This is a genomic window from Streptomyces sp. NPDC041784, assembly GCF_055591025.1.
In genome coordinates, this window is record NZ_JBVJAB010000005.1 from 1 (window position 1) to 56,791 (window position 56,791).

The window sequence follows — 56,791 nt, forward strand, 5'->3', positions numbered from 1 at the left end:
CAGCGTTCGTCCTGAGCCAGGATCAAACTCTCCGTGAATGTTTTCCCGTAATCGGGACGACACCACGAGAGCGGAACCAGGAGGAGGAATAGTCCTCCCGGTTCACAGCGTCCTCGCTGTGTTTTTTCAAAGGAACCTCATCCGCGGCTATCACTGCCGTGGACGGGGTATCAACATATCTGGCGTTGATTTTTGGCACGCTGTTGAGTTCTCAAGGAACGGACGCTTCCTTTGTACTCACCCGAGAGACTCTCTCAGGCTTTCCTCCGGGCGCTTCCCTTCGGTCTTGCGTTTCCGACTCTATCAGATCTTTTCTCGATCCGATTTCCTCGGTGCTTTCCAGGTTTCCGCTTTTGTTTCGCGGCTTCCTTTCCGGCGACTCCGACTTTATCAGAAGTTCCGAGCCGGTCTGACCGGCGTTTCGCTTTCCGATTCATCGGGGCTTCTGCGGAATCAATATTCCGAGATGCCGATAGTTTCTCACGGTTGCCGACCGGGTCAGGCCCAGTTCCAGGCAACTGTTCAAATCTACCTCCCCACGCGCTCCGTGTCAACGGCTCTTGTGGGGCGAAGAGGAGACTAGCAGTTCAACAGCAGGATCCGCACATCAGGCGGCTGTCGGCACCGTCGCGCTGCGCTCGGCAGCCTCGACGTCGCCCGTGTCACCGGCGCGGGCGGCTCTGCCGCCAAGGACGTAGACGTACGCCAGGAAGATCAGCTCGGCTGCGATGCCGATGGTGATGCGGGCCCAGGTGGGCAGGCCGGAGGGGGTGACGAAGCCTTCGATGGCGCCGGAGACGAAGAGGACCAGGGCCAGACCGATCGCCATGGCCACCGCCGCTCGGCCCTCTTCGGCGAGAGCGGTGCCTCGGGAGCGGGGACCGGGGTCGATGAGGGTCCAGCCGAGGCGGAGTCCGGTGCCGGCGGCGACGAACACCGCGGTGAGTTCGAGCAGGCCGTGCGGGAGGACCAGGCCGAGAAAGGTGTCGAGTCGGCCGGCCGAGGACATGAGGCCGAATCCGATGCCGAGGTTGAGCATGTTCTGGAAGAGGATCCAGAGGACCGGAAGGCCCAGGAAGACACCGAGGACCAGGCACATCGCTGCGGCCTGGGCGTTGTTCGTCCAGACCTGGGCGGCGAACGAGGCGGCCGGGTGGCTCGAGTAGTACGTCTCGTACTGGCCTCCGGGCCGGGTGAGCTCGCGGAGTTCGTCCGGGGCCGCTATGGACGCCTGTACTTCCGGGTGGGTGCCGATCCACCAGCCCAGGAGGGCGGCGACGGCGGTGGAGAGGAGTGCGGTGGGGACCCACCAGTGGCGCGACCGGTAGACCGCGGCCGGGAAGCCCTGGGTGAGGAATCGGGTCACGTCACGCCAGGAGGCGCGGCGGGTGCCTGTCACGGCACTACGCGCGCGTGCCACGAGCTGACTCAGTCGGCCGGTGAGTTGCGGGTCGGGGGCGCTGGACTGGATCAGGGACAGGTGGGTGGCCGTGCGCTGGTAGAGGGTGACGAGTTCGTCCGTCTCGGCGCCGGTGAGGCTGCGCTGGCGCCGCAGGAGGGCGTCGAGGCGGTCCCATTCGGCTCGGTGGGCGGAGACGAAGACGTCGAGGTCCATCGGTTTGCCTGCTCCTCGGCTGTTCGTCGGCGGCCGGTGCTGGTGTCAGCTTGTCCTACTGGGGCGCGAAGTGCCTTCAGCTTGGCAGACTGGCGGTTCTCGGGGCAGGAAAGGGAAAGGGCGACGGGCGTGAGTGAGCTGGTGACGGGTGAGGCGGTGGCGCTGGAGCTGCGGCCTGCCAGGCTGCCCAGCCGGGGGATGGCCACGTTGCTGGACCTGACGGTGGCCATGGTGGCCTACATCGTCGTGAGTCTCGCTCTGCTGGCGGCGACGGCGTCTTTGGACGAGGCGGCGCAGATGGCGGTGTCGATCGCCACGTTTCTGCTGGTGCTGGTGGGTGGGCCGATCGCGGTGGAGACGCTGAGCCATGGGCGGTCGCTCGGGAAGATGGCGTGCGGGCTGCGGGTGGTGCGGGACGACGGGGGGCCGATCCGGTTCCGGCACGCGTTGGTGCGGGGTGCTCTGGGTGTGGTCGAGATTCTGCTGACGCTCGGGGTGGTGGCATGCATCGCCTCGCTCGTGTCGGCGCGAGGGCGGCGGCTCGGTGACGTCTTCGCGGGGACGCTCGTGGTGCGTGAGCGGGTGCCGGCGGCGCAGTCGGGGTTCGTGCCGCCGCCTCCGCCCTGGCTGGCGGGGCGGTTCCAGGGGCTGGATCTGTCGGCGGTGCCGGACGGGCTGTGGTTGGCGATCCGGCAGTACCTGGGGCGCATGAACCAGTTGGATCCGCAGGTCGGCCAGGCGATGGCGGAGCGGTTGGCCGGCGATCTGGCGGAGCGTACGGGGGCTCCGGTGCCACCGGGCGTGCCGCCGGCCCCGTATCTGGCGGCGGTGGTGCAGGAGCGGCAGGTCCGGGAGGCGCGGCGGGCCTTCGCGGGCGGTCCGGTCGGGGGTGGTCCCGTCGGGGGTGGTGCCGTGGCCGGGGCCATTTCTGGTGTGCCGGGTGTGCCTGGTGTGCAGTACGGCCCGCCTGCCCCCTACGGTGCGCCGGCTTCGGCGCCGTACGGCCCGGCTTCGGCGGGGGACGTTCGGCCGGTGGGCGCCGGGGAGCGGGTGGAGGGCGGCAGGGCCGAAGGGACGGCCACGGGGTTCGTGCCGCCGGCGTAGGGCGCACGGCCCCTGGCCGGGGGTGTGGTCAGGCGAACGTCGACGGGGGTGTGTCGAGGTCGTCGAGTTCGATGCCGGGGGCCGCGAGGACGACGTCGCCGGCGATGTGGACGGTGTGCTGTTCGCCGGTGTCCAGGGCTGTGACCTGGTATTCGTCCACGGTCAGGGGGCCGTTGTCAGTGGCGTGTGCTTCGCTTTTCAGCAGGGCCCAGGACTGGTCCACGGTGCGGGGGGCGAGGACCGGGTCGGTGAAGGCGACGAGGCGTACTCGGGTGGCCGAGGAGGAGGGGGTGAGGCGTAGGAGACGGGTGGTGGCGATGAGGAAGGCGGGCGAGGTGCCGGTGAAGGCGTGGGCGCGGACGTTGCCTTCCGTGGCGTGGGTGCCGGTGGGGTCGGTGCGGACCCAGGTGACGCCGTCCAGGGCGGCGCCGCGGACCTGCCAGCTGCTCGCGTGGAGTTCGAGGCGGAGGGGGCGGCCGAGTTCGTCGAGGGTGAGGTCGACGGAGCCGGTGTGATCGCCGGTGGGGGTGGTCAGCTGGGAGACATAGCGCCAGCCGGAGGGGCCGGGGGCGCACTGGAAGTGTTCGTGGGCGAGAGGGGTGTGATCGTGCGGATCGTGGAGCGAATAGCGGCCGCGGGGCATGGGGGGTCCTGGGGTGTGACGGGCTGGTCGGGCGCCGCGGCGGCCGGCCGAGGGGCCGAAGGGGCAGGCCCCCGACACGGGGGTGCGGGGGCCTGTCTCTGAGGTACTACGCGGTACTGCTACCGGGGCTGTGGGCTCAGTAGCGGTAGTGGTCCGACTTGTAGGGGCCCTCGACCTCGACGCCGATGTAGGCGGCCTGCTCGGGGCGGAGGGTAGTCAGCTTGACGCCGAGGGCGTCCAGGTGGAGGCGGGCGACCTTCTCGTCCAGGTGCTTGGGCAGGGTGTAGACGCCGGTCGGGTACTCGTCGGGCTTGGTGAACAGCTCGATCTGGGCCAGGGTCTGGTCCGCGAAGGAGTTGGACATCACGAACGACGGGTGGCCGGTGGCGTTGCCCAGGTTCAGCAGGCGGCCCTCGGAGAGGACGATGATGACCTTGCCGTCGGGGAAGGTCCAGGTGTGGACCTGCGGCTTGACCTCGTCCTTGACGATGCCGGGGATCTTGGCGAGGCCGGCCATGTCGATCTCGTTGTCGAAGTGGCCGATGTTGCCGACGATGGCCTGGTGCTTCATCTTGGCCATGTCGGAGGCCATGATGATGTCCTTGTTGCCGGTCGTGGTGACGAAGATGTCGGCCTTGTCGATGACCTCGTCGAGGGTCGTGACCTGGTAGCCGTCCATCGCGGCCTGGAGGGCGCAGATGGGGTCGATCTCGGTGACGATGACGCGGGCGCCCTGGCCGCGCAGGGACTCGGCGCAGCCCTTGCCGACGTCGCCGTAGCCGAAGACGACGGCGGTCTTGCCGCCGATGAGGACGTCGGTGGCGCGGTTGATGCCGTCGATGAGGGAGTGGCGGCAGCCGTACTTGTTGTCGAACTTCGACTTGGTGACGGCGTCGTTGACGTTGATCGCCGGGAAGAGGAGTTCGCCGTCGCGCTGCATCTCGTACAGGCGGTGGACGCCCGTCGTGGTCTCCTCGGTGACGCCGCGGATCTCGGACGCCAGCTGGGTCCACTTCTGCGAGCCGTCGGTGATGGTGCGGTGGAGGAGCTCGAGGATCACCCGGTGCTCTTCGTTCTCGGCGGTGTCGACCGAGGGGACCTTGCCGTCCTTCTCGTACTGGACGCCCTTGTGGACCAGGAGGGTGGCGTCACCGCCGTCGTCCAGGATCATGTTCGGGCCGCCGGTGGGGCTGTTCGGCCAGGTCAGCGCCTGCTCCGTGCACCACCAGTACTCCTCCAGCGTCTCGCCCTTCCAGGCGAAGACCGGGACACCCTGCGGGTCCTCGGGCGTGCCGTTCGGGCCGACCGCGACGGCGGCGGCCGCGTGGTCCTGGGTGGAGAAGATGTTGCAGGACACCCAGCGGACCTCGGCGCCCAGGGCGACCAGGGTCTCGATCAGGACGGCGGTCTGCACGGTCATGTGCAGCGAGCCCATGATCCGGGCGCCGGCCAGCGGCTGGGTGGCGGCGAATTCCTTGCGGATCGACATCAGGCCGGGCATCTCGTGCTCGGCCAGGGTGATCTCCTTGCGGCCGAATGCGGCCAGGGAGAGGTCGGCGACCTTGAAGTCCTGTCGGTTGTCGACAGTCGTCATGGTGAGCTGCTCCTCGGAGGTTGGGGCGAGGTGTGGGTAGGGCTGGTCTGCGCGGCGGCGGACACAGGGGTGCCCTCAGGGGGACACAGGCATGCCCGCGTACGCGCAGCGCAGTCCGTCGGAGGCCCTCTCTCCCTCGGTCGGTCCGTGTGGGACCGCCCGACCGCCATCAGCAGCGACGTCTGGCTTCGCTCCAAGCTACACCGGAGGCGGCGGGCGGCCCCAGTCCGCGTGCGATCAGATCACGCCGATCACGGACGGTGAGGGGGGAACGGGCGACGGGGCCCGCCGGTGGTTCGGCGGGCCCCGTCGGGGAAGAGGTGCGGGTCAGTGGTCGGCCGCGGGGTGGGCCGGGCCGCCGGGGGTGGCGCCGGGGTCGGCGCCCTTGGCTGCCTCGGTCTCGCTGTAGACGTCGGGCTCGAGGTAAATGACGCGGGCGATGGGGACGGCCTGGCGGATGCGGTCCTCGGCGGCGTCGATGGCGCGGGCGACCTCGGTCGCGGTGTCGTCGTGCTGGACGGCGATCTTGGCGGCGACCAGGAGTTCCTCGGGGCCGAGGTGGAGGGTGCGCATGTGGATGATGCGGGTGACGGTGGCGCCGTCGACGATGGCGGCCTCGATCTTCTGGACGTCTTCCGTACCGGCGGCCTCGCCGAGGAGGAGGGACTTGGTCTCGGCGGCCAGGACGAGGGCGATGAGGACGAGGAGGACACCGATGCAGACGGTGCCGATGCCGTCCCAGATGCCGTCGCCGGTGAGGAGAGCGAGGCCGACGCCGCCGAGGGCGAGGATCAGGCCGACGAGGGCGCCGAGGTCCTCCAGGAGGACGACGGGCAGTTCGGGTGCCTTGGCGCGGCGGACGAACTGCGTCCAGGAGAGCTCGCCGCGCAGGGGGTTGGACTCCTTGATGGCCGTGCGGAAGGAGAAGCTCTCGGCGATGATCGCGAAGACGAGGACGCCGACCGGCCAGTACCAGTGCTCGATCTCGTGCGGGTGCTTGATCTTCTCGAAGCCCTCGTAGATGGCGAACATGCCGCCGACGGAGAAGAGGACGATGGAGACGAGGAAGGCGTAGATGTAGCGCTCGCGGCCGTAGCCGAAGGGGTGCTGGGGGGTGGCCTCGCGCTGGGCCTTCTTGCCGCCGACCAGGAGGAGTGCCTGGTTGCCGGAGTCGGCGAGCGAGTGCACGCCCTCGGCGAGCATCGACGACGAGCCGCTGAAGGCGAACGCCACGAACTTCGATGCCGCGATCGCGAGGTTGGCGGCAAGTGCCGCCACGATCGCCTTGGTGCCGCCTGACGCGCTCATGTGTCCGCGTTGTCCCTTCGCCTTCGAACCGCCGGTTCGCCGTGCGGGTCTTTGCCCGGCCTTTGCCGGTGGGTCATTCTTGCAGCCCGCCGCGGCGATGGTGTGTCAGGTGTCCACAGGCCCGGTCAGATGATCACAGTGGCCCGGAAGAACGTGCCGGCTCCGGACACCTGCGCGGACTCGCCGGCCGGGACGAAGACCGACTGGCCGGGCGCCAGTTCGTGTTCCCCGGCACGTACCGTGCCCGCCGTGCAGAGCAGGATCTGCGGGGTGGGGCGGGTCAGGTCGTGGGCGCCGCCGCCCTCGGGGAGGACGTACCGGGACAGGCGGAACTCGTCGATCGGGGTCTCGTAGACCTCTTCGCCGTCCGGGGAGGCTTCCGGGCGCAGGACGCCGGGGTCGCCCGGTTCGAAGCGGACGACGCGCAGGAGTTCGGGGACGTCGACGTGCTTGGGGGTGAGGCCGCAGCGCAGGACGTTGTCGGAGTTGGCCATGATCTCGACGCCGAGGCCGTCGAGGTAGGCGTGCGGGATGCCGGCGCCGAGGAAGAGGGCCTCGCCGGGCTGGAGCCGGACGTGGTTGAGGAGCATGGCGGCGATGACGCCGGGGTCGCCGGGGTAGTGGTGGGCGAGGCCGGCGTACGGGGCGTAGTCGCCGCCGAGGCGGTCGCAGGCGGCCGCGGTGGCCGTGACGGTGTGGGCCATCTCCTCGGGATCGGCGCTGAGGATCGCGGTGAGGACCTCGCGCAGGGCCGCCTCTTCGGGGTGGGCGTGCAGGAGGTCGACGTACGGCTTGAGGGAGTCGACGCCGAGGCCGTCGAGGAGGCCGGCGGCCTGGACGGGGTCGCGGAAGCCGCACAGGCCGTCGAACTCGGTGAGGGCGCAGATGAGTTCGGGCTTGTGGTTGGCGTCCTTGTAGTTGCGGTGCGGGGCGTCGACCGGGATGCCGCGGCGCTCCTCGTCCGCGTACCCCTCCTTGGCCTGGGCGAGGTCGGGGTGGACCTGGAGGGAGAGGGGGGCGCCGGCGGCGAGGATCTTGAGGAGGAACGGGAGGCGGGGGCCGAACTTGGTGACCGTCCGCGCGCCGAGTTCCTTCTGCGGGTCGGTCTCGATGACCTCGACGAGGGTGCCCCGGGCGGTGCGTGAGGGTGCGCCGGGGTGGGCGCCCATCCACATCTCCGCCTGCGGTTCGCCGGTCGGCTCGGTGCCGAGCAGGTGCGGGATCGCGGTGGGGGAGCCCCAGGCGTAGGGGCGGACGGTGTTGTCGAGGCGGTCCATCGGTTCTGTGCCTGCCTGTCTGTCTGTGATCCGGGTTCGGCGGCGTCCGGGCGGCGTCGCCGCTGGTGCGTCGTCTTGCGGTCCCCAGATCAGGCCTGCGAAGCGAGCGCCAGGTAAACGGCGGCGAAATCGGTGGTGGCGATCAGTTCGGCGAGGGTGACGAGTTCGTCGCCTTCCTCGGGTTCGAGTTCGCTGATCGCGGTGTCGTGGCTGAGGGCCAGGTCGCGGGCGGCCGGGGCGGCGGTGAGGCCGCCGATCGGGCGGTCGCGGAGCAGCACCACGCGCGCGTGCAGCGCGGGGGCCTCCTCGACGCGGTCCCGGAAGAAGTCGTCCGGGTCGGCGCTGGCGGCGAGAGGGCCTGCGAGGAGGGCGCTGTGCTCGGCGAGGGCCTCGGGGAGTTCGGCGACGACGGCGGGGCGGCCGGCGAGTTCGGCGAGGGCGGAGGCGAAGCGGCGGCCTGCCGGGCCGGCGGAGGTGCCCTCGGTCCAGATCACCGGGAGTGCGTCGGCGAGTTCGGCGGCGAGGGTCTTCGCCGGGTTGTTGTACGTCGCGATGGCGGGGCCGCAGCGTTCGGCGACCTGGTCGAGGCGGTCGGCGACCTTCTCCAGCGCCTCGGCCGGGGCGGAGAGGAGCGCGATGCGGTCCAGGATCGCGAGGAGGGGCGTGAGCAGGGCCCACAGCACGCCGGGGGCGGAGGCGGCGACGGGGGGCTGCTCGTCGTGTTCGTACGGGGCCGTCGCGAGCGGTACGAAGAGGCCGTGCGCGGCGCCGAGGGCCTCGGTGAGGGGGGTGCGGGCCGGGGCCACGGCGACGACGGTGCAGCCGCGGCGGTAGGCCTGCTCGGCGAGGAGGGAGAGGCCGGGTTCGGTGCCGTCCGGGGTGGCGATGAGGAGGAGGTCCACGGAGCCGGCCCAGCCGGGGAGTTCCCAGCGCAGGGCGCCTGCGGCGGGGGCCACGCCAGTGGGGGCGAGGCGGATGACCGGGCAGGCGGCGCCGGCGAGGGTGCCGAGGAGGTCGGCGACGCAGGTGGCGGCGGCGCCGGGGCCCGCGATGAGGATGGCGCGGGGGCGGCCGTCCGGCTTGAGGTCGTGGACACCGGCCTCGGCCGCGTGGCGGGCGGCGGTGCGGACGCGGGCGCCGGCTTCGGCCGCGCCGCGCAGGAGGGCTCGGCGGTCGGCCTCGGCGAGGGCTTCCGGCGTGTCGAGCAGCGAGTCGTCGAGCATGGCGGCAGTCTCCGATCGCCGGGGTGGTGTTCGGTTGGCGGGGCCGGGGTGGGGGGCCATGGCTGGGGCCGGCGGGGCCTGGTGGCTGGGCCGGGGGCTGGGCTTGGCGGGCGGTGCCCTGATGCCTCGCACCTCGCGCCTCGTGCCCGGCGCCTCGCGGCTGCTGCCGTGGGCGGCCGGTGGCTTCCCGTTTCTCGCGTCTGTGCGGCGTGGCCCTGGCCGTTGTGGCGGGTTCGGGCCTCGGTCGCGGGAATACGGCCTCGGTCGCGGGGTTACGCGGGGCGGCGGGCCTCGTCGACGAGGAGGACGGGGATGCCGTCGCGGACGGGGTACGCCAGACCGCAGTCCTGGCCCGTGCAGATCAGCTCGTCGCCCTGCTCCTTGAGAGGGGCGTGGCAGGCCGGGCAGGCGAGGATCTCCAGAAGGCCGGCTTCGAGCGGCATGGGGTGTCCCTTCGGAGTGGGTGGTTGCGTGGTGTGCGGTGGGGCGTGTTCGGCTGTGGGGGGTGTGCGGATGTGCCTGGTCAGCGTACCGCTGGTGGGGGTGGGGTGTGGGGGTTGGGCGCGGTGTGGGTGAAGGGGGCAGGGGGTTGGGTGCAGTGGGGTTTCGTCGCCGCCGCCCTTACCCGTTCCCCTCCCCAGGGGCTCCGCCCCTTCGCCCCCACCAGGGGCGCCGCCCCCGCACCCCTGGCTAGGGTCCTGCCGTCCGTCATGCCCTGATGATGGCCAGGGCCTCGTCCCTGATCTTGGTCATGGTGGGCTCGTCGCGGGCCTCCGCGTTCAGGCGGAGGAGGGGTTCCGTGTTGGAGGGGCGGACGTTGAACCACCAGTCGGTGGAGGTGACGGTGAGGCCGTCGAGTTCGTCGAGGGTGATGTCGGGGCGGTCGGCGTAGGCGGCCTTGATCGCGGCGATGCGGTCGGCCTGGTCGGCGACCGTGGAGTTGATCTCGCCGGAGCCGGTGTAGCGGTCGTACTCGGCGACGAGGGTGGACAGGGGGGCCTCCTGGCCGCCCAGTGCCGCGAGGACGTGGAGGGCGGCCAGCATCCCCGTGTCGGCGTTCCAGAAGTCCTTGAAGTAGTAGTGGGCGGAGTGCTCGCCGCCGAAGATCGCGCCGGCGCGGGCCATCTCGGCCTTGATGAAGGAGTGCCCGACGCGGGTGCGGACGGGCGTGCCGCCGTGCTCGCGTACGACCTCGGGGACGGTCCAGGAGGTGATCAGGTTGTGGATGACCGTGCCGGAACCGCCGTGGCGGGCCAGTTCGCGGGCGGCGACCAGCGCGGTGATCGCGGACGGGGAGACCGGGTCGCCGTGCTGGTCGACGACGAAGCAGCGGTCGGCGTCGCCGTCGAAGGCGAGGCCGAGGTCGGCGGACTCCTCGCGGACGCGCTTTTGGAGGTCCACGAGGTTCGCCGGGTCCAGCGGGTTGGCCTCGTGGTTGGGGAACGTGCCGTCGAGTTCGAAGTACATCGGGACGAGGGTCAGGGGGAGGCCCTCGAAGACCGTGGGGACCGTGTGGCCGCCCATGCCGTTGCCCGCGTCGACCACGACCTTCAGGGGGCGGATGGAGGCGAGGTCGACGAGTGAGCGCAGGTGCGCCGCGTAGTCCTTCAACGTGTCGGTGCGGGTGAGGGTTCCCGGCACGGCGGCGGCTTCGGGGGCGCCTGACTCCGTCCAGCGCTCCACCAGCTCGCGGATCTCGGTGAGGCCGGTGTCCTGGCCGACGGGGGCCGCGCCCGCGCGGCACAGCTTGATGCCGTTGTACTGGGCCGGGTTGTGCGAGGCCGTGAACATGGCGCCGGGCAGGTTCAGGGCGCCGGAGGCGTAGTAGAGCTGGTCCGTGGAGCACAGGCCGATCAGGGTCACGTCCACGCCCAGGGCGGCCGCCCCGCGCGCGAAGGCGCCGGACAGGCCGGGCGAGGAGGGGCGCATGTCGTGGCCGACGACGATCGCGTCGGCGCCGGTGACCTGGGCGAAGGCCGCGCCGAAGAGCTCGGCGAGCGACTCGTCCCACTGGTCCGGCACCACTCCGCGCACGTCGTACGCCTTCACGATCTGCGACAGATCTGCAGCCACGGGCCAACCTTCCTGAAAGTCCTGTTCAGTCGCCACAAACTACCCGGAACGGTTCACCGGCTGCGGTGAGTCCGCCGAGTGGACCCACAGAAGTAACCTGTGCGCAGTCAAGAGGCGGGCGCCGGGCCGCGGCAGGGTCCGGCCGGCTACGGCAGGGTCCAGTCCAGGAGCGGTGTGCTCTGGCCGACCACGATCAGGCACATGACCAGCAGCAGGCCCAGGCTCCAGGGCAGCACCTTGCGCAGCAGGTCGCCCTCGCGGCCGGCGAGGCCGACGGCGGCGCAGGCGATGGTGAGGTTCTGCGGGGAGATCATCTTGCCGACGACGCCGCCGGAGGTGTTGGCGGCGGCCAGCAGCTCCGGGGACAGGCCGGATTCGCGGGCGGCGGTGACCTGGAGGGCGCCGAAGAGCGCGTTGGCCGAGGTGTCCGAGCCGGTGACCGCGACGCCGAACCAGCCCAGGACGGGTGAGAGGAAGGCCAGTCCCGCGCCGGCCCCCGCCACGAAGTGGCCGATGGTGGCGGCCTGTCCGGAGAGGTTCATGACGTAGGCGAGGGCCAGGACGGAGGTCACGGTCAGGATCGCGAACCTCAGCTCGCGTACGGTCGCCACCCATTCGCGCAGCGCCACGCGCGCGTGGACGCCGAGCACGGCCGCGGTGGCGATGCCGGCCAGCAGCACGAGCGTGCCGCCGGTGGAGACGACCGGCCAGGTGAAGAGGTTTCCCCCGGCCGCCTCTCCGCCTGGGGTCACGACGTCCAGGAAGGGCCAGTCGTACGTCCGGGTCGCCCGGGCGAGCCGGTCCTTGACCGCGGGGATCTGGGCGGCGGAGAAGATCACGACGATCAGCGCGTAGGGGGCGTAGGCGCGGACGATCTCCGGGCGCGGGTCGCGCTCGTCCAGTTCCTCGCTGCGCGCGCCGGTCAGCACGTGCACGCGTACCGCTTCGGTGGCGGGCACGCGCGTGTGCGGTACGGCGGCCAGGGCGGCGGCGCCGGCCAGGGAGGCGCCGATGTCGGCGAGTTGGGCGGAGGCGTAGTTGGAGGCGGCGAACTGGACGGCGGCGAAGGCGGCTCCGCAGGCCAGGGCGGGCACCCAGGTCTCCCGCAGGCCGCGCGCGCCGTCGACCAGGCCGACCAAGACGAGGGGGACGACGAGGGCGAGCAGCGGGGTCTGACGGCCCACCACGGAGGCGACCGAGTCCAGGGGCAGGCCGGTGACCTGGGCGAGGGTGACGACCGGGGTGCCCATCGCGCCGAAGGCCACGGGGGCGGTGTTGGCGACGAGGGCGACGAAGGCCGCGCGGACGGGGTCGAAGCCGAGGGCGACGAGCATGACCGCGCAGATGGCGACGGGGGCGCCGAATCCGGCGAGCGCCTCGAGCAGCGCGCCGAAGCAGAAGGCGACCACGAGGGCCTGGATGCGCGGGTCGTCGGAGAGGCGTCCGAAGGAGCGGCGCAGGACGTCGAAGTGCCGGGTGTGGACGGTCATCCGGTACACCCAGAGGGCGTTGACGACGATCCACAGGATGGGGAAGAGGCCGAAGGCGGCTCCCTGGGCGGCGCTGGAGAGCGTCTGGCCCACCGGCATGCCGTAGGCGAGCCAGGCGACGAGAACGGCCGCCAGAAGGCCCGTCAGGCCCGCGAGGTGGGCTTTCACCCGGGCGACACCGAGAAGGACCAGGACGATCACGAGAGGCAGGGCCGCCACGAGGGCGGACAGGCCGAGCGAGCCGGCGACGGGTCGTAGCTCTTGGACGTACACGGGCGCCCCCGATTCCGTCGTCTGCCGTCAGGAGGGAAAGCGATTTCGACCGAAAAAGGTGGCCATGTCGGTCGTGTCCGCGACAATGTCGCGTCCAAGAAGGTGCGCCGGACCGGGTTCCGAAAGGGCGTCAGTTGTCCGGCGAGCGCAGGACCCGCAGGTGCCCGCGGCGGGCGACCTCCATCGGGTCCGCCCCGCGGCCGCCGCCGGCGGCTCCGGCCGCCCGCTGCTGGGGGCGGGCCGCCTCGCGGACGGCGTTGGCAAGCGCTTCCAGATCGTCACCGCTGGGCCGCGCCGGAGCCGAGCCGTCGAGGAGGCGGACGACCTCCCAGCCGCGCGGGGCGGTGAGGCGCTCGGAGTGCTCGGCGCACAGGTCGTAGCAGTGGGGTTCGGCGTAGGTGGCGAGCGGGCCGAGGACCGCGGTCGAGTCGGCGTAGACGTACGTCAGCGTCGCGACGGCGGGTCGGCCGCAGGCGGTTCGCGAACAGCGACGTACAGGGCTCACGACGTTGGACGGTACCGCACTCTTGAGCGGGCCGCGACGACTCTCCACCAGGTCACTCCACCGTGTCGTGTTGTGAAACGCCCCACGGGCCTGACCAGTCATACCCCGCTGACCTGCGCGAACACCAGTCATTAACGCGAGGAAGCTGTCGCCTCGTGGTCGCCGTCCGGTACAAACCTCATCAATTGCCATGAGTTCGCCGGTCTCGGAGGGATACGGAATCGAGCCCAACCTTGGCCGGAATGGTCATCCCGCGACATGCGGTGCGTGCCGGGGCGGGACGGCCGGGCGGGAGCGTGGGGCCGGGCACCGGGTCGTGGCGGGGTCTACGCTTCAGTAGTGATGGACAACCCCGTACCGCCCCGTGCCGCAGGTCCCGGGCCCCGCCGTCGTGATCGCCACGGCCGGGGCATGCGGGGGCCGATCGCACCGCCCCAGGTGCCGTTGGCCGCCAGCCGCGCCGAGGTGTTCGCCGATCTGGTGCAGGACTCCGTGGAGCGGCTGGAGCGGCGGTGGCCGCAGCTCGGCGAGATCGACTTCATGGTGCTGGAGGTGCCGCGCCCGGCCGCGGCCGGGGAGCCGTGGAACGACGAGGCGGTGCCGCTCGGCGGGACGGTCCCCGCGCGCGAGGGGCGGCAGGCGCGGGTCGTCGTCTACCGGCGGCCGGTCGAGATCCGCACCAAGGGGCGGGACGAACGGGCCGCGCTGGTCCACGAGGTCGTCGTGGAGCAGGTGGCGGAGCTGCTGGGGCTGACCCCGGAGACGGTGGATCCGCGCTACGGCGAGGACTGACCACCGCCCCCCTTACGAGTGACCCCGTGCCCCTATCGAGCTACTTCTGGAGCACCGCCACGTCCTCGTCGGCCTGCGGCACCGCCACCGTGCCCCGGTCGTCCGGCAGGGTCTGGATCGTGAAACCCGGGACGCCGTCCTCGGTGGCCGCCAGGGTGCGGGCGGCGTAGACCGGGGTGTCGGTGAGGGGTTCCACGGTGAGGGCGTAGGTGCCCTTCAGGCCGCTGGGGACGGGGAGTTCGACGTCCTGCGTGGTGCCCTTCTTGATCGTGTACGTCTTTGCGGCGGCCGTGCCGCCCCCGCTGCCCGCGGAGGCGGTGACCTTCACCTTGGCGGTCCCCTGAGGGGCGGTCAGGGAGAGGGTGGAGCCCTTGGCGGAGTTGTCGACGGCGGACGCGCGCGTGCCGACCGGCGCGGCGGCCGCGATGAACGCCGACTCCTGGTCGGTGCCCTTGCCGCGCAGCACGCGTACGGCCGCGACGACCGGCACCGACCGGTCCGTCGGCGTCAGGATCAGCGAGCCCGCCTCCCCGCGCGTGACGTCGCCGAGGTCGACCGCGGTCGTCATGCCGCCCTTGATGTGCAGCGTCTCGTGCCCGGCGGGAGTGATCAGGCCGGAGGGGGAGGCGAGTTGGACCTTCAGGTCGGCGTCGGCGTCGCCGGGCACGTAGGCGACCAGGCGGACGGCCGTGGCGTCCTTGGGGATGCCGGGGATCACCAGGCTGCCGGCCGGGTCGGTGGAGGCGGCCAGCCAGTCGCCGCCCAGCTTGTCGTCCAGGGCCTGGACGGCGGCGCCGACGCGGCCGCTGCGGATGTTGACGTGGACGGTGACGTCGTCCTGCTTCTCGTCGGTGAGCGTGGACAGCAGGACCGGCTCGCTGGAGTGCGGCGGGACGGTGATGCCCTCCCCCACCGTGGTCTGGAGGGCGCCGTCCTTGCCGTACAGCTCGATGTCGGCGACGGCGGCGGAGTCGTCCGGGTTGGTGAGGTGGACGTAGTCGGTGCGGTCGGCGGCCGTGCTGGCGCCCGGGAACCAGAACTCCGTGTCGGCCGCGGTGCAGGTGACGCCCTGGAGGCCGCGGCCGCTGCCGGCGGCGACCTCGGTGGTCGCCTGGACGGTCCACCCGGGGGCGAGCTTCCCCTCGGCGGTGCCCACCAGCGCGGGCGCCTCGCCACCGGAGGTCTCCCCGATGGCCGGGGTACCGGGCGCCTTGGGCGTCAGGACGGGCTTCTCGGCGGTCTTCTTCTTGTCGCTCTTGTCGGCGTCGTCACTCTTGTCGGCGTCGTCACTCTTGTCGGCTGCGTCGTCGCTCTTGTCGGCGGCCTCGTCGTTGTCGGCGCTCTCGTCGTCGCCCGTCGCGTCCGCCGACTCCTGGGTGGCGGCCGCGAGTTCGGCCGTGCCGTCGCCGCCGGTGCCCTTGGTGACGGGCGTGAACGACGTGTACGCCGTCTCCGCGAGGTCGGAGGAGCTGGGCGCCGGGCAGACCAGGCTCGTGCGCTCCACGGGCAGTTCGGCGGCCGCCTTGGCGGTGTCCGTGCCGGAGGCGGCGGGCTGGTTGAGCGTGGCGAACCCGGTGACGGCGGCGAGCGCGGCCGTGCCGGCGATCAGGGACAGGGTCGTGCGGTTCACTGCTGGCTCCCGTCGGGGCGCTCGCTGCCGGTGCCGTGGGGGTGCTGGGCCTGCTGGGCCGGGTCGTAGGCGGGGTCGTAGCCCTGGTTGCCGTAGCCCTGGTCGTAGCCGTACGTCTGTTCGTACGGCGCCTGCTGGGCCTGGCCTTCGTAGGCGTACGGGTCGTACTGACCGGCCTGGTAGGGGTCGTAGGACTGCTGGTCGTAGCCGCCCGCCGGGTATTGCTGCCGGCCGTCCTGGTACTGCTCGCCCGGGTAGCCGCCGCCGTACTCGGCGCTCGCGTGGTTCGACTGGTCCCACTCGGCGTAGGACTGCTGCCGCGGGACCGCGACCGGGGTCTCGCCCTCCTCCGGTGCAGGGGCGGGGGGTGGGAAGCCGTCGTCCTGGACGGGTTCCCCGGTCTCCTCGGCCTCCTCCTCGGCCTGGGCACGCAGGCGGCGGGCGCGGCGGCCCTCGCCCTCGCCGGCCCGGTCGGGGACCGTCTCCTCCTCGGGGAGGTCGTCGTCGACCTCGCGGCGGCGGCCGGGCAGCGCGAGGACGACGAGGACGAGGGCGAGGAAGCCCTGGGCCCACAGCCAGGCGGTGTGGGTGAACGGGTCGTCGTAGACGACGTCCAGCTTCCCGCCGGAGGCGGGGAGTTCGAAGCCCTGGGCCCAGCCGTCGACGGTGGTGCGGGTGAGCGCCTCGCCGTCCAGGGTGGCGGTCCAGCCGTCGGCGGCGGCGTCGGCCAGGCGCAGGATACGGCCGTCGGAGCCGTCCGGGATCGTGGTGTGGATCTCGACGGGGCCCGCGGCGACCGCGGTCGGGGTGCCCTTGCCGGAGGCGGCGACGATCGCCGCGCGGGAGACCTCCTGGTCGACCCGCCACAAGGCGCTGCCGTCCTGCTGGCTGAGCCGGCTCAGGCCGGGCGTGGCGTCCAGGACACGGGTGACCTCGCGGGGCGCGCCCTTGTGGACGAGGACGTAGCGCACGGCGAACTTGCCCAGTTCGTCGGTCTGGTCGGCGCCGGAGCCGGCGACCAGGTTGGCGACGACCTTGTCGAGGGTGGCGTTCTCCCCGTCGGCGGCGGCGAGTTCGGCGTCGCCGAGGCGGGCGCCGGAGCCGCGGACCAGCATGTAGCCGACGTGGGCGGCGGAGTCGCTGTCGAGGACGAGGGTGCGGGCCTGGTCGCGGGTGCCGGCCTCCTCGGCGACGAACGCGGGCACCTGGACGGGGTCGCGGCGCTCCAGGGGGCCGTCGGCACCACCGATCATCCAGCCGGCGGCCAGCAGCAGCGGGCCCGCGGCGGAGGCGAAGGCGATGAGGGCGGCGACCGGCTGGCGCCAGCCGAAGCTCTGCTCGGCGACACGCGCGCGTGCGCCGTCGGCGCCGATGACGGCGGCGGCCAGCAGCGCGATGCCGTACACGAGGGTGGCGGGACCGGCCCAGGTGGAGGCGTTGGACAGGACGGCGAAGACCAGGCCCACCAGGGCGACCGCCCAGGCCGTCCAGATTCCGGACTGACGCTGGCCGCGCAGCAGGGCGGCCAGTGCGGCGAGGACGATGCCGATGAGCATCAGGCCGTCGACCGTGCCGGGCCCGCCGGGGCTGGCGGCGAGCAGGTCGAGCGCGGTGGCGCTGGAGGCGCCGTGGTCCAGGCCGGCCTGGGTGAAGAAGCCGGTCGGCAGCAGGGTCAGCGACCAGGGCGCGAGGATCAGCAGGGGGGTGCCCAGCTGGGCCAGGAAGCGCGGGCCGTAGGCGGTGATCTCGGTGCGGCGCACGGCCAGGACGGCGAGGCCGAGGACGAGCGCGATGGGCCAGACGATCGGGGTGAACGCGGTGGTGATCGTCAGCAGCAGCGCGTACGCCCAGGTGGCGCGCCAGCTGCCGCGGGCACCGGAGGTGTTCGCCAGGCCGCTCGCGGCGATGCCCGCGCGCGCGATGAGCGGCAGCAGGACGGCGAGTACGGCGGTGCCGACGCGGCCGCCGGCGAGGGCGCCGGTGGCGGCGGGCAGGAAGGCGTAGGCGACGGCCGCCCACGCGCGCAGGAGGCGGGACTCCACGAGCGGGCGGGAGGCGAAGTAGGCGGTGAGGCCGGCCAGCGGTACCGAGCAGACCAGCAGCACGGTGAGGGCGAGACCGGTCGAGCCGAACAGCAGGGTGGCCAGGGTGGCGATGATCGCGAGGTAGGGCGGGGCGGACGGGGTGCCGCCCGCGCCGACCGGGTGCCAGGCGTCGATGTAGCGCGACCACAGGTCGGAGGCGTCGGCCGGGGCGGGCAGCAGGGCGCCGCCCGCGAGCGCGCCGCCGCCGAGCAGGTTGCGGCAGGCGACGAGGGAGACGAACAGCAGCACCAGGAAGAGCACCGGGCCGGGCTTGCGGGCGATGCGCTTGACGCGGGCGAACTGCTCGATCTCCAGGAAGTCGGCGTCGTCGCCGCCGGGCCCGGACTCGATGCCGCCGCCGTGCCGGCCCGCGCCGCCGGGGGTCTCGGCGTCGGAGGCGCCGAAGAAGTTGCCGGCGACTTGTTCGACGGTGGCCCGCACGGTCGCGCCGGGCGGCGGGAACAGGGGCCGCAGTTCGTCCTTCTCCACGGCCGGTCTGCCGCGGCTGCGGCGCCCGGCGACGATCCGCTCCGGCCGCAGCAGGGTGCCCAGCAGGCCGCGGATCTCGTCGAGCGCCTGACCGGGGACCTTGCCGACGAGGTAGGCGAGGGTGCGCAGGAGCGTGCCGAGGACCAGGCGCAGCAGGATCCAGGGCAGCAGGGCCGTACGGCTGTTGACGAGGAGGGTGTAGACGGCACCGGCCTTGTCGACCTTGTGCGGGGAGGCCGAGGTGCGGCCCGCGCAGTCGACGGCGCGGCGCTCGCGGGAGGCGGCCTCGGCGTGCCGTACGACAGCGTCGGGGGCGACGAGGACGCGGTGTCCCGCGGCCGTGGCGCGCCAGCACAGGTCGACGTCGTCGCGCATCAGGGGCAGCCGGCGGTCGAAGCCGCCGAGTTCCTCGAAGACGTCGCGGCGGATCAGCATGCCGGCGGTGGAGACGGACAGCACGGGGCGGACGTGGTCGTGCTGGCCCTGGTCCTGTTCGCGGCGGTCCAGGCCGGTCCAGCGGCGGCCGGAGTGGGCGATGGTGACGCCGACCTCGAGGAGCTGGCGGCGGTCGTACCAGCCGCGCAGCTTGGGGCCGACGACGGCCACGTCGTCACGGCCCAGTTCGAGTTCGTTGTCCACGACGCGCAGCAGTTCGGCCAGCGCGTCCGGTTCAGGGGCACAGTCGTCGTGCAGCAGCCACAGCCACTGGACCGGCTCTCCGTGCGGCAGCTCGGGCAGGTCGTAGGTGTCGTCGCGCCACGTACGCGTGACGGGGTCCCAGCCGCTGGGCCGCTTCAGGTAGGGCAGTTCCTCGGGGGTGAGGACCGGGGCCGTGCGGTTGGCCTCCTCGACGGCCTGGCCGAAGCCGGTGCGCCGGGCGAGGTGCAGTACGCGGTCGTCACCGAGGGCGTCGGTGACCAGCTGCGCGGAGTGGTCCGAGCTGCCGGTGTCGGCGGCCATCACGGACTGGACGGGGCGCTCCTGGCCGAGCAGCCCGGCGAGCGCGTCGGGCAGCCAGCGGGCACCGTCGTGGGAGACGAGGACCGCGGTCACGACATGACGCGGGAACTCAGGTGTGGCAGCGTCGCGGTGGGCTGCCGTGTGGCTGTGCACGGACATCGAGGTACGGGCCCCGGTTCGGTGGACTGTGGTGGACTCCTGCGCCGTCTGGGGGCGGCGGGGTGTCTCGGACGAGCGCCCACACTATCGGCTGGGCATGAGGACGGCCCGCCGCCTGTGGATAACCCACCTGCGACGGGCCGTTCACCGCGTCCCGTGTCCGTGCGGAGGAGGTCTCAGACGGCGGCCTTCTTCAGCCGGCGGCGCTCCCGCTCGGACAGGCCGCCCCAGATGCCGAAGCGCTCGTCGTTGGCGAGGGCGTACTCGAGGCATTCGGAGCGGACCTCGCAGGCGAGACAGACCTTCTTGGCCTCGCGGGTGGAGCCGCCCTTCTCGGGGAAGAAGGACTCGGGATCGGTCTGGGCGCACAGTGCGCGCTCCTGCCAGCCGAGTTCCTCGCCCGCGTCGTCGACCAGCAGTTGCTGCACCAGCTCGGTCATGTGCGCCCCTCGCTCTGTCTTTTTCGCGTCCCCGTGACGTTGCCGTTACCGATTTGCGGCTGAACGACACGAGTGAAATTACAAGTGTGCTGCTCCGGGCGAGTCAAGCCGGGATCTGCTATTGGGCCCCTTATTCACTCTGCGGAACCAAGGCCGTGCAGTAAGTGTTCAAATCGCCATAAACCTTGACACGCGGATGAGGCCCCGGCGGAACCGCCCCGCACAGCGCTGCTTGTACGGGGAAGGACGTCCAAAGAGTCGATCCCGTTGCGACACGCGCGCGGAAGCGAACCTGATCACAGTCGGATCACGGGATCACCACGAGGCTCGCGCGCCCGGCATGTGCGCCATGTGTCCCGGTCGGCACATGAACAAACCTTTCGCCTCCGAGATGAACCGGATGAGGTGAACCATGTCCCACATACCGGGCGTCGAGTTGACAGTGAAGGTGTGAACCGGTGTCCTTGTGGGCATGCTCGCGAACTCGGCACTCACCTCGACCCGCTCCGCCGGGTCCCACGGTGCTGCCCGCGCTCGCTGTAGCTGTTGTTGCTGTTCCAGCTGTTGAGCCCAACGCGCTCCGGCTGCCCCAGGGTCCACCGCGACCCGGCTGCTGTTTCCCTCCTGGCCCGCACCAGGGCGCCTCTGTTCCACCCGTGATCCGGGCGGACGGTCCGCGACACCCCAGCCCCCACTTCTTCCGCCGAGGAACCACGCACCCCATGAACAGCGACAGCGACCTCCAGATCGCCGGCGACATCCTCGAAGTCCCGCACCTCCTCCAGGCGCCGCGCGAGCACCCGGCCACCGTGGCCGAGTTCGTCGGTCTGGCCCGCTCCATCGCCGCCGACCGCGGCCAGTGGGAACACCTCGTCCGGTACGACGCCACCAGCCGCTGGTACCACCGGCTGCGCACCGGCCCGGGCTACGAGGTGTGGCTGCTGTCCTGGGTGCCCGGACAGGACAGCGGGCCGCACGACCACGGCCCCTCCTCCGGCGTGCTGACCGTCCTGGACGGCGAGCTGACCGAGCGCACCGAGCGGGGCACGCGCGTACTGGGGGCGGGCGCGCAGCGGGTGTTCGCGCCGGGGTACGTCCACGAGGTCGTCAACGACGCGCTGGAGCCGGCGGTGAGCCTGCACGTGTACTTCCCGGGGCTGACGGAGATGCCGATGCTCCCCCAGTCCCGGCTTCGCTCGACCGGGGGGACCCCCGTGGCCTGCGCGGCGCGTGAGGCGTACGACGGGGTGGACACCGTCAGCGCGTAGCGGCGGGCGCCGGTGTCCCCGACCGGTGTCCCCGAGCCGTGACTCGTACGGGTGTCCCCGACCCGTGACTCGTACGGGTGGCGGGGATGTCCACAGGCCACCGGTTCTCCACAACCGCCCGGTGCGATGTCGGAACCGCCTGCGAGACTGGCTCCCATGCGCATTGTGGTTCTTGCAGGCGGTATCGGCGGCGCCCGGTTCCTGCGCGGTCTGAAGCAGGCCGTGCCGGACGCGGACATCACGGTCATCGGCAACACCGGCGACGACATCCATCTCTTCGGGCTGAAGGTCTGCCCCGACCTCGACACCGTGATGTACACGCTCGGCGGCGGCATCAACGAGGAGCAGGGCTGGGGCCGGGCCGACGAGACCTTCCATCTGAAGGAGGAGCTCGCGGCGTACGGCGTCGGGCCCGAGTGGTTCGGGCTGGGCGACCGGGACTTCGCCACGCACATCGTGCGGACGCAGATGATCGGCGCCGGGTTCTCGCTGAGCGCGGTGACCGAGGCGCTGTGCGACCGGTGGAAGCCGGGGGTGCGGCTGATCCCGATGACCGACGACCGGGTCGAGACGCATGTCGCCGTCGTGCTGGACGGCGAGCGCAGGGCGGTTCACTTCCAGGAGTACTGGGTGCGGCTGCGGGCGTCGGTGCCGGCCGAGGCCGTCGTGCCGGTCGGCGCCGAACAGGCCAAGCCGGCGCCGGGGGTGCTGGAGGCGATCGCCGAGGCGGACGTCGTGCTGTTCCCGCCGTCGAACCCGGTCGTCTCCGTCGGCACGATCCTCGCGGTGCCCGGCATCCGTGAGGCGATCGCCGAGGCCGGGGTGCCGGTGGTGGGCCTCTCCCCCATCGTCGGGGACGCGCCGGTGCGCGGGATGGCCGACAAGGTGCTGGCGGCGGTCGGCGTGGAGTCGACGGCGGCGGCGGTGGCCGAGCACTACGGCTCGGGGCTGCTGGACGGCTGGCTCGTCGACACCGTGGACGCCGGTTCGGTGGAGCGGATCGAGGCGGCGGGGATCCGCTGCCGGGCCGTACCGCTGATGATGAGCGATCTGGACGCGACCGCGCGGATGGCCCGCGAGGCGCTGGCGCTGGCGGAGGAGGTGCGGGGGGCATGAGCACGGAGGCCGGTTACCGGGTCTGGGCCGTGGCCGGGCTGCCGGAGGTGCAGCACGGGGACGACCTGGCCAAGCTGATCGCCGCCGCCGAGCCGGGGCTCGCCGACGGGGACGTCCTGCTGGTCACGTCGAAGATCGTGTCCAAGGCGGAGGGCCGGCTCGTCGCGGCGGACGACCGGGAGGCGGCGATCGACGCCGAGACGGTACGGGTCGTGGCGCGGCGCGGGCCGCTGCGGATCGTCGAGAACCGGCAGGGGCTGGTGATGGCGGCGGCGGGCGTGGACGCCTCCAACACCCCCGCCGGGACGGTGCTGTTGCTGCCCGAGGACCCGGACGCGTCCGCGCGGGTGATCCGGGACGGGCTGCGGGACGCGCTCGGGGTCGAGGTCGGGGTCGTCGTCACCGACACCTTCGGGCGGCCCTGGCGCGCCGGGCTCACGGACGTGGCGATCGGCGCCGCGGGTGTGCGGGTGCTGGACGATCTGCGCGGGAGGACGGACGCGTACGGCAATCCGCTGAGCGCGACGGTCGTGGCGACGGCGGACGAGCTGGCGGCGGCCGGGGACCTGGTGAAGGGAAAGGCCGCCGGGCTGCCCGTGGCCGTGGTGCGCGGGCTGGCGCATGTGGTGGCGGACGGTGCCGGGGACGGGGCTCGGACCATGGTGCGCGGTGCGCGCGACGACATGTTCCGGCTCGGGACGTCGGAGGCGGTGCGGCTGGCGGTCACCCAGCGGCGGACCGTGCGGGCCTTCACCGACGAACCCGTGGATCCCGGTGCGGTACGCCGGGCGGTGGCCGCGGCCGTGACGGCACCGGCGCCGCACCACACGACGCCGTGGCGGTTCGTGCTGCTGGAGTCGGAGGAGTCGCGGGTCCGGCTGCTGGACGCGATGCGGGACGCGTGGATCGAGGATCTGCGGCGGGACGGAAAGTCCGAGGAGTCGATCGCCAAGCGGGTGCGTCGGGGAGACGTGCTGCGGAACGCGCCGTATCTGGTGGTGCCGTGTCTCGTCATGGACGGGTCGCACCAATACGGGGACGCGCGGCGGGACGGGGCCGAGCGGGAGATGTTCGTGGTCGCGGCCGGGGCGGGCGTGCAGAACTTCCTGGTCGCGCTGGCCGGGGAGCGGCTGGGGTCGGCGTGGGTGTCCTCGACGATGTTCTGCCGGGACGTGGTGCGGAAGGTGCTGGAGCTGCCGGAGGGGTGGGATCCGATGGGGGCGGTGGCCGTCGGGCACGCGGCGGCGGAGCCGAGGGCTCGGGCGGAGCGGGGAGTGGAGGGGTTTGTCGAGGTGCGGTGAGGTTGCCGAAGTGCGGTGAGGTGGGGTGTGAGCTGAGCCGCGTGTGGTGGGCCGGGGGGCGTGGTGACGCGTGTCTCGGCCTACCCTCGTAGGGCCCCTCCTGGAGGAGAGGGACATCCCGATCTTCTGGAACCTCACCCTTCTAGATCCTTTAGAACCTCACCCTTCTAGAACCTCGTCCTTCTAGAACCTCGTCCTTCTAGGACGTCACCCCGTCTTAAGACCTCACCTCCTTGAGGACCTCGCCCATGGCAGGACGTTTCGCTCCCCGGCCCACGCGTACGACCGTGCGCGGGGGGCATGTCGCCTTGCCCGCGGGGGTGCCGCGGCCCGCTCGCGCGGCGGCCGGGCGGGTGCGGGAATGGGTGCCCGCGGGGCCGGTCGATCTGGGGCTGGTGCTGGGGCCCTTGCGGCGGGGGCCCGGGGATCCGACGTTCCGGGCGATGCCGGACGGGTCGGTGTGGCGGGCGAGCCTGACGCCCTCGGGGCCCGGGACGCTGCGGGTGTCGGTGGTCCCGGGGAGCGGTGCGGTGCGCGGGGAGGCGTGGGGGCCGGGCGGCGAGTGGCTGCTGGAGGGGATGCCGGATCTGCTCGGGGCCTCGGACGATCCGGAGGCGTTCGCGCCTCAGCACCGGGTGGTGGCGATGGCGCGGCATCGGCGTCCCGGGTTGCGGCTGACGCGGACCGGGCTGGTGCTGGAGTCGTTGATCCCGTCGGTTCTGGAGCAGAAAGTCACGACGGACGAGGCGTATCGGGCGTGGCGGTTGCTGGTACGGAAGTTCGGGGAGCCGGCGCCGGGGCCTGCGGCGGACGGGCGGCTGTGGGTGATGCCGACGCCTCGGACATGGGCGCTGATTCCGTCGTGGGAGTGGCATCGGGCGGGCGTCGACAACAAGCGGGCGTCGACGATTCTGCGGGCGGTTCGGGTGGCGGGGCGGTTGGAGGAGGCGGTGGGGATGGAGGCGGGGGCGGCGCAGGCCCGGCTGGAGGTGGTGCCGGGGATCGGGCCGTGGACGTCGGCGGAGACCGTGCAGCGCAGTCATGGGGCGGCGGATGCGGTGACGGTGGGGGATCTTCATCTGCCGGGGATCGTTGGGTGGGCGTTGGCCGGGGACCGGTCTGCGGACGACGCGGTGATGTTGGAGCTGCTGGAACCGTATGCGGGGCAGCGGCATCGGGCGGCTCGGTTGATTCTGTTGAGTGGGCGGGTGCCGGCGCGGCGGGCGCCTCGGATGCCTCGGGGGGACATCGGGAAGCTGTGAGCGGTGTGCGGTACGCGGTACGCGGTGCGCGGTGGGGTGGCGCGCGGTGGGGTGGCGGCGGTACGCGGTGGGGTGGCGGCGGTGCGCGGTGGGGTGGTGCGTGGTGCGCGTCGCGGGAGGTGTTTCGCCCCGCCGCCCCTGCCCATTCCCATCCCCAGGGGCTCCTGGCCCTTCGCCCCCGCCCAGGGGCTCCGCCCCTGGACCCCGACGGGACTTCGTCCCTTGGGAAGCGCCCCTGGGCCGCACTCCCGAACACCTCGGGCGCACCGCCCCGGAGACCCTGCGGGACTCCGTCCCCTGCACCCCTCTCACGGGGCGTTGCCCTGCCGAACGCCGGTCAAGTCCGAGTGGACCTGCCGGCGTTCGGGATCGGGTGGGGGCTACTGGTCCGAGGAGAAGCGGACCGCGCCTGCGGGGATCCGGGCGTCGCACCAGATTCTGGCGCCCTCGCGGAGTTCGTTGTCGGGGCCGATGACGGCGCCGTCGCCGATGACCGTGCCGGTGAGGACGGAGCGTTCGCCGACACGGGCGCGGGTGCCGATGAGCGAGTCGGTGATGACCGCGCCCGGTTCGATGACCGCGCCGGGGAGGATCGTCGAGCCGAAGACCCGCGCCCCCTCCGCCACGAACGCGCCCTCGCCCACCACCGTGCCGCCGGTGAGTTTCGCGTCCGCCGCGACCGTCGCCGTGGGCAGGATCAGGCGGTCGCCGCAGCGGCCGGGGACCGCCGGGGACGGGGCACGGCCGAGGACGAGGTCCGCCGAGCCGCGGACGAAGGCCGCCGGTGTGCCGAGGTCCAGCCAGTACGTCGAGTCCACCATGCCCTGGAGGTGCGCCCCGGCGGAGAGCAGGTCCGGGAACGTCTCGCGCTCCACCGAGACCGGCCGGCCCAGCGGGATGGTGTCGATGACCGAGCGGCGGAACACGTAGGCGCCCGCGTTGATCTGGTCGGTGACGATCTCCTCGGGGGTCTGCGGCTTCTCCAGGAACGCCAGGACCTTGCCCGTCTCGTCCGTGGGGACCAGGCCGTAGGCCCGGGGATCCGTCACCTTCGTCAGGTGCAACGAGACGTCCGCCCCCGTCGTCTCGTGCGTCGCCACCAGGCGTCTGATGTCCAGGCCCGTGAGGATGTCCCCGTTGAAGACCAGCACCGGGTCGTCCGGGCCGGAGTGCAGACGGGACGCCACGTTGCGGATGGCGCCGCCGGTGCCGAGGGGTTCGTCCTCCGTGACGTACTCGATGTGGAGGCCCAGCGACGAGCCGTCACCGAAGTACGGTTCGAAGACCTCGGCCAGATAGCTCGTCGCGAGGACGATGTGGTCCACCCCCGCTGCCTTCGCCCGCGCCAGCTGGTGCGTCAGGAACGGCACGCCCGCCGCCCTGACCATGGGCTTGGGCGTGTGCACCGTGAGCGGGCGCAGTCGGGTGCCCTTGCCGCCGACCAGGAGGATCGCTTCTGTCACCTTCGTCTCTGCTTCCTGCCGGGACCGGCCGAACTGTCTTTCGGCCGGCCAGTGTATGCAGACCGTTGTGTGGCGCGTTCGAGGCCGTGCGGTGTTCCGTCCCAGTCCCAGGAGACTGTCCCCCCGACGGCTGATGAATGTGCCCCCCGCTGAGCGTTCTCCCCGGCCGGCGGTCTCAGCGGCCCTGGTACTTGGCCGCCGTCTTACGGGCCGAGCCGAGCTTGCCGTAGAGCTGCCGCCCTGGGCATTCCGTGGCAAAACCGTCCCGGTGGCCGGAGATCACGTTCAGTCGTACGTTCTTTCCCTTTGGGTAGAGATTGCCACCTGCGGACTTCAGATATGTCTTTCCTTTCGGATTACCCCCGAAGAGACCCAGCTTCCATGCCGTCAGACTGGCGACCGCCTTCACTGTGGCGGAGCTGGGCTTGGCCGAGGTGAACGTGCCGAGAACGGCGATCCCCATGCTGTTGGTGTTGAACCCGAGGGTGTGCGCGCCCAGGACCGCCTTGGCCACACCGCCGGCCCGGCCCTCGTAGATGGTTCCGCACTTGTCGACGACGAAGTTGTAGCCGATGTCCCGCCAGCCCAGGCTCTTGACGTGGTAGCGGTAGATACTGCGAATGACGGACGGGACCTGTGAGCACTTGTACGAGTTGCCCGTGGCCGAATGGTGCACGAACGCCGCCTTCACCTTGCCGGTGTAGCGGAATCCATTCTCCCGAATGCCCTCGTCGGCACCCCAGCCGCGGCGCGTGACGATGCGCGGGCGCGGACCGATGTACGGCTTCGCCCGCTGCGCCTCCGTCAGCTCGCCGCCGTGCAGGGCGGACAGCTCGCTCCGGGTCCGGGCACGGTCCAGCGCGGGGATCTCCGGCGCGCCGAGCGGGGCGAGCCCGGCGTTGGCCGCGGAGGACGCGGCAGCGGCGGACGCGGAGGCGGAGCCGAAGGAGGATACGGAGGCGGAGCCGAAGGAGGATACGGAGGCGGAGCCGAAGGCGGGGAGCGCGGCTGACGGGACGCCGATGGTCCGGCCCCGCGGGGCCCGTTCGCCGTACGGCCCGGCGGCCGCCCCCTCACGAACCGCGGCCGCCTCCCCGGGGGCGATCAGTTCCAGGCGCAGGCCGGCGGGGAGCGCCGCGGGAGTCGAGAGGGTGCGCAGGCCCCGGCCGGTCTCCTCCGTACGGCGGGACGCGTCGGGGCGGACACGGACCTCGACTCCGTCGGAGTCGCCGACCCACAGGGGGGCGGTGGCGCCCCGGACATGGCCGGAGGCGCGCTCGGCGGTGTCCGGGTCGGCGCCGTGGTCGGCGTAGTGGGTCTCGACGTCCTGCCAGCCGGACCAGGTGCCGGTGCCGGCCGAACGGGTGCGGACCTGGACGGTGCCGTGGAGTTCGGTGTCCGGGTTGTCCCAGACGACGCCGAGCAGGGAGAAGCGGCCTACGTCCTGGCGCGGCACGCCCTGTTCGGCGGCACCGAGGGCACGGTCGCGGGTCAGGGGGGTGAGCGGCAGCGACTGGGTGCTGCCGGAGAGGTCGGGGGCATCGGGGGCGACGACGGGCGCCACCTCCGCGCTCGGCGCCGGTCGCGCCGTCGCCGCGGTGGCGGGCGGCGTCAGGGGGAGGGCGAGAGCCGCCGCACACGTGACGCCGATCGAAGAAGTGAGCAATCCACGCATGCCAACGATCCTGGACATAGTCATATATATCTGTCCATTGGGGAGTTGACGGGCTGTCGGGAGCGTTGCGCCGAACCGGTGGCGCGGCGGCCCGGGGCGTTCGGCCGAACCGGTGGCCCGGCGGTGGGTGGGGCGGCGGGGCGGCGCGTACGCTTGCGCGGGTGAACGCCACCGATCGCACCCCTGCCGACCTGCTGCGTTCCGCGCTCGCCGCGGATCCCGCGCGCCCCCTGGTGACCTTCTACGACGACGCCACGGGCGAGCGGGTCGAATTGTCCGTGGCCACCTTCGCCAACTGGGTGGCCAAGACCTCGAACCTCCTCCAGGACGGGCTCTCCGCGGAGCCCGGCGACCGGGTCGCGCTGCTGCTGCCCGCGCACTGGCAGACGGCGGTATGGCTGCTGGCGTGTTCGTCGGTGGGGGTCGTCGCGGACGTGGGCGGGGATCCGGCGCGGGCGGACTTCGTGGTGGCCGGTCCGGGGCACTTCGACGCGGGGCGCGCCTGCGGCGGGGACCGGTACGCGCTCTCCCTGGCGCCGCTCGGCCGGCGGTTCGTCCCGTCGCCGCCGGAGGGGTACGCCGACTACGCCGTGGAGGTCCCGACGCACGGCGACCGTTTCGCGCCGTACACGCCCGTCGACCCCGAGGCGCCCGCGCTGGTCGTGGCGGGGGCCGAGTACACCGGCGCGGAGGTCGTGGAGCGGGCCCGCGCCGAGGCGGCGGGACTGGGCCTGACCGGACCCGGCTCCCGACTGCTGTCGGGGCTGCCGTACGACACCTGGGAGGGGCTGAGCGCCGGACTGTACGGTCCGCTCGCGAGCGGCGGCTCGGTGGTCCTGTGCCGGAACCTGGACCAGGCCTCCGAGGACACCCTCACCCGACGCATCGAAAGCGAACGGGTCACGGCAACGGCCCACTGACCCTGGCAGGCCCGCCACCCTCCGGAGACCCGCCCACCCCCGACCACACCCCACCCCCCTAAGCCTCACCCATTCGGCGCACCCCCGCCCGCACGTCACCCCCCGAGCCCCCATGGTCGTAGGAGGAACAGCACGACCCGCTCGTACCGCCGAACGTGGGAGGGGTGTTTCCAGTCGTGGGCGACTTCGTGGGATCGGGGCGGCCCCTCGGGCCGGGGGTGGGGGCCTCTGCGGACGGGCGGGGGCTGATACGGCGGCGCCGGCGGCGGTGGGTGCGGTACGGGGCGGGGGTGGCGGCCCTCCTCGTCGCGGGGGTCGGCATCGCCGGATGGGCGCTCTACGCGAAGCTCGACGGGAACATCACCGCCGACGAGGCGGCCCGGGCGGAGCTGGAGCGGTATGCGAGGGAGCGGCCGACCTCGCTGGTGAAGGACGCGCAGAACATCCTGCTGATCGGGTCCGATTCACGCTCGGGCGAGGAGAACGCCAAGTACGGCCGGGACTCGGGGACCGAGCGCTCGGACACCACGATCCTGCTGCACCTGGCCGCCGGGCGGCGCAGCGCCACCGCCGTCTCCATACCCCGCGACCTGATGGTGGACGTGCCCGCCTGTCTCACGCCGGACGGGACGCGGACCGAGCCGATGTTCGCGATGTTCAACTACGCCTTCGAGACCGGCGGCTCGGCCTGCACGATCCGGACGGTGGAGAAGCTGACCGGGGTGCGGATCGACCACCACATGGTCGTCGACTTCAGCGGCTTCAAGGAGATGGTGGACGCCGTCGACGGCGTCCAGGTGTGTCTGACGGCGCCGGTCGTCGACAAGGCCGCCAAGCTGCGGCTGCCCGCGGGCCGGGTGACGCTCGACGGGGAGCAGGCGCTGGCGTACGTGCGGGCCCGCAAATCGCTGGGCAACGGCAGCGACACCGACCGGATGGACCGGCAGCAGCGGTTCCTGGGGGCGCTCGTCAACAAGGTGCAGAGCACCGACGTCCTGCTGAATCCGGCGAAGCTGTATCCCGTGCTGGACGCGGCCACGTCCTCCCTCACCACCGACCCGGAGCTGGCGAGTCTGCGCGGGCTCTACGAACTCGTCCGCGGCCTGCGCGACATTCCCACCGAACATGTGCAATTCCTGACCGTTCCCCGGGAGTCGTACATCTACAACGTCAATCGCGACCAACTCGTGGAGCCGGAGGCGGAGAAACTCTTCGAACGACTGCGCACCGACGCACCCGTGGTGGTTTCTCACGAACTTCCCATGAAATCCGTCCCCTCGGAGTCGGGCGACCACGGTCCGTACGGGGTGGGGGCGAGGTCACGCGTGGTTTCGCCCACTCCGCCCGCTCCTACGTTCCGCGGAAACACCGCCGCGGAGGACGGCTGCGGGTAAAGCGGTTGCCAAGCCTGTCGCCGGTGGCGAACTCCAGTTCAAAGAAATGGGCCGTATTGCCCGGTTGTAGGGACGTGGAATTTGTCACGGGCGTCGCTTCCCGTCGAACTGGGCGGATAGTGTGAGCGATCCGGTGCACCCGGCCGCGAGGTCCTTCCTGGTGCCGTGCACTGAGCGACCGACTGAAACTGAGTGAGCGTGACGACCCGAGCGCCTCTTGAGGGGGAGAGGCGCCGCGTGGCCCCGACGGAGGATTCTGACAACCGTGGACGCGCAAGGCCGTGGGCGGGCGGACAACATCGATCCCGCAGACCAGTGGGTGCTCAATCCGAACACCGGCGAATACGAACTGCGACTGACTCCTTCCGCACCGCAATCAGCGGTCCCCGGACCGCGTAGAGCCGCCTCCCGTGCGGGAGCCCCGGCCGGTGGCGGCCCGGGCGCCGGAGCGGGCGCGGCGCGCGGCCGTACGGCGGCGCCGGACCGCGACACGGAATCGGAGTCGGAGTCGCCCGAGGAGGCACCGGGCCGGATCCCGGGGCCGCGCCGTCGGCGGGGCGTGCCGGAGGAGCCGCCGAACCGGCGCGGTCGCCGGCCGGTCAAGAAGAAGTCGAGGGCGAAGAAGGTCCTGCTGTGGACCGGCGGGATCATGGCCTTCGTGCTGGTGGGCACGGCGGCCGCGGCCTACCTGTATCTCCAGCACCTCAACGACAACATCACGTCCGTCTCCGACGACGGCGCGAGCACCGGCGGCTTCAGCTCGGACAAGGCGATCAACATCCTGCTGATCGGCACCGACAAGCGCACCGGCTCCGGCAACGAGGGCTACGGCGACTCCGGCAGCGTGGGCCACGCGGACACCACGATCCTGCTGCACGTCTCCAAGGACCGGACGAACGCGACCGCGCTGAGCATCCCGCGCGACCTGATCGTGGACGTCCCGGACTGCCCGACCACGCAGGAGGACGGCTCCACGAAGGTCATCAAGGGCACCGAGAACGTCCGCTTCAACACCAGCCTCGGGCAGGACGAGCGCACCCCGAGCTGCACCGTGCGCACGGTCACGGAGCTGACCGGGATCCAGGCGGACAATTTCATGGTGGCCGACTTCAACGCGGTCAAGACGCTGACCTCGGCGGTCGGCGGCGTCGAGGTGTGTCTGGCCAAGGACATCGACGACCCGGACTCGCATCTGAAGCTGTCCGAGGGCACGCACACCATCGAGGGCGAGCAGGCGCTGGCCTTCGTGCGCACCCGGCACTCGGTGGGCTTCGGCGGCGACCTGAGCCGGATCGAGATCCAGCAGCAGTTCCTGAGCGCGCTGATGCGCAAGCTGAAGTCGAACGACACGCTCACCAGCCCCACCAAGATGATCAAGCTGGCGGAGGCGGGCACCGAGGCGCTGACCGTCGACTCCCAGCTCGACACCATCGACAAGCTCAAGGACCTCGGTCTGGAGCTGGGCAAGCTCAATGTGAAGAACCTGACCTTCACCACCGTGCCGGTGGTCGACAACCCGGCGGAGAAGGTCAAGGCCACCGTCGTCCTCAACGACGCGACGGCGCCCACCGTCTTCCAGATGATCCAGGAGGACGTCTCCTTCACCGAGGTGAAGGAGAAGGCCAAGGCGTCCAAGGACGCGGCGGCGGCCGAGGCCGCGGCCCGGCTCAAGGGAACGAAGTCCGCGGCCTCCGAGGTGCGGGTGCGGATCATGAACGGCGGCGCCCCGGCCGGCAGCGCACAGGAGACTCTTAACTGGCTGCAGAATGATGAGGGCGTGACGAAGTCCGAGAACGCGGGCAACGCTCCGGCGGAACTGAGCAGGACGACGCTGGAGTACGACCCGGACCAGGCGGACCAGGCCCGTCGGCTCGCCGACATCATGGGGCTGGCGGGGACCGCGCTGAAGCCGGGGGAGAGCGTCGACAACGCCCAGGGCCTGCCGACGATGACGTTGACGCTGGGCAAGGACTTCAAGGGCGCGGGCGTCTCGCTCACGTCTCCCACGACCGTGCCGGACACGGTCCAGAAGTCCACGGCGGACAAGGTGCAGTGCGCCAAGTAGACGAAGAGGGGTAACCCTTCGGGCCCGTCGTGCGTCTGACTGGACGCGGGACGGGCCCGTGTCAGGCGCTCGGCGGGGAGGGGCAGTTCAATGGTGGGGAGAAGCGGGGTGCGCGCGGAGGTGTCGGCGGCCGAGGACACGGTGTCCAGGGAGGCGCGGGACGGCAACACGCCCGAGGACGCCGGAGGGCACGGCGGCAAGGGCGGCGATGACCGCTCCACGGACCGCCGACGCCGTCGTCGACGCGCGTTGCGCTGGTCCGCGACCGTGCTGGCGGTCGTCATACTCGGCACGGCCGGCGCCGGATACCTCTACTACGAGCACCTCAACGCCAACATCAAGAGCGACGACCTCAACCTCGGCGACGCCAAGGACCGGGCGGCGCAGACCCAGGCCAACGCGGCCGGCCAGACCGCGCTGAACATCCTGCTGATCGGCTCGGACGCCCGGGACTCCGCGGCGAACCAGAAGCTCGGCGGCGCCAAGGACACCTTCAACGGCACCCCGCTCGCGGACGTCCAGATGCTGCTGCACGTCTCGGCGGACCGCTCCAACATGTCCGTGGTGAGCATGCCGCGCGACACCCTGGTCGACATCCCCAAGTGCACGGACCCCGACACCGGGGAGGTGTACGGGGCCAGTTCCCGGGCGATGACGAACGAGTCGCTGGGCCGCGGCGGCGCCGGCTGCACGGTGGCCACCTGGGAGAAGCTCACCGACATCCACATCGACCACTTCATGATGATCGACTTCGCCGGTGTGGTGTCGATGGCGGACGCCATCGGCGGCGTCCCGGTGTGCGTGGACGCCAACGTCTACTCGCACACCAGCAGCGGCAAGGGCTCCGGCCTGAAGCTGGAGGAGGGCACCACCTCCATCAAGGGCAAGCAGGCCCTGCAGTGGCTGCGCACCCGCTACGGCTTCGAGGACGACACCGACCTCGCCCGCGCCAAGGCGCAGCACATGTACATGAACTCGATGGTCCGTCAGCTGCGGTCCGAGGCCAAGCTGACCAACCCGAACTCCCTGCGCAAGCTCGCCGAGGCGGCCACGAAGGCGATCACCGTCGACGACGGCCTGGACACCATCACCAAGATGTACGACCTGGCGAACGAGCTGCAGAAGGTGCCCACCGAGCGCATCACCATGACGACGATGCCCAACCGGTACGACACCTACAACGCCGGCCGGGTGGTGCCCACCGAGGACGCCGACAAGCTGTTCCGGCTGGTGCGCGAGGACATCGCGCTGGACGGCAAGGACGATAAGAAGACCTCCGCGAGCCCGTCGCCGACGGTCACCGACACCGCCGAGGCGGACGAGGACATCGCGGTGCAGGTGCACAACAGCACCCGTACCGGCACGCTCGCCCCGGTCGGCGGGCGCGCGGCCACGGTCACCCAGCTGCTGAAGGACGAGGGGCTCACCGGGGCCGTCGCGGACACCTCCTCGGCCACCTCCGAGGAGACCACGGTGATCCGCTACCCGAGCGCCGACCTCCAGGCCGACGCCCAGCGGGTCGCGAAGGTCCTCGGCATCCCGGCGAGCCAGGTGAAGAAGTCCACCGACGTCTCCGGGATCACGCTCTTCGTGGGCGGGGACTGGCGGTCCGGCACCGCGTACAAGGCGCCGGAGAAGGAGGACGACGACACGACGCCCGAGTCGGCGCAGGCGATGAACGGCGCCGACGACAGCCAGTGCATGCACGTGGACCCGGCCTACACCTGGTAGACCGGGCCCGGTGAGCCGCGCGGTGCTCAGTGCCTCACGAGGAGGAGCTGAGGACCGCCGGGCGGCGTGACGCGATGACCTTCCTCGCCAGCGACCTGGGGCTGGTGAGGAAGCCGAACCCCCACGACATGTGCATGGTGGCGAGGGCGACGGGGATCTGGAGGCGCGCCTTCGGCGGCAGGCCCTTGCCGGCCGGCAACGACCCGGCGACGATCGCCGCGAGGTAGCCGCCGGGGATCACGAACCCGAGCGGGGTGAGCGCCGCGCCCACGACCAGACCCGCGGCTATCGCGCACACCGCGGTGGGCGGGGCGAGGTAGCGCAGGTTGATGGAGCCCTCGTGGTAGCGGGCGACGACGTGCCGCCAACGCCCGTAGTCCTTGTACTGCTTGGCGAGCGCCTTCACGCTGGGCCGCGGCCGGTACGACACCTTCAGCTCCGGCGAGAACCAGATCAGCCCGCCGGCCTCGCGGATGCGGAAGTTCAGCTCCCAGTCCTGGGCGCGGATGAACTCCTCGTTGTAGCCACCCTGCTGCTCCAGCGCCTCGCGCCGGAAGACACCGAGGTAGACGGTCTCGGCGGGCCCGGCCTGCCCCCCGGTGTGGAAGGCGGCGTTGCCGACCCCGATCTTCGAGGTCATGGCGGCGGCCACCGCGTGCTCCCAGTCGTTCTCGCCCTCGGCGTGCATGATGCCGCCGACGTTCTGCGCGCCGGTCTCCTCCAGGAGCCGTACCGCGGTGGCGATGTAGTTCGGGGAGAGCATCCCGTGCCCGTCGACGCGGACGACGACCGGATGGCGGGAGGCCTTGATCGCGGCGTTGAGGGCGGCGGGGGTGCGGCCGGTCGGGTTGGGGACCGTGTGCACGCGCTTGTTCTTACTGGACGCAGTGTCCGCCACGAGCTGGGCCGCGATCTCGTCCGTGCGGTCCGTGGACGGACCGAGGGCGATCACGACCTCCATCTCGCCGGCGTACTCCTGCGCGAGGATCGCTTGGACGGCTCCGCGCAGATGCCGCTCCTCGTTGAGGACGGGCATGATGACGGACACGGCGGGGAGCTGCACGTCGGACTTCGCGTTCATAGGGGGATCACGTTACCGCGAACGGGGGACACCGGTGCGCCCCGCCGGGTGCGCTGCCCCGGGCGACAGATCGTACGGGCCTACGGTACTCACGGCTCTCCCCGCCCAGGCCGTCGCCCGGAGGTGTCCCGCATGCCCACCACACCGCCCCGGTCCCGGTGCCGCCCGCCGCGCCCCCCGGTACGCCCCGTACGCAGAAGGCGTCCCCGCTGGGCCATGCGGGCGGCGACCACGCTCTCCGTCGTCGTCCTCGCCTCGGCCGGGATCGGCCACTCGGTGGTCACCAGCCTCGACGCGGACATCGCGCGGGTGGACCCCTTCAAGGACATGAAGAACCGTCCGCGGGCGGGCCACGGCATGAACGTGCTGCTGGTCGGCACCGACGGCCGGGACCGGATCGACGAGTCGGAACGCCGCCGGTTCCGCCTCGGCGGGGCCCCCTGCCACTGCACCGACACGATCATGATCGTGCACATCTCGGAGGACCGGGAGCGGGCGAGCGTGGTCAGCCTGCCGCGCGACTCCTACGCCGAGACGCCCCCGCACACCGACCAGGTCACCGGCGAGGAGCACCACGGGCACCCCATCAAGCTCAACGCGGCGTACGCGGAGGGCGGTCCGCAGCTCACCGTGCGCACGGTGGAGAGCATGACGCACGTGAAGATCGACCACTACCTGGAGGTCGACTTCACCAGCTTCATGAAGACGGTGGACGTCGTCGGCGGTGTGAAGATCTGCACCGCGCAGCCCCTGAAGGACAGGTACACGGGTCTGGACCTGGCGCCCGGCACGCACACCCTGCGCGGCGGCGCGGCGCTCCAGTACGTCCGCTCCCGGCACGCCGACGCCTCCTCCGACCTGGGCCGGATGAAGCGCCAGCAGCGGTTCCTGGCGTCGCTGGTGGCCCAGGCCACGTCCTCCGGGATCCTGCTGAACCCGCTGAAGTTCCGGGACGTGACCCGGGCGGTGCTGGGTTCGGTCCGGGCCGACCGCGGCTTCGGCACGGACGAACTGCTGGACCTGGGCCGGGCGATGCGCACCTTCTCCCCGTCCTCCTCCGAGTTCACGACGGTCCCGATCGGCCGGATGGGCTTCCTGGTCAAGGACATCGGCTCGACCCTGAAGTGGGACCCGGTGAAGTCCGAGCGTCTCTTCAAGGCCCTGCGCGACGACAAGCCCCTGGCGACGGCACCGCGTCCGCGCAGCGAGCCGGTGGTGCGGGTGGCGGTGCCCCCGCAGCAGATCAGCGTGCAGGTGGAGAACGGCACGACGACCAAGGGGCTCGGCCGGCGCGTGGACAGTGCCCTGGCGGCGACCGGTTTCCGCACCACCCGCCGCCCGGTCGACGCGGCCGTCCAGACCGTACGGCGCACGGTCATCGCCTACGACCCGCGCTGGGACCGCTCCGCGCGCTCGCTGGCCGCCGCCCTCCCCGGCAGCGAGCTGCGGGCCACGCCCGGTCTCGGCCCCACCCTGAAGGTGATCGCCGGGGCGGACTTCCGCGAGGTCCGCGCGGTCCGGGCCCAGGAGCCGGAGGGGAGGGAGTCCGAGGTGGTCCGGGGCAACGAGGTGGGGTGTCCGTAGGGCCGTGGCCGTGGGGCCGTGACCGTCGCGGCGTCCGCCGGATGGCGCGCCGGGTCGGTCGGGCGTAGGACGGAAGGGCAAGGCAGGGCCCGGGGCCCGCCCGGGCACCCTCTCACCCCCAGGAGGAGCCATGACCCAGTCCGGATCCATGACGGCCATGAGCAAGGAGATGCAGGACTGCGTCCAGGCGTGCATGTCGTGCCACGGCGTGTGCGAGGAGACCATGAGCAACTGCATGCAGATGGGCGGCCAGGCCCAGATGCAGATCATGCGCGCGCTCATGGACTGCTCCGAGACGACCCGGATGTGCGCCGACATGATGATGCGGCGCTCGCCCATGGCGACCGAGATGTGCGCCATGTGTGCCAAGGCCTGTGACATGTGCGCCGAGGCGTGTATGACCATGCCGGACGATCCCCAGATGATGCGCTGCGCCGAGGCGTGTCGTCGCTGCGCCGAGATGTGCCGCACGATGGCGGGCGCCACGATGTGACGCCGCCCGCACACGCTCGGGGGCATCCCCGTGGGTGCCCCCGAGTGCCGCGCTCTCAGCCGAACAGCGGCGCCAGCTCCCGCTCCAGGTCCGCCGGATCGCGGTAGTGGACGGTCCGCATGCCGAGCGCGGCGGCCGCCTCCACGTTCTCCCAGGTGTCGTCCACGAACAGGCACCGCTCGGGCCGTACGCCCGCCCGGGCCGCCGCGAGTTCCAGGATGCGCGGGTCGGGCTTGGCGAGTCCGACGCGGGCGCTGCTGACGACGTGGTCGGCGAGTTCGGACAGGCCGAGGGCGTCGAGGTCGCGTTCCAGGCCGAGGGTGGCGTTGGAGACGAGGACCAGCGGCATCCGGACCCGGGCCCGGCGCAGCAGGGTCACCACGGCCTCGTCGGCGTGGAAGGGCGACTCCAGCAGGGCGGTGCCCAGGGCCCAGCCCGTCTCGTCGTCGACGAGTCCGGCGAGGCCCTTGGCGATGGCCTCCACCCACTCCTGCTCGGTGATCCGGCCCAGCAGCAGCGGCCCGTCGACCTCCGGGGAGAACGCCACCTTCTTGGTGGTGCCCTCCGCCAGGCCCGCCGCGCGCTCCAGCGCCTCCAGGTGGGTGGAGTCGAAGTGCCGTATCACGTTGTCGATGTCACACAGGACGGCGTCGAAGGGCGGTCTGCCGCTGGGGGTGTCAGTCACCCGAGACCGTCACCTTCTCGTCGTTCTTCAGCTGGTCCACGAGCTGCTTCACCTTGGTCTTGTCCCAGACGAGGTTGCCGCCGGAGGAGCCGGAGATCGGCATGTTCATCGACGTGCCGTCGCCGCCGTTGACGCCCTTCATCGCGAAGAACATGGAGCCCAGGTCGTACAGGCCCATGTCCTTGTCGACGATCAGGGTGTCCAGGCCCGCGCTCATGGTCGGGTAGAGCTTGAACGGGTTGAGGACCGTGCCCGGGGTGGCCACCTGGTTGGCGAGGGCGGCGAGGAACTTCTGCTGGTTCTTGGTGCGGTCCAGGTCGGAGCCGGCCAGCGCGTACCGGGTGCGGACGAAGGCGAGGGCCTCCTCGCCGTTCAGGGTCTGCTTGCCCTTCTTGAAGTCGGCGCCGGACTTGGTGTCCTTGATGTCCTGCGGGATGTCGATCTCGACGCCGCCGACCGAGTCCACGATGTTCGCGAACCCGGCGAAGCCGATCTCGACGTAGTGGTCGATGCGCAGCCCGGTGTTGAACTCGACGGTGCGCACGAGGAGTTCGGGGCCGTCCTCGGCGTAGGCGGCGTTCAGCTTGGTGTGCCGACCGGTGCCCTTGTACGTCTTGCCGGACTCGGAGCCGACGAAGGACGGGATCTCCACGTCCGAGTCGCGCGGCAGCGAGATGAGGGTGTCGCCGTTGGACCCGGTGTGCAGGATCATCATCGAGTCGGTGCGCTTGCCGTCGGCGGAGCCGGTGTGCAGCTTCTTCTTCTCCTCGGCGGACATGCCCTCACGGCTGTCGGAGCCGACGATCAGGTAGTTGGTGCCCTCGCCCGCCTCGGGCCGGTCGATGACCTTGGAGAGGTCGACCTCGCGGTTCAGCTTGCCGTCGGCCCAGAAGTAGGTGCCCACGGTCGTCACGACCAGCACGGTCACGACGGTGATCGCGGTCCACTTGATGCGGCGGCGCCAGTCGGGCGCCGACCGCGGGCCGCGGGCGTAGGGGTCCTCGGGGCCGCCGGGGCCGCTCGGGCCGCCGCCACCGCCGTAGACCTGGCCCGTGCTGTAGCCGCTGTCGTAGCCGGTCTGCTGGGCGTTGGTGTAGTCGCCGTACCCCTGACCGTTGACGTACGACGGCTGCTGGGGGACGCCGACGCCGTGCGGCGGGGCCGCGGGGCCGCGCCGGACCTGCCGCATGACGCGCGCGCTCTCGGGCTGTGCGGCGGCGCTGCCGTTTCCGTGCCGGGAGCCGCGGTTGTCGTCGGACCATCCCTCGGGCCAATCGTTCATGCCGAACAGTGTGCAGGGCCGGGCTGTGTCCCGTACAAGGGCAGTCGGAAAATCAGCGCCCCGCTGTTGCCAAGCTGACACAAAGTCCCGTCTTGTCCGCCTCGGCATAAGGTGGAGGACATGACAGACCAGGTCACCGCAGCGGAGTCGGGCACCCCGGACATCCCGGGCAAGCCCACATCCGCCTCCCGCACCACCCTCAGCCACATCATGAACCACAACGACACCAACCTCCTGGGCACGGTGCACGGCGGTGTGATCATGAAGCTCGTCGACGACGCGGCCGGCGCCGTGGCCGGGCGGCACTCCGGCGGCCCCGCCGTCACCGCGTCCATGGACGAGATGGTGTTCCTGGAGCCGGTCCGGGTCGGTGACCTCGTCCATGTGAAGGCGCAGGTCAACTGGACCGGCCGGACCTCGATGGAGGTCGGGGTACGGGTGCTGGCGGAGCGCTGGAACGAGTCGGCGCCGCCCACCCAGGTCGGCTCGGCCTACCTGGTCTTCACGGCCGTGGACGCGGACGGCAAGCCGCGGGTGGTCCCCCCGGTCGTCCCGGAGACCGAGCGCGACGAGCGCCGCTACCAGGAGGCCCAGATCCGCCGCACCCACCGGCTGGCCCGCCGCCGGGCGATCAGGGAGCTGCGCGAGCGCCGGATCGCGGAGGGCTACGAGGACTGACGTCCGGCGCCGCGCTCAGGCCGCCGCGAACAGCTTCTCCAGCTTGCCGAACCCCTGGGTCCAGCCCTCCTCGTGCAGGGCGCGCCGCCGCTGGGTGGCGAAGCCGTCCTGGACGAGGGTCAGCTCGGTGGCGCCGCCGGAGGTGCCGGTGGTGCCGGCCAGGTCGCGCAGCGTGAGTGTGACGGTCGTCTCCCGGTCCTCGGGGTCGGGGTCCTCCCAGCGGAAGGTGTAGCGCAGCAGCCGCGGGGGGTCGACGTCGAGGAACTCCCCCGTCAGGTGGAACAGGGGGCCGTCGGGAGGCCGCATCGCGATGCGGTACGCCCCGCCCGGTCTCAGGTCACCGCGCACGTCCGGGATGGTGAACCCGTCGGGGCCCCACCAGCGGGCGAGGTCCGTCGGCTCGGTCAGGGCCCGGAACACGGCCGGTGGCGAGGCGCCGAGGACGCATCGCAGGCGCAGCACCAGCCCGTCGTCAGGGGTCATCACGCACCTCCTCCCCCATCGTGGACCGCCCTCGCGCCGGCCACCACACGCACATCGCCCTCCGACCGGGTGACGGTCGGAGGGCGATGTGCGTGTGCGAGCGGTGTGCGAGAGGGTGCCGATCGCGCGTTACGGCAGGTTGCGGGCCATGACGATCCGCTGGACCTGGTTGGTGCCCTCGTAGATCTGGGTGATCTTGGCGTCGCGCATCATGCGCTCGACCGGGTAGTCACGGGTGTAGCCGTAGCCGCCGAGGAGCTGGACGGCGTCCGTGGTGACCTCCATCGCCACGTCCGAGGCGAAGCACTTGGCGGCCGCGCCCTGGAAGGTGAGGTCGCTGTCGCCGCGCTCGGACTTGGCGGCGGCCGCGTAGGTCAGCTGGCGGGCGGCCTCGATCTTCATGGCCATGTCGGCGAGCATGAACTGGATGCCCTGGAAGTCGGCGATCGGCTTGCCGAACTGCTTGCGCTCCTGGACGTAGCCCTTGGCGTAGTCGAAGGCGCCCTGGGCGACCCCGAGGGCCTGCGCGGCGATGGTGATCCGGGTGTGGTCCAGGGTGGCCATCGCCGTGGCGAAGCCGGTGCCCTCCTCGCCGATCATGCGGTCGGCGGGGATGCGGACGTTGTCGAAGTAGACCTCGCGGGTCGGGGAGCCCTTGATGCCGAGCTTCTTCTCCGGGGCGCCGAAAGAGACGCCCGGGTCGGACTTCTCGACGACGAAGGCGGAGATGCCCTTGGAGCGCTTGGTCGGGTCGGTGACGGCCATCACCGTGTAGTACTCGGAGACGCCCGCGTTGGTGATCCAGCGCTTCACGCCGTTGAGGATCCAGTGGTCGCCGTCACGGACCGCCTTGGTCTTCATACCGGCCGCGTCGGAGCCCGCGTCCGGCTCGGAGAGGCAGTACGAGAACATCGCGTCGCCCTTGGCCAGCGGGCCGAGGTACTTCTTCTTCAGCTCCTCGGAGCCGGAGAGGATCACCGGGAGCGAGCCCAGCTTGTTCACCGCGGGGATCAGCGAGGAGGACACGCAGGCACGGGCCACCTCCTCGATCACGATCACCGTGGCGAGGGCGTCCGCGCCGGCCCCGCCGTACTCCTCGGGGACGTGCACCGCGTGCAGGTCGCTCGCCACGAGGGCGTCCAGCGCCTCCTGGGGGAAGCGGGCCTCCTCGTCCACCGCGGCGGCGTACGGCGCGATCTTCGCCTCGGCCAGCGAGCGGATGGCGTCACGGAGCATGTCGTGCTCCTCGGACGGGCGGTACAGGTCGAAGTCAGCCGATCCGGCCAAGGTCTCTCACGCTCCAGGAACGCTTGCGGTGATCTCGCTAATTACCGTTAAGTAACTCAATTTTAGAGGTCCACCTCCGCAACTGATACGTGAGCTGGGCAACAAGGCGGAATGCACCGGGGAAACCGCCGGGTGAAGTGGCAGGACACGCCCCGACTATGCTCAGGCGCGCATCCCCCGGCATTCTTCCTGGAGCACGCATGAGCCTCAAGATCACCGTGATCGGCACCGGCTATCTCGGCGCCACGCACGCCGCGGCCATGGCCGAGCTGGGCTTCGAGGTGCTCGCCCTGGACATCGTCAAAGAGAAGATCGAGAAGCTGGAGCGCGGCGAGACCCCGATGTACGAGCCGGGGCTCGAGGACCTGCTGCGCCGGCACGTCGCCGGGATCGAGGGCTCCACGGGGCGGCTGCGCTTCACCCAGGACTGGGCCGAGGTCGGCGCGTTCGGCGATGTCCACTTCGTCTGTGTGAACACCCCGCAGAAGCACGGCGAGTACGCCTGTGACATGTCCTACGTCGAGTCCGCGATCGGCTCCCTCGCCCCGCATCTGACCCGGCCCGCGCTGGTGGTCGGCAAGTCGACCGTGCCGGTGGGGTCCGCCGACCGGCTGGCGGCGACGATCGCCGAGCTGGCTCCGGCCGGTGCGGCGGCCGAGCTGGCCTGGAACCCGGAGTTCCTGCGCGAGGGCTTCGCCGTCGACGACACCCTGCACCCCGACCGGATCGTCGTCGGCGTGCGCAGCGAGCGGGCGGAGCAGCTGCTGCGCGAGGTGTACGCCACGCCCATGGCGGAGGGCTCGCCGTTCGTCGTCACCGACTTCCCGACGGCGGAGCTGGTGAAGACCGCCGCGAACTCCTTCCTCGCCACCAAGATCTCCTTCATCAACGCGATGGCCGAGGTGTGCGAGGCCGCGGACGGCGACGTGGCGAAGCTGGCCGAGGCCATCGGGTACGACGACCGGATCGGGAAGAAGTTCCTGCGGGCCGGCATCGGCTTCGGCGGCGGCTGTCTGCCCAAGGACATCCGGGCGTTCATGGCGCGCGCCGGTGAGCTGGGCGCCGACCAGGCGCTCACCTTCCTGCGCGAGATCGACTCCATCAACATGCGCCAGCGCGGGCAGATGGTGGAGCTGGCCCGGCAGGCGCTCGGCGGCGGGCCGTTCCTGGGCCGGCGGGTGGCCGTGCTCGGCGCGACCTTCAAGCCGGACTCCGACGACGTCCGGGACTCCCCCGCGCTGAACGTGGCCGGGCAGATACACCTCCAGGGCGGCCAGGTGACCGTGTACGACCCCAAGGGCATGGAGAACGCCCGCCGGGTCTTCCCGACCCTCGGCTACGCCGACACCGCGCTGGACGCCGTACGGGGCGCCGATGTCGTCCTGCACCTGACCGAGTGGCGGGAGTTCCGTGAGCTGGACCCGGCGGCGCTCGGGGAGGTCACGGCGGCCCGGCTGATCCTCGACGGACGCAACGCGCTCGACCCGGCGCTGTGGCGCGCGGCGGGGTGGACATACCGGGCCATGGGCCGCCCGACCGCGTGACGTACGGATCGACGCACGGATGACGTCCGGATCGACGCACGGGTGACGCCGGTTCGGCCGAGGCTCAGTCGGCCGAACCGGCGTCTGCGTGCATTCTGCCGCACCGGGCGGGTACGTGGCGCAGGAACTCCCTGTGGATCACCCCGTCACGCCTCCCGCGCCCGGTAGCGGCGCATTTTCGCGCGGGCTCCGCACACCTGCATCGAGCACCAGCGGCCCCGGCCGGCCGGGCTGCGGTCGTAGTACGCCCAGTGGCAGGTGACGGCCTCGCAGGCCTTCAGCCGGTCCCAGGTGCCCGCGACCAGCGCCTCCGCGACGGCGGCGGCCACCCGGGAGAGCAGGGGGCCCGCGTCGGCGGGGGCGAGCCGGGCCGAGCCGTCCCGCGCGTCGACCGCCACCAGCAGCGGGGCCGCCGCGAGCAGATCGCCGAGCGGGGTGACCGTGCGGTGCGGGGCGTGGCCGGCGTGCGCCAGCAGGGCCGCGCGCAGGGACTCTCGCAGCTCACGGACCGCGGGGACCTCGCCGTCGGTGAGCCCGAGGCGCGCCCGGCCGTCCGCCGTGTCGAGCGCGTCGGCGCCCGACTCGATGTCCAGCGTGTTCACCAGTGACTCGACCAGGGCCAGGCCACCCGGCGCGGGCGATCTCTCACTCATGGCCGCACGCTACCTCCCGGTCCGTCCGATCCCCTTGCGACGTTACCTCCACTGCGGGAGCATGAGGTAACAGTTACCGGTTACCGGCTTCTATGAGTAACCGCTGTATGACACCGCTTCGAGGAGGAAGTCATGGCTCTCGCCAAGCTGGGCGTCGTCGTCCTGGACTGTCCCGACCCGCGCGCGCTGGCCGGTTTCTACGCCGAGGTGCTGGGCGGCACCGTCGAGGGCGACGGGGACTGGGCGGACCTCAAGGTGCCGGGCGGGCAGGCGCTGGCCTTCCAGGTCGCCCCCGGGTTCGTACCGCCCGCGTGGCCCGCGCCCGAGCGCTCCCAGCAGTTCCATCTGGACCTGACCGTCGAGGACCTGGACGCGGCGGAGAAGGGCGTGCTGGCGCTGGGCGCCAGGCCGCTGGACGCGGAGGACCGCTCGCGCGGCTGGCGTGTGTACGCGGACCCGGCGGGGCACCCTTTCTGTCTGTGCGCCTGCTGATCCGCTCGCCGCGCGTCCGCCGACCCGGAGGAGTTCCATGCCGCCCGTAGCCCGCGTCCGTTCCGTCGTCCTCGACTGCCCCGACGCCCGCGCGCTCGCCGCGTTCTACGCGGCGGTCCTGGGCGGTACGCCCGAGTTCGACGAGGACGAGAACGACTGGTGGTACGTCCTGGCCGTCCCCGGCGGGCCCCGGCTCGCGTTCCAGCAGGTGGAGGGGTACACCCCGCCCGAGTGGCCGCGCGCCGACCGCAATCCGCAGCAGTTCCACCTCGACCTTGACGCGGGCGCCACCTGGGCGGAGGTCGACGCGGCCCACGAGCGGGTGCTGGCGCTGGGCGCGCGGCCGCTGGACCTCGAGGACCGGGAGAAGAAGGACTTCCAGGTGTACGCCGATCCCGCCGGGCACCCGTTCTGCCTGTGTCGGATCGAACCGCGTGGGTGACGCTCTCCCCGCCCCGGGCGGGGAGAGCCCTCAGCCGTCCAGGGACGCGATCGTCGCGTGGGACGGGCCGCGGGTGGTCCGCAGGTCGCGGGCCACGTCCTCCGCCGCGCCCAGTACGCGGACCGCGTTCTGCCAGGTCAGCTTGGCGAGGTCGGTGGTGGACCAGCCCCGGTCGAACAGTTCGGCGATGAGGTTGGGGTAACCGGAGACGTCGTTCAGGCCGTCGGGGGTGAACGCCGTGCCGTCGTAGTCGCCGCCGATGCCGAGGTGGTCGATGCCGGCGGCCTCGCGCATGTGGTCCAGGTGGTCGGCGACCGTCGCGACCGTGGCGACCGGGCGCGGGTTGGCCTCCTCGAAGGCCCGGTGGACCTTCATCGCCTCGGCCGTCGTGTCCAGGTCGAAGAAGCCGTGGGCGCGCAGGTTCTCGCCCGCCGCCGCCGTCCACTCGACCGCCGCCTGGAGCACGAACTTCGGCACGAACGTCACCATCGCCATGCCGCCGTTGGCGGGGAGGCGCTCCAGGACGTCGTCCGGGACGTTGCGCGGGTGGTCGCAGACGGCCTGGGCGGAGGAGTGGGAGAAGATCACCGGCGCCGAGGAGGCGTCCAGCGCGTCCCGCATGGTCGTCGCCGCCACGTGCGAGAGGTCCACCAGCATGCCGAGCCGGTTCATCTCCCGCACGACCTCACGGCCGAACGCCGACAGGCCGCCCACCCCGGGTTCGTCCGTCGCGGAGTCCGCCCAGTCCACGTTGTCGTTGTGCGTGAGCGTCATGTACCGGACACCGAGCCCGTACAGGCCGCGCAGGGTGCCCAGCGAGTTGGCGATGGAGTGACCGCCCTCCGCGCCCATCAGCGAGGCGATACGGCCCTCCGCGCGCGCCGCCTCCATGTCGGCGGCGGTCAGCGCGGCGCGCAGGTCGGCCGGGTGGCGGTCGATGAGCCGGCGTACGCAGTCGATCTGCTCCAGCGTCGCCGGGACCGCGTCGGGCAGGTCCGCGCGCACGTACACCGACCAGTACTGCGCGCCGACCCCGCCCGCGCGCAGCCGGGGGAGGTCGGTGTGCAGGTGGGCGGTCTGGGAGACGGCGATGTCGCGGGCGTCGAGGTCGTAGCGCACCTGCTCGCGCAGGGCCCAGGGCAGGTCGTTGTGCCCGTCGGCGACCGGGAACTCGGCGAGCAGTTCCCGGGCCCGCTCCAGCGAGGTCATCCGCGTCACTTCCCGAAACCGAAGCCGCCGCCGGCGCCCTCGACCTTGGCGCGCAGCCGCTTGCCCTTCTCGGTGGCCTGGTCGTTCAGCTCCTGCTGGAACTCGCGCATCCGGCCGAGGAGGTCCTCGTCGTGGGCGGCGAGGATCCGCGCCGCGAGCAGGCCCGCGTTCCGGGCGCCGGCGACGGAGACCGTGGCGACCGGGACACCGGCCGGCATCTGCACGATCGACAGCAGGCTGTCCATGCCGTCGAGGTACTTCAGCGGGACCGGGACGCCGATCACCGGCAGCGGGGTCACCGAGGCGAGCATCCCGGGGAGGTGGGCCGCGCCGCCGGCGCCGGCGATGATCACCTTCAGGCCGCGGTCCGCCGCCTGCTCGCCGTACGCGATCATCTCGCGGGGCATGCGGTGCGCGGAGACGACGTCGACCTCGTAGTCGATCTCGAACTCGTCGAGGGCCTGGGCGGCGGCCTCCATGACGGGCCAGTCGGAGTCCGACCCCATGACGATGCCTACGACAGGGCTCATTCGGTGATCGTGCCTCTCAGGTAGCCGGCTGCGTGACGGGCGCGCTCCAGCACGTCGCCGAGGTCGTCGCCGTAGGTGTTGACGTGACCGACCTTGCGGCCGGGCTTCACGTCCTTGCCGTACATGTGGATCTTGAGCTGGGGGTCGCGGGCCATGCAGTGCAGGTACGCGGAGTACATGTCCGGGTAGTCGCCGCCGAGGACGTTCACCATGACCGTCCACGGCGCGCGCGGGCGCGGGTCGCCGAGCGGCAGGTCGAGGACCGCGCGGACGTGGTTGGCGAACTGGCTGGTGATCGCGCCGTCCTGGGTCCAGTGGCCCGAGTTGTGCGGGCGCATCGCCAGCTCATTGACGAGGATCCGGCCGTCGCGGGTCTCGAACAGCTCGACGGCGAGGTGGCCGACGACGCCGAGTTCCTTGGCGATCGTCAGCGCCATCTCCTCGGCCTTCAGCGCGAGCGTCGCGTCGAGGTCGGGGGCGGGGGCGATCACGGTGTCGCAGACGCCGGCGACCTGCCGGGACTCGACGACCGGATAGGCGACGGCCTGGCCGTGCGGGGAGCGCACGACGTCGGCGGCCAGCTCGCGGACGTAGTCGACCTTCTCCTCGGCGAGCACCGGGACGCCGGCGCGGAACGGCTCCGCGGCCTCCTCGACGGAGCCGACGACCCAGACGCCCTTGCCGTCGTACCCGCCGCGGACGGTCTTGAGGACGACCGGGAAGCCGTCCCCCTCGGCGGCGAAGGCGGCCACGTCGGCCGGGTCGGCCACGATGCGGTGCCGCGGGCACGGCACACCGATCGCGTCGAGCTTCGCGCGCATCACACCCTTGTCCTGGGCGTGCACGAGCGCGTCCGGGCCAGGGCGCACGGGGATGCCGTCCGCCTCCAGCGCCCGGAGGTGCTCGGTGGGTACATGTTCGTGATCGAAGGTGATCACATCGCAGCCTCGCGCGAAGTCACGCAGCGTGTCGAGGTCGCGATAGTCGCCGATGACGACATCGCTCACGACCTGCGCCGCGGAATCCTGCGGGGTGTCACTGAGGAGCTTGAACCTGATGCCGAGCGGGATGCCCGCCTCGTGTGTCATACGAGCGAGCTGACCCCCGCCGACCATGCCGACTACCGGGAACGTCACGCCCCCAGGGTATCGGCCACGCCACGGCGGCCGGATCCCACGCCTCGCCGTGACCGCGGCGGCGGCTCTCACCGATCTCTTTCCCGCCTCACACCGGCTGTTTCCCCGCTTCTCGCCGTCCCGTTCCCGACCCGTGAGCTCGACCACAGGAAACCGACAAGAGTGGTGGTTAGCATGGCTGGGTTGACGAAACCGACACCCGGACGGGGGCCTGTACGGCCATGGCACATGGTTCCTCGGGGCATTCTTCGGGGTTGCGGCGCCTTTTCCGCGAGCTGGCCAAGTTCGGCGCCGTGGGTGGCGCGGGGCTCCTGGTCAACCTGGGCGTCTTCAACCTCGTACGCCACTTCACCGACCTCCCGGTGGTGCGCGCCAGCGTCATCGCGACGGTGGTGGCGATCGTCTTCAACTACATCGGGTTCCGCTACTTCACCTACCGTGACCGCGACAAGAGCGGGCGGACGAGGGAACTGACGCTGTTCCTGCTGTTCAGCGCGGTCGGGCTGGTCATCGAGAACGGACTGCTGTTCACGGCGACGTACGGCTTCGGCTGGGACACCCCGCTGCAGAGCAACGTCTTCAAGTTCCTCGGAATCGGGGTGGCCACCCTGTTCCGGTTCTGGTCCTACCGGACCTGGGTGTTCCGGACGCTGCCCGCGAAGGAGGCCGTGGCCGGCGCGGAGTCCCTCCTGGCGGAGCAGTCCCGGATCACGAAGGAGTCCCGGGTCACGGAGCGCTCCAGCAAGCCGAAGGCCCGCCAGCGCGCCTGAGCGGCCCGCCCGGCCCCTTACCGGACCGTCGGCTCGTCCTCCTCCGGCGCCCGCTTCGCCGGGGCCGTGCGGGACAGGAACAGGCCGAAGACCGGCGGCTGCACCTGGAGCATCTCCAGCCGGCCGCCGTCGGCCTCCGCGAGGTCGCGGGCGACGGCCAGGCCGATGCCCGTCGAGTTGCGGCCGCTGATGGCCCGCTCGAAGATCCGCGCGCCCAGCTCGGTGGGGATGCCGGGTCCCTCGTCGGTGACCTCGATGACGGCCTGGTTGCCGGTGACCCGGGTGCGCAGCGCGACCGTGCCGCCCCCGTGCATCAGGGAGTTCTCGATCAGCGCGGCCAGCACCTGGGCGACCGCGCCCGGCGTGCCCACCGCCCGCAGATGCCGTTTGCCGGAGCTGACGATGGCCCGGCCCACGTTGCGATAGGCGGGGCGCCACTCGGCGAGCTGCTGCTGGATGACCTCGTCGAGGTCGAAGGTGACCGCGGAGCCGTTGCGCGGGTCGCGGGCGTTGGTCAGCAGCCGTTCGACGACGTCCGTCAGGCGCTCGACCTGGGTCAGCGCGATCGTCGCCTCATCCTTCACCGTGTCCGGGTCGTCGGTGAGGGTGATCTCCTCCAGCCGCATCGACAGGGCCGTGAGAGGGGTGCGCAGCTGGTGGGAGGCGTCCGCGGCCAGTCGGCGCTCGGCCGTGAGCATCCGGGCGATCCGCTCGGCCGAGGAGTCCAGGACGTCCGCGACCCGGTCCAGCTCGGGGACGCCGTAGCGCTTGTGGCGGGGGCGCGGGTCGCCGGAGCCGAGGCGCTCGGCGGTCTCCGCGAGGTCGGTCAGCGGGGAGGCGAGCCGGTTGGCCTGCCGGATGGCGAGCAGCACCGCCGCGATCACGGCGAGCAGCGCCACCAGCCCGATGATCAGCAGGGTGCGGCCGACCTCCCGGGTGACCGTGGAGCGCGGCTCCTGGACCAGGACGCTCTCGCCCTCCTCGCCCTCGGCCGAGGACTGGATGACGTCGCCCCCGGGCTTGCTGCCGACCTCGATGGGCGCCCGCCCGGGGATCCTGACCACGGCGTAGCGGTCCTGTGTGACCTGGTCGCGCAGTATGTCGGCGGTGACGTCCTCCGCCCCCACCAGCCGGCTGTCCACGATGCTGGCCAGCCGCAGCGCCTCGGAGTCCACCCGCTCCTGGGCGCTGTTGCTGATCGTCCGGGTCTCGACGATCACGAGCGAGACCCCGAACACGGCGATGACGACGAGAACGACGGCGAGGGTGGACTGGATCAGTCGGCGGCGCATGACCTCTTACCTGATGGACGCGGGTTCAGCTCTTCTCGAAGCGGAAGCCCACGCCTCGTACCGTCGCGATGTACCGCGGATTCGCCGCGTCGTCCCCGAGCTTCTTCCGCAGCCAGGAGATGTGCATGTCGAGCGTCTTGGTGGACGACCACCAGGTCGTGTCCCACACCTCCCGCATCAACTGGTCCCGCGTGACCACCCGCCCCGCGTCCCGCACCAGCACCCGCAGCAGGTCGAACTCCTTCGCGGTCAGCTGGAGCTCCTCGTCCCCCATCCACGCCCGGTGCGACTCGACGTCGATCCGCACCCCGTGCGTGGCCGGCGGCTGCGCGGGCTCGGCGGAGCCGCGCCGCAGCAGGGCCCGGACCCGGGCGAGCAGCTCGGCGAGCCGGAAGGGCTTGGTGACGTAGTCGTCGGCGCCCGCGTCGAGACCGACGACGGTGTCCACCTCGTCGGCGCGCGCGGTCAGGATCAGGATGGGGACGGTGTGGCCCTCGGAGCGCAGCCGGCGGGCCACCTCCAGGCCGTCCATGCCGGGCAGGCCGAGGTCGAGCACGACCAGGTCGATGCCGCCCTGCATCCCGGCGTCGAGCGCGGTCGGTCCGTCCTCACGCACCTCGACCTCGTACCCTTCCCGGCGCAGTGCGCGGGCCAGCGGCTCCGAGATGGACGCATCGTCCTCGGCGAGCAGTACACGGGTCATGAGCTGATGGTAGTCCGCGGGGGGCAGGGCCCGAAGTGTGATCGGCGGCGCCGTTTCTTACCGAGGGACAAGTGGGACAACGGGGCGCTCCACACCCCCGCCCTCACTGGTACAGACCTATGGTCGAGGGATGGGAAGATGGCTCAGACCTTCAAAACACCGCCACGGTTCCTTGATCACCTGTGATCCGTGTCTCAAGTCCTTCCATATCAGGCAGTCTGCTGACGTATGGTGAAACAACGCCTGTAGCACGCAGGGACCTTCGGCGCACTTGACGCCGAGGGTCACTTTTGTGTGCGGGCCGGCAGGGGCACCGCCCCCGTCGGCCTCGAAAGGAATGACCTACGGCCGGGCCCCGACCGCGCGACGCGCGTAGAGGCGTGGATCCCGGTGGTCGCCGTCCGCCGTTCCGCGATCCGGAGCGGGTTCCCCGTGGGCGTGGGGTGGACGGGCCGACCCGCCGGTGCCGGCCGCCCCCCACCGGGCGCGCAGCCGCTCCCCGCGACGCGCGTCCCGACCAGCAAGGAACGACCATGGCGTCCAGCCTGACGAAGGACTCGGTCCGCCCGGGCACCCCCGGTTCCGAGAAGACCTTCTTCGGCCACCCCCGCGGACTGGCCACTCTCTTCATGACCGAGATGTGGGAGCGATTCTCCTACTACGGCATGAAGGCCCTGCTCCCGCTGTACCTGGTGGCACCGGGCGGCCTGCACCTGAGCGCGGCCACCGCTACCGCGATCTACTCGGTGTACCTGTCCCTCGTGTACCTGCTCGCCCTCCCCGGCGGCTGGTTCGCGGACCGCGTCCTCGGCCCCCGCAAGACGGTCGCCGTGGCCGGCGCGATCATCATGCTCGGCCACCTCACCCTGGCCCTGCCGAACTCCGGCACGTTCTATGCCGGCCTCGGTCTGGTCGCCGTCGGTTCCGGTCTGCTGAAGGCCAACATCTCCACGATGGTCGGCCACCTCTACGAGGGCCCGGACGACCCGCGCCGTGACGGTGGCTTCACCGTCTTCTACATCGGCATCAACCTGGGCGCCTTCGCCGCCCCGCTGGTCATCGGCACCATCGGCGAGAACGTCGACTGGCACCTGGGCTTCGCGCTCGCCGCGCTCGGCATGGCGCTGGGCCTCGCCCAGTTCCTGCTCGGCAGCCGTCACCTCAGCTCCCGCTCGGACGTCGTGCCGACCCCGATGACCGCCGCGGAGAAGACCGCCACGCTGCGCAAGGCGGGCCTGTGGGCCGCCGTCGCCGCCGTCTTCTACGGAGTCGTCGGCTTCTCCGGCCACTACACCCTGAACTGGCTGCTGGTCCCGATCACCATCGCCGGTCTCCTCATCCCGGTCGTGGTCATCGCCCGCATCAAGCGCGACAAGGACCTGGACCGCGCCGAGCAGTCGAAGATGTCCGCGTACATCTGGTTCTTCGTCGCCGCGGCCGTGTTCTGGATGATCTACGACCAGGGCGGCTCGACCGTCTCCCTGTTCGCCGACTCCTCCGCCGACAACACGGTCTTCGGCTGGGAGTTCCCGGTCTCCTGGTACCAGTCGGTCAACCCGGTCATGATCATGGCCCTGGCCCCGGTCTTCGCCTGGGCCTGGCTGGCGCTGGCCCGCCGTGGCAAGGAGCCGAGCACCGCGACGAAGTTCGCGATGGGCCTGTTCATGATCGGCGCGTCCTTCTTCCTGTTCCTCGCCCCGCTGGCGATCGCCGACGGCGGTCACAAGGCCGCCGCGATGTGGCTGGTCGGCATCTACTTCGTCCAGACGATCGGTGAGCTGACGCTCTCCCCGGTCGGTCTGTCGGTCACCACGAAGATGGCGCCCGCGAAGTACGCCTCCCAGATGATGGGCGTCTGGTTCCTGGCCGTCACCGCCGGTGACGCCACGACCGGTCTGCTCTCCATCGCCGGCGTCGACCTCAACAAGACGGGCATCGTGGCCTTCCAGGCCGTCCTGGCCGTCGCGGCCGGTGCGGCGGTGTGGATGTACCGCAAGCGCGTCAGGGAACTGATGGGCAACGTCAACTGACGGTCGACGTCAACTGACGGTCAACGTCAACTGACGGTCAACGTGGACTGACGGTCAAACGTCAACTGACGGTCGACGTCGACCGACGTCCGTCCCGTGCTCCTGTGGAGGGCCACCCCGGTTTCGGCCGGGGTGGCCCTCCGGGCGTTTCAGCGCAGCCGCCTCCGCCCCGGCAGGAACGTGAACACCGCCGCGCCCAGCAGGACGGCCGTGCCCGCCACCAGGCCAAGGGCCTTCAGGGTGCCGTGGTCGCCTGCGCCGGTCTCGGCGAGGCCGCCACTGGTCGACGTACTCCCGGACGCGCTCCCGCCGGACGACGAGGAGGAACCGCCGCCGGACGCGCCGCTCGCCTGCTCCTCGGTGTCCAGGGTGAGCGAGACGGACGTGCTGTCCGGGGTGCAGGTCGTGGTCGTGCCGAGGGCCTCGATGGTCAGCACGCCCGGGGAGAGCGTGGACTCACCGGTCGCGCCCGGCTTGTAGGTGCCGGTCAGGTCGGGGATCTCGATCGGATCGCCCGACTTGATCGCCGACGCGTTCGTCGGGCCGGTCACCGTCACCGAGCCCTGGTCCGAACCGCCCAGCACGACCTGCATCGTCGGCTTCACCGAGTCGGCCGGGATGTCGATCGGGCTGTCCATCACCGACTTCTTGAACTGCACGGTGAGGCCGTAGCTCCCGCCGTCCTTCTTCGCGTTGATCTGCACCGGCGAGGTCGCCTTCTTCTCGCCGATGGGCGACTGGCAGGTGTAGGGGATGTCCACGACCTGGCCGGTGAAGTCGGTCTGGCCGCCGCCGGACGCGCTCGCGGAGGGGCCGGCCGAGTCGGACGCGCTCGACGACGGCGAGGTGGACGGCGACGACGACTGGCTCGGCGAGGCCGAGTCGGAGCCCGAGGGGTCGGGTGAGGTGCTCGGGCTGGACGACCCCGAACTCCCGCCGCCCGCCGTCACCGTGATGGTCGCCGCCGGCTGGACGGCCTCCGTCGGCGCGCACTTGGTGTCCGTCGACAGCGCGTTGACGACGTACGCGTCCGGTGTCAGCGTCACCTGGCCCGCCGCCGTCAGTTTCAGCGTGCCCTTCATATCGGACAGCACCATCGCGCCGCCCTTGGGGATCGCCGGGTTCTCGCGCGGTCCCTGCATCGCGATGTCCGCGGTCTGCGCGCCGGCCGCCTTGAGGGTGCCGGACGGCTGCACCGAGTTCGCGGGCAGGTCGATGATGTCGGGATTCTTGGACGCGGCCTGCGTGAACTTCCAGACGACGTCGACGGTGTCGCCGACCTTCGCCGTCGCCGGGGCGGTGATCTCGACCTTGGTGGTCCCGTTGACGTCGGGCAGTCCGACGCCCGAGGGCGGGACACACTTGGTGGCGTAGGACACCTCGGCGGCCTGGGCCGGCCCGGCGGTCACGCCCAGCAGGGCGGCGGCCCCCGCGAACAGGACGACGGCGCCGGCCGCGGCGGCCCTTCTCCGCCGTCCCGCCCCGGGCGGTGCGGCTCTCTCGCTCTCGCTCTCGCTCACTGGGTTCCCTTCCCTGTCGGAGTCGTGGGAGTCGTAGGAGTCGTAGGAGTCGTAGGAGTCGTAGGAGTCGTAGGAGTCGTAGGACTTGTGGAACTCGTCGGGCTCGTCGGACTGGTGGGACTCGTCGGACGGTCGTCGTGCGGTGCGGAGAGCCGGCCCTCCACCGGGCCCGGACCGGCGTCCGGGACGAACCAGGGCAGGGTCGGGGTCGGTGCGGGCGGTGGGTCCTGGGCGGCCGTGGTCCCGCGCCAGGGGGCGCGGAGGCGGGGAGCACCGGGGCCGGGCGCGCCGTGGCGGGGAGCGCGCGGGCGCGCGACGCCGGCCGTCCGGCCCGGCCGGCCCACCCGCGGCGGCCGTACGCGGTCCACCACCGCCATGCCGACCCGGAACACCGCGGCGGGCACGACCACACAGAGCAGGATCCAGAACAGGGTCACGCCCCAGGGGCGGCCCACGCCCCACGGCTGCTCGGCGAGGACCTTCCCGCCGTACTTCAGGGAGACGGTGTAGTCGCCGTGGGCACCGGCGGCGAGTTCGACGGGCAGTTCGACCCGGGCCTTGCGGCCGGGGGCGATCGTGCCGCGCCACTGCCGCTCGTCCCACTGCGGGGCGAACACGCCGTGGGCGGTGCCGACCTGGAAGACGGGGTTCTTGACGGGGGCGGTGCCGACGTTGCCGACGGTGAACACGAGCGTGCGGTCGGGCGGGGCACCGAACCAGGTGAGCAGCCCGCTCGACCCCTCCAGCCGGGTGTCGGTGAGGACGGACAGCCGGCCGCCGGACGTCTCCTCGGGCAGCGGTTCGACCGGGTGCCCGGCCACCTGGAACACGGCGTCGGCCTGCTCCTTCGCCCCGGTCGCCGTGGCCACGTGCACCACGCACGGGCACGGCACGGGCGGATCGGCCACGGGGAGGCGGCGGCTGAAGCGGCCGTCGGCGTCGGTGGTGACGGCCCGGCCGTCCGCGTTGGCGCAGGAGTTGGTGCCGCCGACCACACCCCGGGCGGGTGTCGCCCGCCCGCAGACCAGCACCATCAGCAGGGTCCGCGCCGGCCAGCCGCTGCCGCTGACGGTGACCGAACCGCCGGTGCCCGCCTGGGAGTCGGAGAGGGTGACGACGGGTTTCCCGGCGGCCGAGGCCACGCCGCCGTCCGACGGCACGAGGAGGGCCAGTGCCAGCGCCGCCACCAGCGCCGGCACCACGATCCGCAGCGTACGTCTCACGTCCCCGCTCCCCTCGATCCGGCCTCGCGCCCGCGCCCGCGCCGTCGTACGACCGCCACGGCCGCCGCGGCCGCCAGCGCGCCCGCCGCCGTCCCCGCCGCCAGGGCCTCCCGGGACACGAACCGGGCCGAGGTCCGGCCGGTGGCCCGTGCGGCGCCGGGCGCGGTGACCGTCAGGCGTACGGTCACGGAGTCCAGGGCCGGCCGGTCGGGCCACGGTTCGTCGAGCGCCAGCCGGCGGCCCGGGGGCAGCCGGACGGGCAGCTCGCGCGGCGCCCGGTCCAGTACGGTGCCGAGCACCCCCTCCGCGCGCACCGCGAGCCTCGGCACCAGCTCGGTCGTCCCTCGGTTGACCAGCTCGTACGTGATCCGGTCCCCGCGCACGGCCACGTGCTCGACGGTCAGCGCGGGCAGCCGCGGGCCCCCGACCCGCACCAGCAGCGGCACCGCGACCCGCCGCCCCGTGGACTCCCGTACGACGATCTCCCCGGCCCGCTCACCGGGCCCCGCGTCCCCCGGCACGGTCACGGTGAACGGCACCTCGGCGCGGGTACGCGCGGGGACGTCGACGGCGGCCTTCGCGAACGCCATGGGAAGGCCGGTCCCGGTCAGCCGCACGGTGAGCGTCCGCGTGCCCCGGTTGACCACGGAGACGGTGTCCTGAAGCACGGCCCCGGGCAAGCCCTCCGCGTAGAACGCCGGGCGTCCCCCGCCGGAGGGCACGGCCGACCAGCCGCCGGGGGCGGGCGTGGCGCCCAGCAGCAGGGGCAGCGACAGGGGCAAGGACAGCAGCAGGGCGGCGCGGGCGGCGTACGGCATCGGCGGCTCCGGCGGTGCTTCTCGGTCGGGAGAGCGGTCGGGGGCGGTCGGGGCGGTCGAGGGCCGTCAGCGGGGCTGGTTGCGGGGCTGGTTGCGCCGGGTCAGCCAGAGGGCCCCGGCCGCGCCCAGGAGCAGGACCGTGCCGCCGAGGGTGCCCAGAGCGATCGCGGAGTCCTCGGGGCCGGTCTGCGGGAGTCCGCCTCCGCCGGTGGCGCCGCCGGATGAGGAGCCGCCCGTGCTGGATCCGCCCGTGCTGGATCCGCCACCGCCGGCCGCCGTCACGTCGAGGGTGAGGGACGGCCCGGGGTTGTTGGCGGGCGTGCAGGTGGTGGTCGTACCGAGTGCCTTGATGGTGAGGACCCCGGCGGTGAAGGTGACCTTGCCGGTCTTCTTCGGGGTGTACGTGCCGCTCAGGTCGTTGATCTTGATGGGGGTGTTCTCGGGGATCGCGGCCTGGTTGGCCGGACCGGTCACGGCGAGCGTCCCGCTGTCCGCGCCGCCCAGCTTGATCGTGGCGCTGGGGTTCATCGAGCCCTTGCCGAGTTCGACGGGGCTGGAGGAGACGCCTTTCTGCCACGACATGGTGATCTTGTAGCCGCTGCCGCTCTTGACGCCCTTGATGTCGATGGGCGACACGGCGCTCTTGTCGCCGATGGGGGTCTTGCAGGCGTAGTTGACGTCGACGACCTCGGCCACGGCCACCGGGGCGGCCATCCAGACCGCCGAGCAGGCCAGGGCCGCGGCAGTCGCGAGCGCGGCGGTGCGCTTCCGGTTCGACACGGTCCGACCCCTTACTCCCACCGCCCCGCCCGTACTGACGGGGCATCAGATCGAGCCGTCAAGGTACGCCCGGCACGATGAGGAGGGAAGAGAAGGCACACGCCGGAGTTGTGACGATCCGGGAGGGGAAAACGGGGGGTTGGGGGGATGCGAAAGATGCGGGGGTGCGGGAGGGGTGGGGGTGTCGGGGGTGCGGCCGGTCGGGGGTGCGGGGTGTCGCGG

The 56,791-nt window shown here is 71.8% G+C and carries 48 protein-coding genes; 18 read left to right on the forward strand and 30 right to left on the reverse strand.

Annotated features, from left to right (window positions below):
- Positions 1-607 precede the first annotated feature (607 nt).
- Entirely contained in the window at positions 608-1,615 is a 1,008-nt protein-coding gene (locus tag ACZ6D7_RS12260; RefSeq protein ID WP_469487990.1) for a stage II sporulation protein M, read from the reverse strand.
- A 129-nt stretch (positions 1,616-1,744) separates the two neighbouring features.
- On the opposite strand from ACZ6D7_RS12260, the gene ACZ6D7_RS12265 reads away from it, so the two are divergent.
- Complete coding sequence (locus tag ACZ6D7_RS12265; protein ID WP_469487993.1) at positions 1,745-2,719, forward strand: RDD family protein; 975 nt, start codon at positions 1,745-1,747, stop codon at positions 2,717-2,719.
- Between the two features lie 28 nt (positions 2,720-2,747).
- Here the strand turns inward: ACZ6D7_RS12265 and ACZ6D7_RS12270 are convergent, their stop codons facing one another.
- The 9 genes from ACZ6D7_RS12270 to ACZ6D7_RS12310 form a co-directional block, all read right to left on the reverse strand.
- Complete coding sequence (locus ACZ6D7_RS12270; RefSeq protein WP_469487996.1) at positions 2,748-3,362, reverse strand: hypothetical protein; 615 nt, start codon at positions 3,360-3,362, stop codon at positions 2,748-2,750.
- A gap of 136 nt (positions 3,363-3,498) precedes the next feature.
- Positions 3,499-4,956: an adenosylhomocysteinase gene (gene ahcY, locus ACZ6D7_RS12275; RefSeq protein WP_469488000.1), complete on the reverse strand. Its 1,458-nt coding sequence runs from the start codon at positions 4,954-4,956 to the stop codon at positions 3,499-3,501.
- 327 nt (positions 4,957-5,283) lie between these two features.
- Positions 5,284-6,264, reverse strand: coding sequence for a cation diffusion facilitator family transporter (locus ACZ6D7_RS12280; RefSeq protein WP_469488003.1), 981 nt, complete (start codon positions 6,262-6,264; stop codon positions 5,284-5,286).
- A gap of 125 nt (positions 6,265-6,389) precedes the next feature.
- Positions 6,390-7,541: a mannose-6-phosphate isomerase, class I gene (manA, locus tag ACZ6D7_RS12285; RefSeq protein ID WP_469488006.1), complete on the reverse strand. Its 1,152-nt coding sequence runs from the start codon at positions 7,539-7,541 to the stop codon at positions 6,390-6,392.
- An 89-nt stretch (positions 7,542-7,630) separates the two neighbouring features.
- The gene (locus tag ACZ6D7_RS12290) at positions 7,631-8,764 is read right to left on the reverse strand and encodes an SIS domain-containing protein (protein WP_469488010.1); all 1,134 of its coding nucleotides are present in this window, start codon (positions 8,762-8,764) and stop codon (positions 7,631-7,633) included.
- A gap of 272 nt (positions 8,765-9,036) precedes the next feature.
- Complete coding sequence (locus ACZ6D7_RS12295) at positions 9,037-9,207, reverse strand: Trm112 family protein (RefSeq protein ID WP_469488015.1); 171 nt, start codon at positions 9,205-9,207, stop codon at positions 9,037-9,039.
- Positions 9,208-9,472: 265 nt separating this feature from the next.
- On the reverse strand, positions 9,473-10,837 hold the full coding sequence (locus ACZ6D7_RS12300) for a phosphomannomutase/phosphoglucomutase (protein ID WP_469488020.1): 1,365 nt from the start codon (positions 10,835-10,837) through the stop codon (positions 9,473-9,475).
- A gap of 146 nt (positions 10,838-10,983) precedes the next feature.
- Positions 10,984-12,600, reverse strand: coding sequence for an L-lactate permease (locus ACZ6D7_RS12305; RefSeq protein ID WP_469488027.1), 1,617 nt, complete (start codon positions 12,598-12,600; stop codon positions 10,984-10,986).
- Between the two features lie 130 nt (positions 12,601-12,730).
- Positions 12,731-13,153 carry a DUF3499 domain-containing protein gene (locus ACZ6D7_RS12310; protein ID WP_469488030.1) on the reverse strand — a complete coding sequence of 141 codons (423 nt, stop codon included), beginning with the start codon at positions 13,151-13,153 and terminating at the stop codon, positions 12,731-12,733.
- Between the two features lie 294 nt (positions 13,154-13,447).
- Between ACZ6D7_RS12310 and ACZ6D7_RS12315 the strand changes: the two genes are divergently transcribed.
- The gene (locus ACZ6D7_RS12315) at positions 13,448-13,897 is read left to right on the forward strand and encodes a metallopeptidase family protein (protein ID WP_469489370.1); all 450 of its coding nucleotides are present in this window, start codon (positions 13,448-13,450) and stop codon (positions 13,895-13,897) included.
- A gap of 40 nt (positions 13,898-13,937) precedes the next feature.
- Here the strand turns inward: ACZ6D7_RS12315 and ACZ6D7_RS12320 are convergent, their stop codons facing one another.
- The 3 genes from ACZ6D7_RS12320 to ACZ6D7_RS12330 form a co-directional block, all read right to left on the reverse strand.
- A complete protein-coding gene (locus ACZ6D7_RS12320; RefSeq protein ID WP_469488033.1) occupies positions 13,938-15,527 on the reverse strand; it encodes a DUF5719 family protein in 1,590 nt (529 codons plus the stop codon).
- Positions 15,524-19,219 carry a glycosyltransferase family 2 protein gene (locus tag ACZ6D7_RS12325; protein WP_469488036.1) on the reverse strand — a complete coding sequence of 1,232 codons (3,696 nt, stop codon included), beginning with the start codon at positions 19,217-19,219 and terminating at the stop codon, positions 15,524-15,526. Before ACZ6D7_RS12325 ends, ACZ6D7_RS12320 begins: the two co-directional genes overlap by 4 nt.
- Positions 19,220-19,395: 176 nt before the next feature.
- Entirely contained in the window at positions 19,396-19,659 is a 264-nt protein-coding gene (locus tag ACZ6D7_RS12330; RefSeq protein WP_030792866.1) for a WhiB family transcriptional regulator, read from the reverse strand.
- 722 nt (positions 19,660-20,381) lie between these two features.
- On the opposite strand from ACZ6D7_RS12330, the gene ACZ6D7_RS12335 reads away from it, so the two are divergent.
- The 4 genes from ACZ6D7_RS12335 (at position 20,382) to ACZ6D7_RS12350 (ending at position 24,606) form a co-directional block, all read left to right on the forward strand.
- Positions 20,382-20,927 (forward strand): cysteine dioxygenase, encoded by a 546-nt coding sequence (locus ACZ6D7_RS12335; RefSeq protein WP_469488042.1) that lies wholly within the window; start codon positions 20,382-20,384, stop codon positions 20,925-20,927.
- 156 nt (positions 20,928-21,083) lie between these two features.
- Positions 21,084-22,043 carry a 2-phospho-L-lactate transferase gene (gene cofD / locus ACZ6D7_RS12340; protein WP_469488048.1) on the forward strand — a complete coding sequence of 320 codons (960 nt, stop codon included), beginning with the start codon at positions 21,084-21,086 and terminating at the stop codon, positions 22,041-22,043.
- Positions 22,040-23,344, forward strand: a complete 1,305-nt coding sequence (locus ACZ6D7_RS12345) for a coenzyme F420-0:L-glutamate ligase (RefSeq protein WP_469488051.1) — start codon at positions 22,040-22,042, stop codon at positions 23,342-23,344. The genes cofD and ACZ6D7_RS12345 overlap by 4 nt, the downstream gene beginning before the upstream one ends.
- A 248-nt stretch (positions 23,345-23,592) precedes the next feature.
- Entirely contained in the window at positions 23,593-24,606 is a 1,014-nt protein-coding gene (locus tag ACZ6D7_RS12350) for a DNA-3-methyladenine glycosylase family protein (RefSeq protein ID WP_469488056.1), read from the forward strand.
- A gap of 380 nt (positions 24,607-24,986) precedes the next feature.
- On the opposite strand, the gene manB is transcribed toward ACZ6D7_RS12350, so the two are convergent.
- A complete protein-coding gene (manB, locus tag ACZ6D7_RS12355; RefSeq protein WP_469488060.1) occupies positions 24,987-26,069 on the reverse strand; it encodes a mannose-1-phosphate guanylyltransferase in 1,083 nt (360 codons plus the stop codon).
- Positions 26,070-26,244: 175 nt separating this feature from the next.
- Complete coding sequence (locus tag ACZ6D7_RS12360) at positions 26,245-27,744, reverse strand: peptidoglycan recognition protein family protein (protein ID WP_469488063.1); 1,500 nt, start codon at positions 27,742-27,744, stop codon at positions 26,245-26,247.
- Positions 27,745-27,905: 161 nt separating this feature from the next.
- Between ACZ6D7_RS12360 and ACZ6D7_RS12365 the strand changes: the two genes are divergently transcribed.
- The 4 genes from ACZ6D7_RS12365 (at position 27,906) to ACZ6D7_RS12380 (ending at position 33,854) form a co-directional block, all read left to right on the forward strand.
- Positions 27,906-28,664, forward strand: a complete 759-nt coding sequence (locus tag ACZ6D7_RS12365; RefSeq protein WP_469488067.1) for a TIGR03089 family protein — start codon at positions 27,906-27,908, stop codon at positions 28,662-28,664.
- Between the two features lie 218 nt (positions 28,665-28,882).
- Complete coding sequence (locus tag ACZ6D7_RS12370) at positions 28,883-30,058, forward strand: LCP family protein (RefSeq protein ID WP_469489373.1); 1,176 nt, start codon at positions 28,883-28,885, stop codon at positions 30,056-30,058.
- A 265-nt stretch (positions 30,059-30,323) separates the two neighbouring features.
- Positions 30,324-32,123, forward strand: a complete 1,800-nt coding sequence (locus ACZ6D7_RS12375) for an LCP family protein (RefSeq protein WP_469488079.1) — start codon at positions 30,324-30,326, stop codon at positions 32,121-32,123.
- A gap of 90 nt (positions 32,124-32,213) precedes the next feature.
- Positions 32,214-33,854, forward strand: coding sequence for an LCP family protein (locus ACZ6D7_RS12380; RefSeq protein WP_469488087.1), 1,641 nt, complete (start codon positions 32,214-32,216; stop codon positions 33,852-33,854).
- A 34-nt stretch (positions 33,855-33,888) separates the two neighbouring features.
- Here ACZ6D7_RS12380 and ACZ6D7_RS12385 read toward each other — a convergent pair whose 3' ends face one another.
- Positions 33,889-34,935: a glycosyltransferase family 2 protein gene (locus ACZ6D7_RS12385; protein WP_469488094.1), complete on the reverse strand. Its 1,047-nt coding sequence runs from the start codon at positions 34,933-34,935 to the stop codon at positions 33,889-33,891.
- Positions 34,936-35,067: 132 nt separating this feature from the next.
- On the opposite strand from ACZ6D7_RS12385, the gene ACZ6D7_RS12390 reads away from it, so the two are divergent.
- Complete coding sequence (locus ACZ6D7_RS12390; RefSeq protein ID WP_469488098.1) at positions 35,068-36,519, forward strand: LCP family protein; 1,452 nt, start codon at positions 35,068-35,070, stop codon at positions 36,517-36,519.
- 130 nt (positions 36,520-36,649) lie between these two features.
- Entirely contained in the window at positions 36,650-37,012 is a 363-nt protein-coding gene (locus ACZ6D7_RS12395; protein WP_469488101.1) for a four-helix bundle copper-binding protein, read from the forward strand.
- Positions 37,013-37,067: 55 nt separating this feature from the next.
- Here ACZ6D7_RS12395 and ACZ6D7_RS12400 read toward each other — a convergent pair whose 3' ends face one another.
- Positions 37,068-37,697 (reverse strand): HAD family hydrolase, encoded by a 630-nt coding sequence (locus tag ACZ6D7_RS12400; RefSeq protein ID WP_469488105.1) that lies wholly within the window; start codon positions 37,695-37,697, stop codon positions 37,068-37,070.
- Positions 37,690-38,979, reverse strand: a complete 1,290-nt coding sequence (locus ACZ6D7_RS12405; protein WP_469488109.1) for an LCP family protein — start codon at positions 38,977-38,979, stop codon at positions 37,690-37,692. Before ACZ6D7_RS12405 ends, ACZ6D7_RS12400 begins: the two co-directional genes overlap by 8 nt.
- A gap of 120 nt (positions 38,980-39,099) precedes the next feature.
- On the opposite strand from ACZ6D7_RS12405, the gene ACZ6D7_RS12410 reads away from it, so the two are divergent.
- A complete protein-coding gene (locus ACZ6D7_RS12410; RefSeq protein WP_469488112.1) occupies positions 39,100-39,657 on the forward strand; it encodes an acyl-CoA thioesterase in 558 nt (185 codons plus the stop codon).
- Between the two features lie 15 nt (positions 39,658-39,672).
- Here the strand turns inward: ACZ6D7_RS12410 and ACZ6D7_RS12415 are convergent, their stop codons facing one another.
- The gene (locus ACZ6D7_RS12415; protein WP_469488116.1) at positions 39,673-40,140 is read right to left on the reverse strand and encodes an SRPBCC family protein; all 468 of its coding nucleotides are present in this window, start codon (positions 40,138-40,140) and stop codon (positions 39,673-39,675) included.
- A 129-nt stretch (positions 40,141-40,269) separates the two neighbouring features.
- A complete protein-coding gene (locus ACZ6D7_RS12420) occupies positions 40,270-41,427 on the reverse strand; it encodes an acyl-CoA dehydrogenase (RefSeq protein WP_469488119.1) in 1,158 nt (385 codons plus the stop codon).
- 200 nt (positions 41,428-41,627) lie between these two features.
- Here ACZ6D7_RS12420 and ACZ6D7_RS12425 point away from each other — a divergent pair, with 200 nt between their 5' ends.
- Positions 41,628-42,971 carry a UDP-glucose dehydrogenase family protein gene (locus ACZ6D7_RS12425; RefSeq protein WP_469488124.1) on the forward strand — a complete coding sequence of 448 codons (1,344 nt, stop codon included), beginning with the start codon at positions 41,628-41,630 and terminating at the stop codon, positions 42,969-42,971.
- Between the two features lie 146 nt (positions 42,972-43,117).
- Here ACZ6D7_RS12425 and ACZ6D7_RS12430 read toward each other — a convergent pair whose 3' ends face one another.
- Positions 43,118-43,624: a CGNR zinc finger domain-containing protein gene (locus ACZ6D7_RS12430; RefSeq protein WP_469488132.1), complete on the reverse strand. Its 507-nt coding sequence runs from the start codon at positions 43,622-43,624 to the stop codon at positions 43,118-43,120.
- A gap of 132 nt (positions 43,625-43,756) precedes the next feature.
- On the opposite strand from ACZ6D7_RS12430, the gene ACZ6D7_RS12435 reads away from it, so the two are divergent.
- Together ACZ6D7_RS12435 and ACZ6D7_RS12440 are read left to right on the forward strand one after the other, a co-directional pair.
- Positions 43,757-44,116, forward strand: a complete 360-nt coding sequence (locus ACZ6D7_RS12435) for a VOC family protein (protein WP_469488133.1) — start codon at positions 43,757-43,759, stop codon at positions 44,114-44,116.
- Between the two features lie 37 nt (positions 44,117-44,153).
- Positions 44,154-44,558 carry a VOC family protein gene (locus ACZ6D7_RS12440; RefSeq protein WP_469488136.1) on the forward strand — a complete coding sequence of 135 codons (405 nt, stop codon included), beginning with the start codon at positions 44,154-44,156 and terminating at the stop codon, positions 44,556-44,558.
- A 30-nt stretch (positions 44,559-44,588) separates the two neighbouring features.
- Here the strand turns inward: ACZ6D7_RS12440 and ACZ6D7_RS12445 are convergent, their stop codons facing one another.
- The 3 genes from ACZ6D7_RS12445 to ACZ6D7_RS12455 are packed head-to-tail and all read right to left on the reverse strand — an operon-like array spanning position 44,589 to position 47,433.
- Complete coding sequence (locus ACZ6D7_RS12445) at positions 44,589-45,767, reverse strand: dipeptidase (protein ID WP_469488139.1); 1,179 nt, start codon at positions 45,765-45,767, stop codon at positions 44,589-44,591.
- Positions 45,768-45,772: 5 nt separating this feature from the next.
- Positions 45,773-46,297 carry a 5-(carboxyamino)imidazole ribonucleotide mutase gene (gene purE, locus ACZ6D7_RS12450; RefSeq protein WP_469488143.1) on the reverse strand — a complete coding sequence of 175 codons (525 nt, stop codon included), beginning with the start codon at positions 46,295-46,297 and terminating at the stop codon, positions 45,773-45,775.
- Positions 46,294-47,433 carry a 5-(carboxyamino)imidazole ribonucleotide synthase gene (locus ACZ6D7_RS12455; protein WP_469488147.1) on the reverse strand — a complete coding sequence of 380 codons (1,140 nt, stop codon included), beginning with the start codon at positions 47,431-47,433 and terminating at the stop codon, positions 46,294-46,296. The genes purE and ACZ6D7_RS12455 overlap by 4 nt, the downstream gene beginning before the upstream one ends.
- 221 nt (positions 47,434-47,654) lie before the next feature.
- Between ACZ6D7_RS12455 and ACZ6D7_RS12460 the strand changes: the two genes are divergently transcribed.
- Positions 47,655-48,203 (forward strand): GtrA family protein, encoded by a 549-nt coding sequence (locus ACZ6D7_RS12460; RefSeq protein WP_469488151.1) that lies wholly within the window; start codon positions 47,655-47,657, stop codon positions 48,201-48,203.
- 17 nt (positions 48,204-48,220) lie between these two features.
- Here ACZ6D7_RS12460 and ACZ6D7_RS12465 read toward each other — a convergent pair whose 3' ends face one another.
- The gene (locus tag ACZ6D7_RS12465; RefSeq protein WP_469488158.1) at positions 48,221-49,495 is read right to left on the reverse strand and encodes an ATP-binding protein; all 1,275 of its coding nucleotides are present in this window, start codon (positions 49,493-49,495) and stop codon (positions 48,221-48,223) included.
- Between the two features lie 25 nt (positions 49,496-49,520).
- On the reverse strand, positions 49,521-50,198 hold the full coding sequence (locus tag ACZ6D7_RS12470; protein ID WP_189713058.1) for a response regulator transcription factor: 678 nt from the start codon (positions 50,196-50,198) through the stop codon (positions 49,521-49,523).
- Positions 50,199-50,731: 533 nt separating this feature from the next.
- Between ACZ6D7_RS12470 and ACZ6D7_RS12475 the strand changes: the two genes are divergently transcribed.
- Positions 50,732-52,228 (forward strand): oligopeptide:H+ symporter, encoded by a 1,497-nt coding sequence (locus ACZ6D7_RS12475; protein WP_469488167.1) that lies wholly within the window; start codon positions 50,732-50,734, stop codon positions 52,226-52,228.
- Between the two features lie 149 nt (positions 52,229-52,377).
- Here the strand turns inward: ACZ6D7_RS12475 and ACZ6D7_RS12480 are convergent, their stop codons facing one another.
- From ACZ6D7_RS12480 to ACZ6D7_RS12495, 4 genes are all read right to left on the reverse strand, one after another.
- A complete protein-coding gene (locus tag ACZ6D7_RS12480) occupies positions 52,378-53,667 on the reverse strand; it encodes a hypothetical protein (RefSeq protein ID WP_469489381.1) in 1,290 nt (429 codons plus the stop codon).
- Positions 53,668-53,744: 77 nt separating this feature from the next.
- Positions 53,745-54,971: a hypothetical protein gene (locus ACZ6D7_RS12485; protein ID WP_469488171.1), complete on the reverse strand. Its 1,227-nt coding sequence runs from the start codon at positions 54,969-54,971 to the stop codon at positions 53,745-53,747.
- A complete protein-coding gene (locus ACZ6D7_RS12490) occupies positions 54,968-55,789 on the reverse strand; it encodes a COG1470 family protein (RefSeq protein WP_469488176.1) in 822 nt (273 codons plus the stop codon). The genes ACZ6D7_RS12485 and ACZ6D7_RS12490 overlap by 4 nt, the downstream gene beginning before the upstream one ends.
- 66 nt (positions 55,790-55,855) lie before the next feature.
- Positions 55,856-56,569: an LPXTG cell wall anchor domain-containing protein gene (locus ACZ6D7_RS12495; protein WP_469488179.1), complete on the reverse strand. Its 714-nt coding sequence runs from the start codon at positions 56,567-56,569 to the stop codon at positions 55,856-55,858.
- Between the last annotated feature and the right edge of the window lie 222 nt (positions 56,570-56,791).

Coding starts and splice junctions, on each gene's coding strand:
- ACZ6D7_RS12415 (WP_469488116.1), bottom strand. CDS start 40,140: ATGACCCCTGACGACGGGCTGGTGCTGCGCCTGCGATGCGTCCTCGGC.
- cofD (WP_469488048.1), top strand. CDS start 21,084: ATGCGCATTGTGGTTCTTGCAGGCGGTATCGGCGGCGCCCGGTTCCTG.
- ACZ6D7_RS12390 (WP_469488098.1), top strand. CDS start 35,068: ATGCCCACCACACCGCCCCGGTCCCGGTGCCGCCCGCCGCGCCCCCCG.
- ACZ6D7_RS12260 (WP_469487990.1), bottom strand. CDS start 1,615: ATGGACCTCGACGTCTTCGTCTCCGCCCACCGAGCCGAATGGGACCGC.
- ACZ6D7_RS12410 (WP_469488112.1), top strand. CDS start 39,100: ATGACAGACCAGGTCACCGCAGCGGAGTCGGGCACCCCGGACATCCCG.
- ACZ6D7_RS12435 (WP_469488133.1), top strand. CDS start 43,757: ATGGCTCTCGCCAAGCTGGGCGTCGTCGTCCTGGACTGTCCCGACCCG.
- ACZ6D7_RS12465 (WP_469488158.1), bottom strand. CDS start 49,495: ATGCGCCGCCGACTGATCCAGTCCACCCTCGCCGTCGTTCTCGTCGTC.
- ACZ6D7_RS12460 (WP_469488151.1), top strand. CDS start 47,655: ATGGCACATGGTTCCTCGGGGCATTCTTCGGGGTTGCGGCGCCTTTTC.
- ACZ6D7_RS12395 (WP_469488101.1), top strand. CDS start 36,650: ATGACCCAGTCCGGATCCATGACGGCCATGAGCAAGGAGATGCAGGAC.
- ACZ6D7_RS12330 (WP_030792866.1), bottom strand. CDS start 19,659: ATGACCGAGCTGGTGCAGCAACTGCTGGTCGACGACGCGGGCGAGGAA.
- ACZ6D7_RS12360 (WP_469488063.1), bottom strand. CDS start 27,744: ATGCGTGGATTGCTCACTTCTTCGATCGGCGTCACGTGTGCGGCGGCT.
- ACZ6D7_RS12475 (WP_469488167.1), top strand. CDS start 50,732: ATGGCGTCCAGCCTGACGAAGGACTCGGTCCGCCCGGGCACCCCCGGT.
- ACZ6D7_RS12385 (WP_469488094.1), bottom strand. CDS start 34,935: ATGAACGCGAAGTCCGACGTGCAGCTCCCCGCCGTGTCCGTCATCATG.
- ACZ6D7_RS12440 (WP_469488136.1), top strand. CDS start 44,154: ATGCCGCCCGTAGCCCGCGTCCGTTCCGTCGTCCTCGACTGCCCCGAC.
- ACZ6D7_RS12315 (WP_469489370.1), top strand. CDS start 13,448: ATGGACAACCCCGTACCGCCCCGTGCCGCAGGTCCCGGGCCCCGCCGT.
- ACZ6D7_RS12445 (WP_469488139.1), bottom strand. CDS start 45,767: ATGACCTCGCTGGAGCGGGCCCGGGAACTGCTCGCCGAGTTCCCGGTC.
- ACZ6D7_RS12490 (WP_469488176.1), bottom strand. CDS start 55,789: ATGCCGTACGCCGCCCGCGCCGCCCTGCTGCTGTCCTTGCCCCTGTCG.
- ACZ6D7_RS12470 (WP_189713058.1), bottom strand. CDS start 50,198: ATGACCCGTGTACTGCTCGCCGAGGACGATGCGTCCATCTCGGAGCCG.
- purE (WP_469488143.1), bottom strand. CDS start 46,297: ATGAGCCCTGTCGTAGGCATCGTCATGGGGTCGGACTCCGACTGGCCC.
- ACZ6D7_RS12325 (WP_469488036.1), bottom strand. CDS start 19,219: ATGTCCGTGCACAGCCACACGGCAGCCCACCGCGACGCTGCCACACCT.
- ACZ6D7_RS12290 (WP_469488010.1), bottom strand. CDS start 8,764: ATGCTCGACGACTCGCTGCTCGACACGCCGGAAGCCCTCGCCGAGGCC.
- ACZ6D7_RS12380 (WP_469488087.1), top strand. CDS start 32,214: ATGGTGGGGAGAAGCGGGGTGCGCGCGGAGGTGTCGGCGGCCGAGGAC.
- ACZ6D7_RS12295 (WP_469488015.1), bottom strand. CDS start 9,207: ATGCCGCTCGAAGCCGGCCTTCTGGAGATCCTCGCCTGCCCGGCCTGC.
- ACZ6D7_RS12405 (WP_469488109.1), bottom strand. CDS start 38,979: ATGAACGATTGGCCCGAGGGATGGTCCGACGACAACCGCGGCTCCCGG.
- ACZ6D7_RS12430 (WP_469488132.1), bottom strand. CDS start 43,624: ATGAGTGAGAGATCGCCCGCGCCGGGTGGCCTGGCCCTGGTCGAGTCA.
- ACZ6D7_RS12345 (WP_469488051.1), top strand. CDS start 22,040: ATGAGCACGGAGGCCGGTTACCGGGTCTGGGCCGTGGCCGGGCTGCCG.
- ACZ6D7_RS12335 (WP_469488042.1), top strand. CDS start 20,382: ATGAACAGCGACAGCGACCTCCAGATCGCCGGCGACATCCTCGAAGTC.
- manA (WP_469488006.1), bottom strand. CDS start 7,541: ATGGACCGCCTCGACAACACCGTCCGCCCCTACGCCTGGGGCTCCCCC.
- ACZ6D7_RS12270 (WP_469487996.1), bottom strand. CDS start 3,362: ATGCCCCGCGGCCGCTATTCGCTCCACGATCCGCACGATCACACCCCT.
- ACZ6D7_RS12350 (WP_469488056.1), top strand. CDS start 23,593: ATGGCAGGACGTTTCGCTCCCCGGCCCACGCGTACGACCGTGCGCGGG.
- ACZ6D7_RS12280 (WP_469488003.1), bottom strand. CDS start 6,264: ATGAGCGCGTCAGGCGGCACCAAGGCGATCGTGGCGGCACTTGCCGCC.
- ACZ6D7_RS12425 (WP_469488124.1), top strand. CDS start 41,628: ATGAGCCTCAAGATCACCGTGATCGGCACCGGCTATCTCGGCGCCACG.
- ahcY (WP_469488000.1), bottom strand. CDS start 4,956: ATGACGACTGTCGACAACCGACAGGACTTCAAGGTCGCCGACCTCTCC.